Below are 56875 nucleotides of genomic sequence, written 5' to 3'. Positions count from 1 at the left end.
CTGCGCCCGTAGCGCGACCTCGCAGATCGGTGTCGCGCGCGCCGATCCGGACCCGATCACTTGAGCACCCGCTGGATCACGGCGCGCAGGCTCAACCCCTGAACGATCAGGGTGAAGATGACCACGGCATAGGTTGCCGCAAGTATGGCGGATTTCTCCGCCACCTCCGGGATCGACAGCGCCAGCGCCACCGAAATGCCGCCCCGCAAACCGCCCCAGGTCAGAACGGGGATCGTTCCGCGCAGGAAGCTGCGGAACCTGCCCATCAGCAGCACCGGCCCGCTGACGGCCGCGAGGCGGGCGACAAGCGCCAGCGGCACGGCCACGGCCATCAGCCAGCCAAAGGCAGGCTCGAAGCGCAGAACCAGGACTTCCAGCCCGATCAACAGGAACAGGACCGAGTTCAGCATTTCGTCGATCAGCGTCCAGAAGCCAAACAGGTAGCGCTGGGTCTGATCACTGAACGCATCGCGGGGCCCACGGCTTCCGATCAGCAACCCTGCAATCACCACGGCCAACGGGCCGCTCATGTGCAGCCTGGCGGCAACCGCATAGGTGCCGACGACCAGGGCCAGTGAGATCAATACCTCGATGGTATAGTCGTCGATCGCACGCATGGCGCGGTAGGCGACGTACCCGGTGACCCCACCAAGGGCGGCGCCGCCCAAGGCTTCGACAAAGAACATCTGGCCGATATGCAGCGGCTCGATGCTCCCTCCGACCGCCGCTTCCAGCAGAACGGCGAACAGGACCACGCCGACGCCGTCGTTGAACAAGGTCTCGCCCGTCATCACAGTCTGAAGGTCTGACGGAACCTTGACCTCCTTCAGCGTGGCCAGGACGGCAACGGGGTCGGTCGGGCTGATCAGCGCCCCGAAGACAAGGGCCCACGGAAGCGGCATCGCGATGCCCAGACCCTGGGCCGCCGCCCAGAGGCCTGTTCCGATGATCGCGGTGGACAGTACGACACCAAGAGTCGCCATCGAGCCGATCGTCCATGCGCGGCTGCGCAGGCTGGGCGCATCGACATGCAGCGCACCGGCGAACAGAAGGAAGGCGAGCATGCCGTCCAGCACTGTTTCTTGGAAACCGACCTGACGAACGAGGCGGACCAGATCCTCGTAATGCAGCAGCCCCGGCAGAGCCGCCTCCGCCCCGATGATCACCAGAGAGGCCCCGAGCCCCATGACAAGCAGGCCGACGGTGTGCGGCAGGTAGGCAAGTCGATGATTGATCCAGCCGAAAGCGGCCGTCAGCACCAGCAGGATTGCGCCGAGTTCAAAAAGCGACATGGCGTTCTCCGCTGCCGCCCATCGGACAGGTCACGGCGCGATCTACGCGCGTCAAGGCACAGGATCTGGAGCGCGGCCCATGGTTTTGGATATTCGCAGCAGATGAAACTCGCGCATTCGGCATGAAATGCCAACACGTTCCTTGCAAGAATTTGGATAAACTGGATTTCCTCACATTGTTCTGCGGGGTATCGTAATGATCCGATAGCCAGGCCGCGACTGCCGACATATCACGATCCGGCAGGAGCTTCATGATCGGTCGCCGTTCGAGATCGTCTGACCCACCACTGCGACATCGTCGAGACCGACAACGGGAGTTGGTACTTTCAAAAACCGAGCCTGAACCCTGCAAAGTCCGCGCCAACGCCTGCCCGCAGCAGGGGGTATTTCTGTAACCCGATCCGAGGTCCCGTTCCAACGCCGACTGATACCGCTTTCAGCTAGTAGCGCAACCACGCCCTCCAGCGTGGTAGTTGGCAAACGTCTGCTTTCAGGCGCTGGCGCAGCCGGCCTCGACGGCCGAAATGGGCGCAGAGCGGAACGCGCAACTCGGGGAAAGTCGACGCTGTGCCGTGTCGGCGCTTCAGGATCTACGGTATCCGCTCGAGGATTCCGCGTTCCCGATTCATGGCGCCTCTTTCCGCGATGGTTCCACTGCCGTCGGCTCGACCGGAGTCGGTGGATAAATGCGCGATAGCTGACCCAGATGTTCCCGCATTTCCGCTGCTGCCCGGTCTGGGTCGCGCAATTCGAGAGCAGCGAAGATTCTCATATGAGCGGCGTACGCCGTTTCCATTTGGCCGTCGTTGAGCAAACTCGTTCGACGGACCTCGCGAAGCCATTCGTCGACGGCGATGAAGAATCCGTCGACGATGGGGTTCTGGACGATGCGAGCGATCGCCGAGTGAAACTCGACGTCGGTCCGGCCGAATTCGGCCATATCGCCAACAGCCTCGCGATTGCGACCGAGTTCGCTTCTGAGGCCCTCAATCTGATCGTCGGTGATCCTTTCAGCCGCGATCCGGGCGACACCCGTTTCGACGATCCCGCGAATTTCCATGAAGGAGCGCAGCCCACCGGGCTCCCCGAGGTGAAAGGCTGCCGCTTCCGAAAGCATGCCCAGCAGAAAGTCAGGGCGTGGGCCGCAAACGCGGGCGCGCGTTCCAGGGCGGGTTTCAATTAATCCTTTGCTTTCCAACGCCGCCGTCGCCTCGCGGACCGTCAAGCGAGAGACACCGAACTCGTCCATCAGATCGCGTTCGGAGGGAAGTGCGTCGCCTACCGTATAGACGCCTTCGCGAATGTCCGTCGCCAGCATCTCCACCAGGTCTTCGTGCATGCGACGACGCTTCACGATGCGTCCTTCGCGACCATGCCTGATGGGTCTGGCGTTCTCGATCTCAACGGCCACTGCGCTCTCCCTGTCGCGGACATCGACACATTGATGCACGACCCCCGTTGACAAGCCTAGCGCCGATGCGTCAGAAAGTCATCAGCTGACTGGAACGTCTGATGATCGGACCAGTTCGCGGACGGAACTTTCATCCGGGAGGGATGAGGTCCGCTTTGCATCGATTGGGAGGTTCCTCATGCAGAAATCGTTATTCGTGGCACTCGCGCTCGGCGCGGCCACCATGGCATTCCCGGCCGTCGCCGAGGAACTTGCGATCGCGCTCCATGTCGAGCCGGGTCACGAGATGTTCCAGGTCGGCGAGCGGCTGAAGAAGAACATCGAGGAAAAGTCGGACGGCAAGTTTACCGTCGCCCTGCTCGGCACCGAAGTCGGCGGCGAACGCGACCATCTGGAGGGCGCCAGCAGCGGCGAGTACCAGATCGCGCTAGGCGGCTCGATGCCGATGACGCTCTACGCATCTCAATACGCGGCGGCGGACCTGCCCTTCGTCTTCAACTCCAGCGCGGAAGCCAAAAAGGTCTATGAGGGCGAAATCGGCGAGCGCCTTCGCGAAGCGGTGGTCGAGAGCGGCAACCTGCGTCTTGTCGGGATCTCGGTGCGCAATCCCCGCAACCTGACGTCCAAAAACCCGGTCGAGACCCCGGAGGATGTTCAGGGCGTCCGCATGCGAGTTCCGGAGATCGCCCCCTGGGTCGATATCTGGACGGAAATCGGCGCTCTGCCGAGCCCGATCGCCTGGCCGGAAGTCTACACTGCGTTGCAGACCGGCGTCATCGACATGCAGGAGAACCCCGTCGACTACATCTGGTCGGGCAAGCTGTATGAAGTGCAGTCGCACGTCAGCAAGACGCAGCACGTCTATTCGTTCTTCCACTGGCTGATGAATGAGGACTTCTATCAGGGCTTGTCCGAAGCGGACCGGACGATGGTTCAGGACGCCATCGACGAGGCGATCGCGTGGGGCGACGAGCTCGTCACCAGCAAGCAGGCTCAGCTCTTCGAGCAGCTTCAGGAAAAGGGCATGACGGTGGTCGAGCCCGACGTCGCGGCCTTTCGCGCCAAGGCAGCCCCAGCGATCCGCAAGATCGCGGAGGGCTATGCCCCCGAGGTCAAGGACTACGTTCTTTCCAAGCTGAACTAAAAGCCCATCCGACAATTCGACGCGCTTGTCCTGACGGCAAGCGCGTCGACGATCGACCTCAACCGAAAGGATCCCGCGGTGTCGCCGATCGAACATGTCCGCACCGGTGTCCCAGGCAAGGCTGCAGGCTATTTCTGGCTGGCCGTCGAGGTCCTGATGACGACCGCCTTCGTGGCCATGCTGGCCGTCATGTTCGTTCAGGTCGCCTCGCGCTATGTGCTTGGCATTGGCGTCCCTTGGACCGACGAGACCTCCCGTTTCCTGTTCATCGCCGAAATCTTCTTCGGCGCGGCGATCGCCCAGCGATATGGCGCGCAGATCCGGATTACCATCGTCCTCGATCTCTTGTCGGACCGCGCCCGGCGCTGGTTTGACATCGTCGGAGACGTTCTCACCGCCGGAATCGCGATGGCGGTCGTCGTCGGCGCCTATCAGATGATGGGCCGTACTCAGAATGTCAGCGCAAGCACCATTCCCGTGTCCTTCGCCAACCTATACCTCATCCAGGCGATCGGCATCGTCATGCTGATTTCCCTTCTCCTCAAGGACATCGTGGGGGCATTCCTCGGGATGCGGACGGGGAAGCCGTCATGATCATCTTTCTTTCTCTCTTCGGCACGCTGCTTGTCTTGCTCTTCATCGGCGTGCCCGTCGGCTTCGCGATGATCGGCGCCTCGCTTGCTGTTCTCGCCTCCACCCGCGGCGTCGACAGCATTCCCTATGAAATGCTGGCTCAACGGACGCTTTACGGCGTCAACAGCTTCACCCTTCTCGCCATCCCGGCCTTTCTCCTGATCGGTCGGTTGATGAACGCGTCGGGTATTTCAGATCGCGTGTTCAATATCGCGCGCTCCCTGGTCGGGCATCTTCGCGGGGGCCTTGGCCACGTCAACATCCTTTCCAGCATGATCTTCGCCGGCATGTCCGGTTCCGCCGTCGCCGACGCGGGCGGCCTGGGGCCACTCCAGATGCGGGCCATGGAGCGCGACGGCTACGACCGCGGCTTCAGCGCCGCCGTAACGGCCAGTTCGGCGACGATCGGCCCGATCATCCCGCCGAGCATTCCCGCAGTGATCTACGGCGCGCTCGCCAACGTCTCGATCGCCGCCGTCTTTCTGGGCTCTATCCTTCCGGGCATCCTGATGGGCCTCGGGCTGATGGCCCTTGTCGCCTATCTTTCGCACAAGCGCGGTTATCCGGTTGCCCAGCGCGCCACCCTGCGCCAGATCGCCTCCGCCTGCATGTCCGGATTTCTGCCTATCCTGACGCCGGTAATCATTATCGCCGGCATCCTTTCCGGCGTCTTCACGCCGACCGAGGCCTCGGCGATCGCGGTCGTCTATTGCACGCTCATCGCCTTCTTCGTCTACGGCACGATCTCCGTCCGGGAGTTCTGGGTGATTTGCAAGGAGACCGCCGTCGACACGGCGGCGCTGCTCATCATCATCGCCGGCTCGGCGCTCTATGCCTGGGTCCTGGCGCGCTACCAGGTGACTTCGCAGATCATCGAATATCTCGGTGCCAATATCGACAACAAATATGTCCTGCTTGCTCTTCTGAACGTGTTCATCCTTCTGATCGGGTGCTTTATCGACTCGGTTCCGGCGTTGTTTCTCCTGACTCCGATCCTGACGCCCCTGGTCGTCAGCTATGGGATCGATCCGGTCCACTTTGGCGTCATGATGATCTTCAACCTGATGATCGGGCTGATAACGCCGCCGGTGGGAACGGTGCTCTTCACGGTTCAACGGGTTGCCGACATTCCGTTCGGCAGCCTCGTCAAGGAAATCCTGCCCTTCTACATTCCGTTGTTCGCGATGCTGATCGCGATCACCTTCCTGCCTTGGCTCGTCCTGACGATTCCGAATCTTCTCCTGAACTGAGCCTCACCTCGTTCTCACCAGCGGAGTATTGCGATGACAACTCTCGTCTTCGGCGGTCTGGGACATGTCGGGTCCTGGATCTCGCACGATCTCGCTGCACGCGGCGAAGACGTCGTCATTTTCGATCTGGGCGCCGCCGGTCTCGACGGCCGGGGCCTCGATTATCTTGAGCCTCACCGCGACCGGCTGACATTCGAGAATGTCGATGTTCTCGACGTGCATACGCTGTTCGAACGCATGAAGGCCTACGAAGGCCGGATCGACGCCGTGATCTTCGGGGTCGCCGTCATCGCCGGCCCTAACTTCGCCAAGCGTCCGTTCCGCCATATACAGATCAATACCGTCGGGATGTTGAACGTCCTTGAGGCCTGTCGCATCCTCGGCGTTCCGAAGTTCGTGAACCTCAGCTCCGGCGCAATCTACGGGGATCAGCCCGGCGGCCAGACCGAGGAAACACCGGTCAAGGTCACCGACCTCTACGGCGCGACGAAGGCCTCGAACGAGGTGCTGGCGCTGCAATATGGTCAGACCTACGGCATCGACGTGCGCAATGCACGCCTCTACTTCGTCTATGGTCCCGGCAAGCTGCCGTCACGGATGCATGTGCTCTATCAGGCGATGTTCGGACCCCTGGAAGGACTAACCGACATCATCTCGCCGAACGGGGGCGATCAATCGCTGGACTGGACCCATGTCCGGGACACCGCCGCCGGTGTCGTCGCGTTGCTCGACGCTCCGGCCGAGGTTGCGGGCGAGGCTTTCAACATCTCCTGCGGGGTAGCCGTCCCGCACCGAGACATCGTCGGCCACGTTTCCGAAATTGTCGGCCATGACAGCAACATGGCGATCGGACCCGGCCTGTTCTTTGAGCGCGGGGCCCCGCTCGACATCTCCAAGGCGCGTGCTCGCCTCGGCTTTGCGCCCCGTTTCGCCGACATCCGAGAGGGCCTGCGCGATTATCGCGCGTGGCTCGAAGGTGTCGGCGCCATCACCAGCACCTAGTGGACGGGGGACACCATGACGGATCAGCGCATAGTCGCCGAATATGTTCTCAGGACCGCGCAGGATCCCCGGCGCGTGGCGGACATTATCGCCGGCGAGCAGTCCTCGGGAACGTTCGTGGCGATCCCGGGTGAAAGCGCGGAACTCAAGGCACGGTCGGCCGCCCGGGTCGATCGCCTCGAGGAGATCGACGATAGTGGTCTGGCACCGTTGCCCGGCGCCACCGGCGACGTCTCGCGGTCCTTCGCCATGACCTTATCCTGGCCTCTCGCCAATATCGGACCGTCACTGCCCAACCTCGTCGCCACCGTCGCCGGCAACCTCTTCGAATTGCGGGAGGTCGCGGGGCTCAAACTCGTCGACCTCCATCTTCCTTCCGCCTTCGCCGAGCGATATCCCGGCCCCGCATTCGGCATAGAGGGCACGCGCCGGCTTGCGAATGTCGAGGACCGTCCGCTGATCGGCACCATCGTGAAGCCGTCGGTCGGTCTCGGCCCCGCCGAAACCGCGGCTCTCGTCGACCAATTGTGCGAAGGCGGCATCGACTTCATCAAGGACGATGAACTTCAGGCCGATGGGTCCCATTGCCCATTCGAGGAGCGGCTCGCTGCGGTGATGGCGGTCATCGCGCGCCACGCGGATCGCACGGGGCGCAAGGTAATGTACGCCGTCAATCTGACCGGCGAAATCGACGAGATGCTGCGCCGCCACGACCTCGTCGAAAAGCTTGGCGGCACCTGCGTCATGGTGAGCCTCAACAGCATCGGACTCACGGGAATGACCGCGTTGCGCCGTCATTCCCGCCTTCCGATCCACGCACACCGCAACGGCTGGGGATATCTCGGGCGCTCGCCGGACAATGGCTGGTCCTACATCGCCTGGCAGAAGCTCTGGCGCCTCATCGGCGTCGACCACATGCATGTCAACGGATTGTCGAACAAGTTCTGGGAGCCTGACGACAGCGTCATCGCGTCGGCCAAAGCCTGCCTAAGCCCCATTTCGGAAACCCGTCCGGACCTGGTCATGCCGGTGTTTTCGTCGGGGCAAAGCGTGAAGCAGGCAGAGGGAACGTGGAAGCGTCTCGGCTCACGAGACCTCATCTACTGCGCCGGCGGGGGTATCGTCGCGCATCCGTCGGGCATCGCGGCAGGTGTGCGCTCTTTGAGAGAAGCCTGGGACGCGGCGATGCAGGGCGTGCCGCTGCACGAAGCGGCGGCGGCGTCACCGGATCTGGCCGCAGCAGTCAAGAAATTCGCATGACGGCGAGCCTTCCCGCCGGCGTTCTCCTCGCCTTCTACGGAGATGACTTCACAGGCTCGACCGACGCCATGGAGGTGACCGCCTTCGCGGGATTGCGCACCATTCTCTTTACACGAACGCCGGACGCCGACGATCTCGCTCGTTTCGCCGACTATCCGGTCATCGGGATCGCGGGAACGGCTCGCTCGCGATCTCCGGAATGGATGGATGAGCATCTGCGAGGTCCGTTTCGAGCGCTCGCCGCGCTTTCTCCAAGAATTCTTCAGTACAAGGTCTGCTCCACCTTCGATTCGTCGACGAATATCGGCTCGATCGGGCGGGCGATCGATATTGGCGACGCGATCGTTGACGGTGCGTGGTCGCCATCGATCGTGGGAGCGCCGCAGCTCGGCCGTTGGCAAGTCTTCGCCAACCTGTTTGCGGCGGCCGGCGCCGACCGTTACCGCATTGACCGGCATCCGACGATGTCGCGGCATCCGGTAACGCCGATGAAAGAGGCCGATCTCCGCCTCCATCTGGCAGCGCAGACCGACAGAAGCATCTTATCGATCGATGTCGCAGCCCTCGCGAACGGGACGGCCATGAAAGCCGCGGCGCATGCAAGACATCAGCGCGGAACGGTGGTCTTCATCGACGTTGCGGACGATGCCACCCAGGCCGAAGCGGGACGCCTGGTCTGGGAGGGCGGCGACGGGTCCGTGTTCAGCGCCTCTTCGTCCGGGCTCCAATACGCATTGGTGGCGCATTGGCGTCGAACCGGGCTTCTGCCCGCGACCGCGGAGAGCTTTCCACCGATGCCGCCCGTTGACCGGCTTCTGGTGTTGTCCGGCAGCTGCTCGCCGGTCACCGCGGAGCAGATCGATGTCGCCGAGGCGAACGGTTTCGAAACGATCCGCCTGGATGTCGCGAAGGCGATCGACCCGGCCGCCGCGCCGCTCGAGATCGAACGGATCCAACGGGCGATCGACGCAGCGTTGGGTCGAGTCGCAGGAGTTGTCGTGTTCGCGGCCAAGACCATCGACGATCCGGCTTTCGCCGCACTCAGGGCTCTCGCCACCGAACGGTGCATTCCCTTCTCCGAGGCGCAGGACGCGATTGGTCGCACTCTGGGCCTCATAGCGGCCGAAGCCGTACTGCGCCTCGGCCTGCGCCGGCTCGTCGTGGCCGGCGGCGACACGGCCGGACGAGTCCTCGAAGCCTCGCCGGTGACGGCGTTGGAAATCGCCTACCCTCTCGGCAAGGGCGCGCCAGTTTGCCGGTGTCACAGCCGATCGCCGGAATTCGACGGCCTCGAGGTCGTTCTCAAGGGCGGCCAGCTCGGAGAACCGTCGCTTTTTCTCGATGCTCGCGGCGAGAGTTGATGGCCGTGAGCGGGTCATTCACCTGGGCAGTACTAATCGACCGCTCAGGGCCGTAAGGAGACCATTCGGAATCCAATCCGCCCACTGAGAAAGCTGCCGTTCGGCTTCCAGTTGTCATTGGCAAAGCCGCAAACGACTGGCTTGGGCCCTGAGCGGTCATTCTTCGGGCGGAAAGGCCATGGGGTCCAGTGTTTTCGCTTCCAAGGAAAGCTCACTCGGCCGCCGGTCAGCTGTTGGTATTTTTAACAACTCGCTCAATTCATAGGGCGAACCGGAGCCGGTTTGTTTGCAAGGCTCTGCGGCACCTGAAGTCGTCGGATCCGTGTTCGGATCTCGTCAAGGAAGATGTTAGCCAGCATGGACAGCTTTTCGCCTTTTGGCGTGACGAGCCAGGATGTCATCCTGATATGCTGCCGTAGCGGGCGAAAGGCTAGACGGCCATCCCGTGCCCCTGCTGAAGCCAGTGACGGGACAATCGACACGCCGTAGCCCTCGGCGACAATGGCGCAGGCCGCATCCGCCATCTGCACCTCGGCGACTGGCCGCATGCGCGCGCCGGCTCCCTGGAACGCCGCTTCGATGATCGGGAACGAGAGATCTTCCCGCCCGAGCGCGACCAGTTGCTCGCCGTCGAGTTCCTTGATGTCGATCATCGCGGCTCTGGAGAGCCGGTGGTCCGCAGGGACCACGCAGACCAGTTCGATCGCCTCGAATTCGCGCGTATCGAGCGCGGGCGACGTCGCCGGCAACAGGCTGATCCCGAAATCGGCTTTGCCGGTGACCATCGAATCCTCGATGCTGCGCGACGTGCGGGTGAAGAGTTGCAGCCGCAGTTCCGGGCTGCGCTTGAGAAGCGAGGCCGCCGCTTGCGGTGCGATGTGCATGCCGAGCCCCGGAAAGGTCACGGCCGACACCTCGCCGCGCTCGAGATTGCGGATCGATTCCGCCAGGCGGGTGATGCGCATCAGACCAGCCTCGATCGTCTCGGTCTCGGCAAACAGCTGCCTGGCTTCGACTGTCGGCTTCAGCCGGCCCTGCCCGCGATGGAAGAGGGAAAAGCCGCAGGCCTCCTCGAACCCCTTCAGGAGCTTGGTGACCGCAGGCTGGGTCACGAACAGGCGTTCGGCTGCCTCGGTGACCGAGCCCGCCTTCATCACGGCGTTGAAGGCCGATAATTGGCGCATGTTGGGTTGCGGCATTCTGACGACCTTATAACCTTATGGAATGGCTCTATCCTATAATTTCATTTGCATGGAATGGGAAATGCCCAAACGATGGGCCTGCTTACAAACTGGGATCGGTAGGGGGACTTCATGAAGAAACATATCGCCATGCTCGCCGCGGCGGGCTCGCTTCTAGCAGCGACGAGCGCCCATGCGCAGACCAAGACGCTGACCGTCGGCGGTTACGGCGGCTCGTTCGAGACGTTGATGAAGGAACTCATCATACCGGAGTTCGAGAAGTCCCATGATGTGACGATCCAGTTCGTCGCAGGCAATTCAACCGAGAACCTCGCCCGCCTGCAGGCCCAGAAGGGCAATCAGGAACTCGACGTGGTGATCCTCGACGACGGTCCGATGTACCAGGCCGACGCCCTCGGCTTCTGTGCGCCGCTCGCGGCCGACGTCGCCTCGGACGACATTTACGACATCGCAAAGCTCGGGCCCAACTCGATCGGCATCGGCTTCGTCGCCACCGGCTTTGCCTACAATGCCGAATGGTTCGAGAAGGAAGGCTGGGATGCCCCGAAGAGCTGGAAGGACCTAACCGACCCGAAATACGACCAGCTTCTGTCGATCCCGCCGATCTCCAACACCTACGGCCTCCATACGCTGGTGATGATGGCGCGGCTAAACGGCGGCGGCGAGAAGGATATCGACCCCGGTTTCACGGCGATGGCCGACGACGTCGCGCCGAACGTCCTCGTCTTCGAACCGTCTTCGGGCAAGATGTCGGAGATCTTCCAGTCGAAGGAGATTGCCGTCTCGATCTGGGGATCGGGCCGGACCAAGTCCCTCGCCGACACGGGCTTCCCGGCGAAGTTCGCCTATCCGGAAGAAGGCGCCGTCGCCCTGATGCTGGCCGCCTGCCCGGTCGTCGAGACCGACGTTCCGGACGAGGCGCAGGCCTTCGTGAAGTATCTTCTCGACCCGGAAATCCAGGTCAAGCTCGGCGACGCCATGGGTTCCGGACCGGTCAACAAGACGACCGAGCTGCCGAAGGAACTCGCCGACACGCTGCCCTACGGCCCGGAGAAGATCTCCAAGCTGATCGCGGTCGACTGGGACACGATCAACCAGAACCGCCAGGAATGGACCCAGCGCTGGGCGCGCGAAGTCGAGCGCTGACACGAGCGCATCAAGCGATCGGCGGGGCGGGCTTCAATCCCGCCCCGCAGGAAGACGATCTCCCGGCGGGTTGAGCGAACGGCAATGGCAATTCTGGAACTTCGCGATCTGACCAAGCGCTTCGGTGAGACCGTGGCAGTCGATCGCTTCACACTCTCAGTCGAGCGAGGCGAGTTCGTTTCTCTGCTGGGCCCGTCGGGCTGCGGCAAGACGACGACGCTGCAGATGATCGCCGGTTTCGAGACGCCCTCCGGTGGATCGATCTCGCTGAACGGCCGGGATCTGGCCAGGGTGCCGGCCCGCAAGCGCGGTCTCGGCATCGTCTTCCAGACCTATGCGCTGTTTCCCCACATGACGGTGGAGGAGAATGTCGGATTCGGGCTGGAAATGCGGAAAATTCCCGCCGACGAGCGTCGGCGGCGGATCGACCAGACCCTCGATCTCGTCCATCTGTCGAACCTCTCCGGCCGGTATCCGCGGCAGATGTCGGGCGGCCAGCGCCAACGCGTGGCGCTCGCCCGAGCCCTCGTCATCGAGCCCGAACTCTTGCTGCTCGACGAGCCGCTTTCCAATCTCGATGCCAAGCTGCGCGAGGAAATGCAGCTGGAACTGAGGCGAATCCAGCAGGAAGCCGGCGTCACCACGTTGCTCGTCACCCACGACCAGTCGGAAGCGATGGCCCTCAGCGACCGGATCGCCGTCATGCAGGGCGGTCGCCTGGTCCAAGAGGCTTCGCCCTTCGACGCTTATGACCGGCCGAAGGACGCCTTCGTCTCGTCGTTCCTCGGCAAGAGCAACGTTATCAACGCCCATCTCGAAAGCCAGAGCGCCGAGGGCACGATCCTGCGCTGCGGCGACCTCACGCTGGACGGCCCGGCCTCGGCCGATGCGCCCGGACCCGTGCTCATGTCGCTGCGGCCCGAGCGGATCGAGTTCTGCGCCGAGGGCGAGGCGATCGTGCCCGGCCGGGTGATCGAGCGGGTTTTCCTCGGTGACCAATGGCTGCTGAAGGTCGATACGCCGCTCGGCGCGCTGCTCGTCGTGCGCAGCAACAGCGGCCGGCGCGAGCCGGAACTCGGCGAGACCGTCCATCTGAACTGGCATCGCGACCATCTGCGCCTGCTCGCCGCGGAGGCGGCGGCATGACGAATAGCAGTGCCCGTCCGTGGCTCCTGAGCGCCCCGGCGCTCGTGCTCTTCGCCGTCATGCTGGTGACCCCGCTCGTCATGACGGCGGTACTTTCATTCAACAGCTTCGACTTCTATGGCGGCATCAAGCCGACCTTCGGCTTCCATAACTACGCCGATGTCCTCGGCGACAGCTATTTCTACGAGATCTTCCTGCGCACCTTCCTGATCGCCCTGGCGACGACGGTGATCTGCGCGCTGATCGGGACACCCCAAGCTTATTTCCTGCTGCGCATGCATCCGTTCTGGCGATCGGTGATGATCCTCGTCGTGCTCGGGCCGCTGCTGATCTCGGTGGTGGTGCGCACGCTCGGCTGGGCGATCCTTCTGGGCAACCGCGGCGTGATCAACGAAGCGCTTACCCATCTCGGCCTGATCGAGCGGCCGCTGAAGATGATGTACACCTCCGGCGGCATCGTCATCGCCCTCGTCCATGTGATGGTGCCCTTCATGATCCTCGCGATCTGGGCGGCGCTGCAGCGCCAGGACCCGGCCACCGAGAGGGCGGCCGAATCCCTCGGGGCGAAGCCGCTGACGGTGTTCCGGCGGATCGTCCTGCCGCAGGCTATGCCAGGCATCCTTTCCGGCTCGCTGATCGTCTTCTCGCTCTCGGCCAGCGCCTTCGCGACGCCGGCGATCCTCGGCGGACGGCGGGTCAAGGTGGCCTCGACCACCGTCTACGACGAATTCCTGAACACGCTGAACTGGCCGCTTGGCGCGGCGATCGCGGTCATTCTTCTCGTTTCCGTCCTCGCCATCATGGTGGCCTGGAACCGGCTGGTGGAGAAGCGTTTCGCGGGCGTGTTCGAATGAGAACCAACGGCTCCTTCGCCAAGCTCTTCAGCCTCGTCTTCGCCGCCTTCATGCTGGCGCCGCTGATTGTCGTCGTCGGCGTCTCATTCACGCCGGAAGGGTTCCTCGAATTCCCGCCGAGCGGCATCTCGCTGCGCTGGTTCCAGGCGATCCTCGACAATCCCGACTTCATCGACGCCGCGATCGTCAGCCTTCAGCTCGGCGTCGCCTCGGCGACCATCGCGACGGTGATCTGCATCCCGGCCGGACTGGCAATCGGCAGCGGCCGGTTTCGCGGGCGGGATGCGCTGCAGGCGCTGTTCCTGTCGCCGCTGACTGTGCCCACCGTCGTGCTCGGAATCGCTTTCCTGCGCTTCCTGTCGATGGTCGGGATGAACGGCACTTTCTGGGGGCTCGTCCTCTGCCACGTCGTCATCATCGTGCCGTTCGTGCTGCGGCTCGTCCTCGCCTCTGTAACCGGTCTCGATCCGTCGATCGGGCGGGCTGCCACCTCGCTCGGCGCGGGCGGCTTGACGGTGTTCCGGCGGATTACCCTGCCGGCCATCATCCCGGGCATCGTCGGCGGCTGGGTGCTGGCCTTCATCACCAGCTTCGACGAGCTGACGGTCACCGTCTTCATCGTCAATCCGGCGACGACGACGCTGCCGGTCAAGCTGTTCTCGCACATCACCCAGACTACCGACCCGCTGGTCGCGTCGGTCTCGACGGTCACCATCCTGTTCACTGTCGCGCTGATGCTGATCGTCGACCGGATCTATGGGCTCGACCGTCTGCTCATCGGAGAAGGATCCCGCTGATGCCGAGCGACACGATCGTCATCGGCGGCGGCCTCGTCGGCGCAGCCACCGCCTACGGTCTGGCCCGGGAAGGTCTGTCCGTCACCGTTCTCGACGAGGGCGACGTTGCCTTTCGCGCTTCACGGGGCAACTTCGGCCTCGTCTGGGTGCAGTCGAAGGGCGACGGCTATCCTGACTATGCCATCTGGACTCGAAAGAGTGCGGATCTCTGGCCATCCCTCGACGCCATGCTGAAGGACGAGACCGGCGTCTCGACCTTCTATGCAAAGCCTGGCGGGGTGCATTTCTGCCTGTCCGAGACGGAGATGGACAGTCGCCGGGCACTGCTCGCCCGACTCCACAACGTCCACGGCGTCGCCCATTACGGCGCGCGGATCGTCGACCGGCAGGAGCTCGACGCGATGCTGCCGGGCCTTGGCCCGGAGGTCGTCGGCGGGACCTATTGCGAACATGACGGCCACGCCAGCCCGCTCTACCTGTTGCGCGCGCTGCATGACGCTCTGAAGCGGCGCGGCGGCACGATCATCGCCGATGCGCGGGCGACCGGGATCAGCCGCGACGGCGACGGCTACGCCATCACCACCCGCGCCGGCACCTTTCGCGCCGGGCAGGTCGTGCTCGCCGCCGGCCTCGGCAACAAGCCACTCGGGGAGATGGTCGGCCTCGACCTGAAGATCGCGCCGCTGAAGGGCCAGATCCTCGTCACCGAGCGCACCCGGCCGCGCCTTTCGATTCCGACCCACGTCGTGCGGCAGACCGGCGAGGGCTCGATCCTGATCGGTGACAGCCACGAGGATGTCGGCTTCGACGTCTCCTCCTCGAGCGACGTCATGGCGACGCTGGCCTCCCGCGCGATCCGGATGTTCCCATTCCTGAAGGACCTCAGGATCGTGCGCGCTTGGGCGGCGCTCAGGATCATGAGCCCGGACGGTTTTCCGATCTACCAACAGTCCGAGACGCATCCCGGCGTCTTCTCGGTCAACTGCCATTCCGGCGTGACGCTCGCCGGCTCCCACGCGCTCGCTCTCGCACCGATGATCGCCCGCGGCGAACTCGGCGAGGAACTGTCCGCACTCACCGCAAGGAGGTTCAATGCCCCAGCGAATTGACGGGACCGGTGAGACGGTCCGCTTCACCTTCGAGGGAAAGGAGATGTCGGCGCGCGCGGGCGAGACGATCGCCGCAGCGCTGATCGCTAACGGCGAGACAACGACGCGCCAGTCGGTCGTCACCGGCGCGCCGCGCGGCCCCTTCTGCATGATGGGCGTCTGCTTCGAATGCCTGGTCGAGATCGACGGCGTGCCGAACCGGCAGGCCTGTATGATCGAGGTGCGGCCGGGAATGAACGTTTGCCGTCAGAAGGCGGACGAGGTGGTGGCATGAAAAGTTTCGACGTGGTGATCGTCGGCGCCGGCCCGGCCGGCATGGCGGCGGCGGCAGAGACCAGCCAGGCAGGGCTTTCGACCCTCGTTCTCGACGAGCAGACGCGGCCCGGCGGCCAGATCTATCGCGACGTCGAGGCGTCGGACGCCGCGCGTCGGAGGATCCTCGGGCCGGACTATGACACCGGTGCAGAGCTCGCTGCGGCGCTGCGTGCGTCGAATGCTGAATACGTGCCCGGCGCGGTCGTCTGGAACATCGACGGCGGAAAACGCATCGACTACTCAGCTGGCGGCAACTCGCACAGCGTCTCTGCGAACAGTCTCGTGGTCGCGACCGGAGCCATCGAGCGGCCGACGCCGATGCCCGGCTGGACATTGCCCGGCGTCACAAGCGTCGGCGCAGTGCAGATCCTGCTCAAGACGTCGGGAATCGTGATGGAGGACGTCGTCCTCGTCGGCTCCGGCCCGCTGCTCTGGCTGGCCGCGACCCAGCTGATCGCCGCCGGCGCGTCGCCGAAGGCCATCGTCGAGACCGTGCCGCGGAGCCGTTACGGCGAAGCGGCGAGGCATCTCGGCAAGGCCTTGCCGGGCTGGCGCTATCTCGCCAAGGGCTTCGCCATGATGCGGGCGGTGAAGAAGACCGGCGTGCCGGTCCACCGCGACGCAGGGAACATCGTCGTCGAAGGGGAAACCGCCGCAGCGGCTGTGACCTTCACCAGTGGCCGAACGCGGCACCGGATCGAGACCGGCCACGTCGCCCTGCATCAGGGGGTCGTGCCAAACCAGCAGATCACCCGGCTGCTCAATTGCGAACATCGCTTCGACGCCAGCCAGCGCGCCTTCCTGCCGGTCCTCGACGAGAATTTCGAGACGAGTGTGGCGGACGTTTTCGTCGCTGGTGACGGCGCCGGTATCGGCGGCGCGAAGTCGGCGGCAATGCGCGGCCGGCTGGTCGCAATGCGGATCGCCGAGAAAGCCGGCAAGTCTTCCCCGAAAGGGCGCGAAGGACTGCGAGCCGAACTGCGCAGGGACGCCGCCGTGCGGCCGCTTCTTGAAGCGCTCTATGCGCCGTCGCAGGACGTGCTCGCGCCGCATGATTCAACAATGGTCTGCCGCTGCGAGGAAATCACCGCCGGCCAGATCCGCGAGGCGGTGGCGCTCGGCGCTCCGGGGCCGAACCAGATCAAGTCGTTCCTGCGATCCGGCATGGGGCCTTGCCAGGGGCGGATGTGCGGCCTTGCCGTCACCGAGATCATCGCCGCCGCGCGCGGTGAGGAGCCGTCTGCCATCGACTATTATCGCATCCGCCCGCCGCTGAAGCCGCTGCTGCTGTCGGAACTGGCCGGGCTGGATCGCGGGGCGCCGCGCGAAGCGGCCGAATAGCATGCGTTTCGACCGCACGATGCGTATCGTCGGTCGCGCTCCAGCCGTTTGTTCGACCATAGTCCTTGCGGAAAGCCGGTTCGCCGCTTTCCGGTCCGTGCCCTGACCCGAAAGGCGTTGCTCATGACCAACCGGACGGCGGATCTTCTCGTCATCGGTGGTGGCATCCATGGCTGCTCGGCGGCACTCCACGCCGCCCTGCGCGGTCTCGACGTCGTCGTGATCGAGAAGGACACGGTGGCGCGCCACGCCTCGGGCGTAAATGCCGGCGGCGTGCGCCGGCTCGGCCGCCACTACGCGGAAGTGCCGATCTCCCAGCGCTCGATGGAGATCTGGCATCGGATAGGGGACCTCGTCGACGACGATTGCGGGTTCCAGAGAGCTCCGCAGATCAAGGTCGCCGAAACCGAAGCTGAACTCGAGACGCTCGCCGCCCGCGCAGCCGACCTGCGGACCATGGGGTTCGAACACGAGGTCATCCTCGACCGGAAGCGCCTGCGCGAGGAGCTTCCGGCGGTGGCCGAGCACTGCGTCGGCGGACTCGCCAGCCTCGACGATGGCTTTGCCCTGCCCTACCAGACGACCTTCGCCTTCCAGCGCAAGGCGCGATCGCTCGGGGTCCGTTTCGAGGAGAACTGTCGCGTCCACACGGTCGAACGGGTCGGTCCCGATTTCAGGGCGAGGACCGATCGCGGCGACTTCACCGCGCGCAGGCTTCTCAACTGCGCCGGGGCGTGGGCCGGCGAGATCGCCCGCCAGCTCGGCGAACCGGTGCCGGTTGAGGCGATCGCCCCGATGATGATCGTCACTCAGCGCATGCCGCGTTTCTGCGACGCGGTGGTCGGCGGCACCGGTCGGCCGCTTTCCTTCAAGCAGATGGCCAACGGAACCGTCGTCATCGGTGGCGGGAGGCTCGGCCGGGCAAGACCCGAGACCAACGTGTCCGAGATGGTCTTCGGCGAACTGCAGCAGACCGCCGAGACCGCGATCGCGATCTTCCCGATCATGCGCGGCGCGACGATCGTGCGATCCTGGGCCGGCATCGAGGGGCGCATGCCCGACGACATCCCGGTGATCTCGCCATCATCGACGCAGGAGGGCGCTTATCACGCCTTCGGCTTTTCGGCCCATGGCTTCCAGATGGGGCCAGGGGTCGGCGAGATCATGGCCGAACTGGTCTCCGGCGGCCGCACCAACGCGCCGATCGCGCCATTTTCCATCACCCGTTTCGCCCCGGGGGCCAGAGCCTCCGGATCACCACTCACGCCAGACCAAGGACACTCCGCGTGATCACTCGCCATATCCAGACCAAGATCAATCATCGCGTCGTTGAGCATAACGACGTGCTCTATTTCGGCGGCCTCGTCGCCGACGACAAGTCCAAGGACATGAAGGGCCAGACCGCCGAGATCTGCGCCAAGATCGACGATCTTCTGGCCAAGGTCGGCTCTTCGAAGGAGAAGCTTCTGACGGCGATGATCTATATTTCGGATTTTGCCCAGAAGGACGGCATGAACGAAGCCTGGCTGGAGTGGATCCCGGCCGAACACCTGCCGACCCGTGCGACAATCGGTGTTGCCGAACTTGGCAAGGACGTGCTGATCGAAGTCGTCGTATCCGCTGCCAAGTAAACGCCTGCGCCTCGGCTCTCAGGAGTTCGAGGCGCATTCATCATTTCGCGCCATCGGGCTGTCGGCGTCGCGAAGAAACCCGGTTGCCGGAGCCGCCGCATCTAGATGGAAATATGGAACGTCCGACGTGGAGGCGTGACGGCCGTTCGCTCGAATGAACCGCGGTTGATCTCGCGCATGACGGCCGTCCAGTAGCGCTACTGGCGCTGATAGTCGGCCTCCCGGCGCTCGCTTCGCACCGCTGCCCCGCGGCCGCTCGCGCGCTTCGATCCAGATCCCTTGCGCGCCATGCACCGTAACCAGGACGGCTGCCTCGCGCCGAACCTCCGGCGAGCGGCGGAGGAGAAGGCCGGAGAGCGGCCAGCGGATCATGAAAGAGCAAATGGGTTCGGCGCCAACGGAGCAATGTTCGTTGGCTCGAACCCGATACTCGATCTCATTTGAACCACAGCGATAGCATTTCAGCCGGAATTTGCGCCGGACATGGGGGGCGCCGCGGCCGTATATCGCGGCCAGCTTGCGCGCATCGACGTCGGTGCTTGCGGCCGCAGGGTCGTCCGTCCAGTTCTTCTTTTGGGTCGAGCAAAGTTGCGGGTAACTCCACGCTTCCATCGCGCCATTCGTGCCGTCCTTAACGGACGCGCGGCAGCTCTTCCCATTGATGGTAAGGTGGCGGCGACGACAGTTGCCACTCCAGCGATGTCGCGCCTTCGCCCCAGGGATTGGCGCCGGCAAGTCGCTTCCGGGCGAAGGCCTCCCACACGCCGTAGAGAAAGACTAACAGCGCAACGCCGGAGATGTAGGAGCCTATCGAGGAAACGAAATTCCAGCCGGCGAAGGCTTCCGGGTAGTCGATATAGCGGCGCGGCATACCCGCGGCGCCGAGGAAGTGCTGCGGGAAGAACAGGATATTGACGCCGACGAATGTCGTCCAGAAGTGAATCTTGCCGATCGTCTCGTTGTACATGTAGCCCGTCATTTTCGGGAACCAGTAGTACCAGGCGGCGAAGATGGCGAAGACCGCTCCGAGCGACAGGACGTAGTGGAAGTGCGCGACGACGTAATAGGTATCGTGCAGCACGCGGTCCAGGCCGGCATTGGCGACAATCACGCCGGTGACGCCGCCGATAGTGAACACGATGATGAAGCCGACCGCCCACAGCATCGGAACGCGGAAGGTGATCGATCCGCCCCACATCGTCGCGATCCAAGAGAAGATCTTGATGCCTGTCGGCACAGCGATCACCATGGACGCAAACATGAAATAGCGCTGCGCGTTGAGTGAAATGCCCGTTGTGAACATGTGGTGGGCCCACACCACGAAGCCGACGATGCCGATCGCGACCATGGCGTAGGCCATTCCGAGATAGCCGAACACCGGCTTCTTCGAGAAGGTCGAGATGACGTGACTGATCACGCCGAAACCCGGCAGGATCATGATGTAGACTTCCGGATGGCCAAAGAACCAGAACAGATGCTGGTACAGGATCGGATCACCGCCCCCCGATGGATCGAAGAAGGTCGTGCCGAAATTGCGGTCGGTGAGCAGCATGGTGATCGCTCCGGCGAGCACCGGCAGCGACAACAGCAGCAGGAAGGCTGTGACCAGAACCGCCCAGGCGAACAACGGCATCTTGTGCAGGGTCATGCCCGGCGCGCGCATGTTGAGGATGGTGGTGATGAAGTTGATCGAACCCAGAATCGAGGACGCGCCAGCAATATGGATCGAGACGATCGCCAGGTCGACAGCAGGACCTGGATGACCGATCGTGGAAAGCGGCGGATACAGGGTCCAGCCGGTGCCAGCGCCGTTGGAACCGGGAGCTCCCTCGACGAACAGCGACGTCACGAACAGAAGATAGGCCGCAACGAGAAACCAGAACGAGATGTTGTTGAGACGCGGGAACGCCATGTCCGGCGCGCCGATCATGATCGGAATCATCCAATTGGCAAACCCGCCCATCAGCGCCGGCATGATTGCGAAGAAGATCATGATCAAGCCGTGAGCGGTCACGAACACGTTGTAGAGCTGCGGATCGCCGAAGATCTGCATGCCCGGTTCCTGGAGCTCCATGCGCATCGCAATGGAGAGCCCGCCGCCGACGATGCCCGCGCAGATCGCGAAGATCAGATAGAGCGTCCCGATATCTTTATGGTTCGTCGAATAGACCCAGCGTTTCCAGCCGGACGGCTTGCGATCGTTTTGGGTGGTGTGAAAAACCGCATAGGCCATAATCTTCATTGAACCTCTTCTTGGCGCTCAGCACCCTTGGCAGCGCTGCATTGCGCGACGCGCCGCCGTCGACCGTTCACCGATGCTGGATGCACGATGTCCCGCCGCAGGGAAGAAAGGCGTGATGGCGACTACAAAATTCGTCCGCCCATGGCCTGCGGATGCATCCGTCCGGTAGCTGGAATCAGCCCACCATCGCCGACGAGAACTGGATAATCCGCCGGACCGCCCGGCCCCACCGTTTCCGGTCGTCCTTATCAGATGCCTCGGCGTCGCTCGCGACCTCGGATCGGCTCATCACATCCACCCGCTCGGAGCTTCGGCTGTCCGAAGCCATCCTTAATAGGAATTTGCAATACGCATTATCTTTCCGTATATTTCGTATTGTCAACACCATTTTAAGGAGCACCGATGCGACTGGCGTCATTCACCGACTACGGCTTGCGGGTTCTGATGCGGCTGGCAGGAGCGCCGGACGAGTCGATCTCGACCGGACAGATCGCCGAGGAGTTCGCGATCTCTCAGCATCATTTGGCCAAGGTGGTGCAGGATCTCGGTCGCGGCGGCTTTGTCCGGGCGCAGCGCGGCAGGAGTGGCGGATTACGGCTGGCGCGGCCGGCACATGCGATCACGGTCGGCGAGGTTGTGCGCCACCTCGAGCAGCGTTTCGCCATCGTCGAGTGTTTTCGTGCGGATGGCGGCACTTGTGTGCTGCAACCGCGGTGCCGCCTGAAACCCAAACTCGCCGCTGCGCGTGGGGCCTTTATGACGGAGCTTGACCGGACAACGGTGGCGGACTGCGCCTGGCCCGGCGACGAACCAGATGGATCGTTGATCGCGGCTGCGTGAGCCCTATGAAGCGCGAAGAAGTGGAGAAGGCCAATGACTCACATCGCTTTTGCCGATGACGCGATCGAGATCGACGCCGATGTGCTCGCCAAAGCGTTCCGGATCGACGCGGATGATCTGAAACAGGGTATGCGCGACGGCACGATCACCAGCCGGTTCGAGCGCGGCGAGGACGAAGACGCGGGCAAGATCCGGCTGACGTTCTTTGCGGCGAGCCGCCGGGTCCGCATGACCGTCGATGAAAGCGGAACGATCCTCACATGCAGCGCAATCGATTTTGGCAAGCTGCCGCTGCCCGAGACGTCGAGAAGGGTCGGTTGATCCCCCTGCAACCGAATCTGACAACTGGTTTGAGACTACGTTCACGGTTCCGATCCGGGGATAATCTATGCGAGCGTCAAGGCGGTGCACGTCTATCCATGGGATCCTGATGATCCTGCTGCTGATCGCGGCGTTCCGAGGTCGTGATTGAAGATGACGTCCGTTCGCGCGCACGCTGCAAAGGGCCCGGACGGCGGCGGCATCGGTCGGCCTAGAGAAGAAGGAGGCGCCCCATGAAATTTCGAATGACACTGAAACATATCGAGCCGGTCACGCACGATACGCATCATCTGGTTTTCGACCGGCCTGAAGAGTTCGAATACAGCCCGGGCCAAGGAGTGGAACTGCGTCTTCTCAAGGATGGCTGGGAAGACGAGGGCCGCCCCTTTACCCCGGTGACCTTACCGCATGAGCCGACTTTGGAGTTCATCATCAAGTCCTATCCCGACCACCATGGCGTGACCGAGCAGATCAGTGTGATGAAAGCGGGCGACGAGGTAGAAATCAAAGGACCGTTCGGCGCAATCTCGGATCAGGGACCGGGCGTGTTTATCGCCGGTGGGGCGGGGATCACACCAATGATCGCGGTGTTGCGCAAACGGTTGCACGACCACGGAACACTTGAGGGATCGACGCTGGTCTTTGCCAACAAGACCGAAGCCGACATCATCTGGCGCGACAGGTTCGAGGCGATGAAGGGGCTGAGAACCGCCTTCGTTGCGGACGAGCGCGGCACCAGCGTCCCCCAACAGAGACTTGATCGGGATTATTTGCGCCAGTTCGTCGAACCAGAGCGTCGCTGCTATCTCTGCGGCCCGCCACCGATGATGGATGCGGTGCGCGAGGCGCTGCACGACCTTGGCGTCAAGGACGACCGTATCGTCGAGGAGAAGATGTGAATGCCGCAGGATCGACCCGCCGGCGCTGCGGTCGGCATCGTGGCGGTTTCCCGCATCGCACCGGTCCGAATAGGAGGCCATAATGTTAATCCAGAGGCTTATGTCCGCCGCACGCCAGCGCCTTTTCTGCATCGAATTGGACGCGGTGCTCCTACAGGCGGCAAGGCTTTTGGACAACGGCCGTGACATGCTGCTGGTCTGCGACGCCGAAGGCCGGCTGGCCGGGGTGCTCACCAAGACCGATGTCGTGCGTCAGACCGGACGCTGCGCGGGTGCCAGTTGCACCGCGCCGGTGGTCGAGTCGATGACCCGCGATGTAACCACCGCGGGCGCCGATGGCTGGCTGCACGAGGTCTGGGAGCTCATGAAGACCCGCGGCTTCAAGAACGTCCCGATTCTCGATCCGGACGGCAAGCCGCTGGGTGTTCTGAACGCCCGCGATGTCCTTCAAATGCTGCTGCAAGAGGTCCAGCAGGAAGAGAACCTGCTGCGCGACTACGTTATGAATATCGGTTACCGCTAGGAAAATGCAGGAGAAACACTCATGTCCGATTTGCTATACCCGACGAGCACCAATGCGTTGGCACAGCGCCGCAAGGCGCTGACGCCGGACGCTGAAGAGGTGTTCAAGGTGTTCAGTCAGACTGTGTTCGCCGATGGCGCTCTCGATGCAAAGACCAAGCAGTTGATCGCCGTCGCCCGCCCATGTCACCCAGTGCCCCTATTGCATCAAGGGCTACACGAAGGCGGCACTGCGGCATAAGGCGACCGAAGTCGAGATTATGGAAGCGATCTGGGTCGCCGCCGAGATGGGCGCTGGTGGCACCTATGCCCATTCGGTTCTGGCGCTCAACGAGATGGAAACGGCGGCAAGGTGCCCATATTGTACATCTGACCGTGGCAGTGGCCCGCGTTCCCCCTCTGCCCGGTTGATTTCCTCCACAACAATCGACGCCTCGATGAGGCCCAGGCCGGAGCCGCCGAATTCCTCGGGATAGGTCTCGGCGGCGCCGTGCGCGCGGTGATACTCCGCCGGAAAATCCGCGCACAGCGCGCGCAGCGCGTCCCGAAGTTGCCGGCCAAGATGCATGACGTCGCGCGCATAACGCAGCACGAGCAGACCGGCTATGGTCGACTCGACGCCATGCGGCTTACGAATTAGCAGCGGCAGCCCGGCCTCGTCCTCCAGAAGGGCGACTCGCCGCAGAGGTGGCGACGTTCATTTGCTCCGCGGCGCGAGTGATGCTGCGCGCCTCGCTTATCTGGATGAACAGGGAGAGCGAGAAAAGATCGTGACGCCATGTTTCCATCAGCGATGAAGGCTCGCGCGGCGCCATCCTGTCAACGGATCATGGGCTCGGCCGACCGCGAGCGCGGATTGCCCACCTGGTACGGGCCGTGCCGAGGCCCACGTGATCGCACGACCATTTTTCCGACGGCATCGCAGGTCAACGTCTCGCCGCTTTTCACCCCAGAACCGGGCTCCGGCCATCGAGAAGGGCCGAACGGCTTCGCGAGCGATAGCGGCCATCGCCCCTCTTTCCGACCAGTTTTCCGTCACGCACCATCACTTTGCCGCCCAGCACGACGGTGATCGGCCAGCCGGTCAGTTCCAGTCCTTCATAGGGCGAATAGTCGGCGCCGTCGTGCAGTTCGGCATGACGCACGCAGCGGGTTATCCCCGGATTCCAGATCGCGATGTCGGCGTCGGCGCCGACCGCGATCGTGCCCTTTCGCGGATACAGGCCATAGATCTTCGCCTGGTTGGTTGCCGTCAGCGCCACGAAGCGCGACAGATCGATCCGACCGGTCAGCACGCCTTCGGAGAACAGGATCGGCAGCCGTGTCTCGACGCCTGGAATGCCGTTCGGGATATGCCGAAAGTTCTTGGCGCCCTTGGGATTCAGCTTTCCGGCCGTATCGTCGTAGCGAAACGGGCAATGGTCGGAGGAAAACAGATCGAAGACGCCGCGCTCAAGGCCGTCCCAGCAGGCCTCCTGGCTGGTGACATCGCGCGGCGGTGGCGAGCAGACAAACTTGGCTCCCTCCCAATCCATGCCGTCTAGATCGGCGGACGTCAGCATCAGATATTGCGGACACGTCTCGCCGATCACCTTGCGGCCGCGTTTGCGTGCCCGCTCGATCTCCTCCATGGATTCCCGGTTCGAGACATGAACGATGACCAGCGGCACGTCAGCGACCTCGGCCAGCGAGACGGCGCGGTGCGTCGCCTCTCGCTCGACGGCGATGGGCCGGGTCGATGCGTGGGCCGTCGGCGCGACGTTACCCTCGGCTTCGTGTCGGCCGATCAGATAGCGGATCGCATCCTCATTCTCGCAATGAACCATCACCAGCGCGCCGGTCCGCCGGGCAACGTCCATGGTGGCGAGGATCTGACCGTCGCTGAGCCGCAGGTCCTCGTAGGTCATGAACACCTTGAAAGAGGTGTAGCCGTCCTCGACCAGCGCTGGCAGTTCCTGACCGAGCACGGCGTCGGACGGGTCGGAAACGATCAGGTGGAAGCTGACGTCGGTGTAGCACTGGCCCTCGGCGAGGGCGTGATAGGCTTTCAGCGCCTCGCGCAGCGGCCGCCCCTTTTCCTGCAGGCAGAAGGGCATGATCGTGGTATTGCCACCCATCAGCGCCGAGCGCGTGCCGCTCTCGAAATCGTCGGCCATGACGATGCCTTCGCCAGACGGCTGGGCGATATGGACATGGCTGTCGATGCCGCCCGGCAGGACATATTTGCCGGAGGCGTCGATGGTTTCGGCCGCGTCGGCAAGATCGCCGCCGATCTGCGCGATGACACCGTCTTTGATTCCGATGTCTGCCGAGAAAACGTCGGACGCGGTGGCGACGGTGCCGTTCAGGATGACGAGATCAAAGCGCATCAGAAAAACTCGAAGACAGGGGGCGTACGACGGCTTGTGGCCGGCCGGCTAGAGTGCCGGCTCGAGCGCGGCAATCAGCCGATCGACCTCGGCGAGCGTGTTGTAGTGGACCATGGAAACGCGAACCACGCCGCCCTGCCCCATCAGGCCGAGATCCTCGATCAGGCGCCGGGCGTAAAAGTCCCCGTGGCGAATACCGATCCGGTGCGGGTCGATCTGGTCGACAATCGCCTTGGCGTGACGATTGCCGACGGTGAAGCTTACCGTCGCGACACGCTCTTCGATGGCGCTCGTTCGCCGGCCGACGATGCGGATCGAATTGCGACCGTCGAGGAAATCCAGCAGCCGCGCGGTAATCGCCCGCTCCTGCTCGGCGATGTCGGCAAAGCCGGCCTCGATCGCCGGCCGTCCGGGACCTGCCCCGGCCATACGGCCAAGCTCCTCGACATAGTCGATCGCGCCGACCGAGCCGTGCGCCAGTTCGTAGTTGATGTTTCCCGGCTCCAACTTGTGCGGCACGGAGTCCTTGCCGAAGAAGAAGTGGTAGACGTTGTCGAGTTCGAGGAGCTTGTCCTTGCTGCCCCACATCACCCCGAAATGCGGTCCGAATACCTTGTAGGCGCTGAAGACGTAATAGTCGGCACCCAGCGCTTGGACGTCGATGGCCCGGTGTGGCGCATAAGCGACCGCGTCGACGCAAAGTTCGGCGCCCGCTTCATGTACGATCTCCGCGATGTCGGCGATCGGGTTGATCGTGCCGAGGATGTTGGAAGCGTGGGTGACGCAGACCAGCTTGGTCCGGTCGCTCATCAAAGCTCGCAGATCTCCCAGGTCGAGGTCGAGCGTCTCGCGATTGCAGCGCCAGACCTTGATCGTGACGCCGCGGGCCTCGTGCTTGAGCCAGGGGCCGATATTGGCCTCGTGGTCGGTGTTGGTGACGATGATCTCGTCGCCGGACTTCAGCTTTCCGGTCATCGCCTCGGACAGAATACGGATCAGCATGGTCGTCGAGGCGCCCATGACGATCTCGGCCGGATCGGCGGCATTGACGAAGCGGGCGAAAGCCCCGCGCGCCTCGCGCACCCGCTCGGTCGAATGCTGGCTTGGCGCGTAGGTGGCTCCTGTCTGGACGTTCGAGGTCAGGAGGTAGTCGGACACCCGCTCGGCGACGCGCAAAAGGACCTGGCTGCCGCCGGCATTATCCATGAACACCCACTCGCCGGCGAGGGCCGGGAACTGGGATCGGGCGAAATCGATATCGAGAGCCATATCAAGCCTTTTCAAACGTGTCATACTTGGCGTGTGCCGGACGAAGGGTCGGGAACAACCGGATCGCTCCATCTGTGGGCCGTCGTCAGGATAAGCCGGTCAATGATTGAGCACCGCGTCGAGGAAGGCGCGGGCTCGTTCGTTGCGGGTTTGGGTGAAGAACACGTCGGGCTTCGCGATCTCCTTGATTTCGCCAGCCTCCATGAAGACGATGCGATCCGCCACCTGGCGGGCGAAGCCCATCTCATGGGTCACCAGCAACATGGTGACCCCGTCCCCGGCCAGCCGCTTGATGACGTCGAGCACCTCGCCGACCATTTCCGGATCGAGCGCCGAAGTCGGTTCGTCGAACAACAGGATGCGCGGCTCCATCGCCAGCGCCCGGGCAATGCCGACCCGTTGCTGCTGTCCGCCGGAAAGCTGGCTGGGATATTTGTCAGCCTGCTCGGCGATACCGACCCGATCGAGCAGCCGGGCTGCCCTCGCCCTTGCATCCTCCCAGGACAGCTTGCGGACCCGGACGGGGCCAAGCGCGACATTATCGAGCACGGTGTGGTTCGGAAACAGATTGAAGGCCTGGAAGACCATTGCAACTTCCTGGCGCACGCTCTGCAAATGCGGGCCCTTTTCCACCCGAATGCCATCGACGAAAACCTCACCGGAATCATATTCTTCCAGAAGGTTGATACAGCGGATCAGCGTCGACTTCCCCGAGCCCGAGGGTCCGAGCAGCACCACGACCTCCCCGACGGCAACCTCCAGATCGACGCCTTTAAGCGCCTCGAACTTTCCGAACCGCTTGCCGACACCGCGCATCAAAATGATCGGGCCCGAAGTGGCGTCGCGGTCTGCCATCAGCGCCCTCCCCGCTTGGCGTAGCGTGCCTCGAATACGGCGACGAGCCGCACCAGCGGCAGAAGTAAAAGCAGATACAGAAGCGCCGCGCCGATCAGCGGAGTGGGATTGGCCGCCAGCGCTTGGGCCTGCGTCGCCTGCTTCAATAGGTCCGGCAACGCCACGACGGAGGCGAGCGCGGTATCCTTCATGACATTGATGGAGTTGTTCGTGAGCGGCGGAATGACAATCCGGATCGCCTGCGGCAGCACCACGTCGCGCATCAGGTGCCATTGCCCCAGACCGATTGACTGTGCCGCCTCGAACTGGCCGCGCGGGATCGCCTCGATCCCAGCGCGGTAGATTTCCGCCGTATAGGCACTGGAAATCATGGTCAGCGCCGTCGTCGCCGAGGCGAAAGCCGAAAGACGAATCCCGACGAAGGGGAGCGCGTAGTAGACGATCACCAGCCACACCAGAACCGGCAGCGCACGGAAGACGTCGACATAGGCAATCACGACGAACCGAAGCAATGCCCCGCCGTAAAGTCGCAGCATCGCCAGGACCAGGCCGCCGACAAGTCCGAGGACGATCGACAGTGCGCCGAGGGTGACCGTTCGCCAGAGCCCCTCCAGCAGAAGCGGAAAGTAGCGGATCAGGACGTCGATGTTGAAGAACGTCGCAACGATGTCCATCGGATCTGAAACTCTTGGCCGGACGAAAGGGCCCGCCGGCTGAGAGACCGCCGGCGAGGCTCGGGCTGGAGCCGGCTACGACTTCGGCTTCGGCATGTCGCGCACTTCGACGGTGCTGGTCGTATCTTCGGGTTTGGTGCCGAACCATTTCTCGTGCAGGCCGGCGATGAAGCCTTCCTGTTTCAGCGTCCCGATCACCTCATTGACCTTGGCAGCCAGTTCGCTGTCCTTGGCGAACATCATGGAATACTGCTCGCCCGTCTTCAGACGTTCGATGACGGTCATTTCGGGCTTGTCCTTGAGATAATAGGCGACGGCCGGGATGTCCGAGACGTAGCCGTCGATCCGGCCAGCAGCCAGATCGAGCATGGCCGGAGCGAGGCCCTCGTAGCGGCTGATACCGGACAGCCCCCAGGCGTCGGAGCGTTCGGTCGCGTAAATGTCGCCGGTCGATCCGGTGTCCACGCCGACCGACTTGCCCTTCAGGTCGGCGCTGCTCTTGACGTCGGAATCGGTGCGGGCGGCCAAGGACTGGTCGCTGTCGTAGTAGGGCTGCGCGAAGGAGACCGAATTCAGCCGCTCGTCGGTGATCGTGATCGACGAGACCGCCACGTCGATCCGGCCGGACTGGACTGCAGAGAACAGACCATTGAAGGGGATGTTCTCGAACTTGACCGCTTCGTAGCCGAGTCTTTTGCCGACTTCGTTGGCCAGGTCGACCTCGAAGCCGACGATGTCGGATTTTTCGTCCTGGAATTCCCACGGGACGTTGCCGACATTGGCGCCGACGGTGAGCGTCTCGGCTAGCGAGGGGCCCGAAACGAGCAGCAATGCCGCGGCTGCTGCGAGGATCTTGGTCCGGATCATACACGTTCTCCTGTCTCGTTTACTGGGGTGAGCCGGCATTTTTTGCCGCGTGGAATGGGAAAGAGGGATCTCGTCTCGCAGTGCCTGCCCGAAATATCCGCATGCAGATGCCTATCTGTTTCGTAGGCACTTCTATCCTTTAACTGTACGCGAAAGACTCATCGATGCAACGGCGCCGCGGAGAAATTTGCGCCGTCACCGGTTTCCAATCGCGCGCGTGGGCGTCGACTGGGGTGGATCAGCCGTCAACGTAAGGTGCCAGGATCTCGATCAGGGTCTTCGCCTTCGCGTCCCCGTCAGGAAGGAATGCACGCGCGGCGACGGCTTCCAGATGGCCGGTCATGAGGCGCATCGCTTCCTCGCGGTCTCCCCCCACGAGGGATTTCACCAGATTGCGATGCTCGTCGACGGCGCATTTGGGCGAATGGGGCCGACCATAGAGCGTGAGCGACAAGCCACTGCGATAGGCTACCTCGCTAACATAGCGGATGAGGATGGGCTTTCCGGTCATGCGCGCCAACAGGACGTGGAAGTCTGTGGCTAGACGGATCGAAGCGGCCTCGGGGCCAGCGGCGGCCTTGTCCTGCTTCGCGATATGCGCATTCAGCTCGTCCGCCTGATCGCGGGTCAGCCGACCGGCCAGATGCTTGACGACCAGTCGCTCGAGCTCGACGCGGATATCGAAGGTGTCGCGCGCTTCCTCGAAGGTCGGCGTGGCGACCACCGCAATCCGGTTGCGCCGCAGATCCACCAATCCCTCGGCCGCGAGTTGCCCCAGCGCCTGGCGGGCAATCGTGCGGCTGACACCAAAACGTTCGCCGAGCGCGTCTTCAGGCAGCTTGTCACCCGGCGCCAAGGCACGCTCGATGATCGCCCGGCGGATCGCTGTGCAGATGCCGTCGACGCGACTAGCAGAAATTTTCGCAGGCGCCATCGTGGGAAGCCGCTCCGTTGGCTAAATAAAACATAGTCATCTGCATACCCCATGGCATGCTCAATGCATACACATAGGGAGACGAAAGAAGCAGCGGCAATTCGGTCGACCGCAGCGGTGCAAATCCTGCCCATGACGAGAGTTTGCTTCTTTCAGGAGGGCGGCCGAGAAAGTTTGCCGTGAAAGGGGATGCCGCCATCCGTCATTCATCTGGACGGCAACAGTCCGCGACATGCAGCATCGCTCTTTGGCCTCGGCCGCGGCAGACAATCGCAAAGAAATGTCGGTTTGCAAGAGAAGGCCTCCGTCACCGCAATCGTGGGAAGCAGGACCAGCGGCGCCATAAGGTTGACCTTGCAAACTTCACCGCCAGTTCGCGTCCGACGACCGGCGGAGTGCCTCGACGGTACGGCGGATACCCGTGGCGAAATCTGTCTGGGGACGATAGCCGAGCGCGCTGGCCGCGCGAGCGGTGTCGAAGCCCGCCGGACCGCCCTTCGCCGCGTCGGTCCCTCCGAACGCCACCTTCAAATCGGGCAATACCGCACGGATCGCGTCGATGGTGTCTGCGAGCGTGCTGCCCTTGCCGGCCGTGACATTGTAGACGGCCCAATGCGGCGATCGGGCCGTGGCGGCGCAGACGAGGCCGCGCACGGCATCGTCCAGAAAGAGGTAGTGCGTCACGTCCTCAGGCCGGCCGTCCAGAACCGTCGGCCGGCCGCAGAGGCCATTCTTCAGGACGCGTTCGAGCTTGGTCGGCGTCCGGCGGCCTGGCCCGTAAATCCACGAGAGGCGGATCGCGGCTGCGTCGAGGCCGTGCTCCCGGCGGTAGCCGATCACCGCCTGCTCGGCCGCCATCTTGCTGGCACCATAGACATTGTCGGGCTCGGGCCGGGTTTGCTCATCGACGACCCCTTCGTTGCGGCTGCCATAAACCTCGCTCGTCGAGCAGACGATTGCACGGCCGACTCCTTGTCGCCGGGCTGCTTCCAGCACATGCGCCGTGCCCAGGGCATTGATGCGCCAGATATCCAAGGGCCGGTCGTCCATGACCATCGGGCCGGAGACCGCTCCACAATGGATGATCGTGTTGGGCGCGCTGCCCGCCACCAGGGCGGCGACGGCGTTGCCATCGGTGATGTCGCACGGCACGAGGCCGGCCCCGCTAGGCGCCCCGACATCGGAGGCTGTCACCACGATACCATCGGCGCGCAGGGTCTCGACCAGGGCCGCACCGACGAAGCCGGCGGCGCCGGTGACCAGCACCCGCCCGAGGTCGCGCAGTTCCATCAGGCTTCCGCCCTCAGTTCGGCTAGAAGCTCGTCCGTCGTGCGCTGGCGGCAATAGCCGGCGATCGCCTTCACCGAGGCCTGCTGGCGTTCCTCGGTGAAGGTGGCGCAGGCGTCCGGCACAAGGGTCACGAGATAGCCCAGGTCGCAGGCGTCGCGGACCGCTGATTCGACACACTGGTCGGACACGACCCCGCACAGGATCAGCTGCTTCACACCAAGATTGCGCAGCACGTAATCGATATTTGTGGAGATGAAGACGCTGGAGGAGGTCTTCGGAAGGACGATCTCGTCCGACCCCGGCGCGATGGCTTCGGCGACCAGTGCATCCCAGGAGCCCTTCGGCACGTCGATGCCGGAGATCTTGTAGTCGAGGCTGCGGTCGCGGCCGTCGGCGGTGAGATTTTCGATCAGCGTGTAGAGCACCTCGACGCCGGCCGCCCGACATTCCGCCTGAAGCCGCTGCATGTTCGGCAGAGCGAGGTTTTCCATCCGTTCGAAATAATAGTCCCGCTCGGAGGCACCCGGCCCGCCGGATCCACTGAATTCCCCGCCATCCCGGTGCGCCGTGTAGTTCTGAACGTCGATGAACAGAAGCGCCGTCTGCTCCCGAACCACCGGAATTTCCCGACTGTAGATCGTCATCCCCACTCCTCTGGTCGCATTTCGCCGAGGCTTTTGCCTTCGCGGCGGGCAAGCCTTTTTTTAGCGCAGAAGCCGACTTGTAACAAATGAAATATGCGTGCTAGCTTTCTAACAAATGGAAGATATTCGGGCCGCGTCGGCCTGCATATGAGCTTGGCGGGGCACATTTCCTCAATGCCATCGGTATCCGAAGCCCTCCTGACGGTCGACGACCTCCGCAAGAATTTCGGAGGCGTGAAAGCGCTCGACGGCGTGACGTTCTCGCTGTCCGAGGGCGAACTGGCTGGGCTGATCGGCCCGAACGGATCGGGCAAGACGACCGCCTTCAACCTTCTCACCGGCGTCCTCAAGCCGAGCTCAGGCGCAATCCGCTTTCGCGGCGAGGCGGTCGGCGGCAATCCGCCGGAACGCAACGCACGGCTCGGCATGGCGCGCACCTTCCAGAACATTCGCCTGTTCCGCGATCTGCCAGTCATCGACAATGTGATGGTTGGCGTTCACATGCGCCACGGACCGGGTTTCGTGCCCACCGTCCTTCGCCTGCCCTCGGCGCAGAAGGCCGAGCGCGAGATCCGCGAGCGCGCCATGGCGGCCCTCGAGGTGCTTGGTCTCGCCCGCCGGGCGGAGGAAATCGTCGGCAGTCTGCCCTATGGCGACCAGCGCAAGGTCGAATTCGCCCGCGCGCTCGCCACCGAGCCGAGCCTCCTGCTTCTCGACGAGCCGACCGCCGGCATGAATCCGCAAGAGACCGCCGACCTCGGCGAGACCATTCGCCGTCTCCACGGCGAACTCGGCATCACCACCCTTCTCGTCGAGCACGACATGAAGATGGTGATGGGCCTGTGCCGGCACATCGTCGTGGTCAACCAGGGCATGGTGCTGGCTTCGGGACCGCCCGAGGTTATCCAGAGCAACCCGAAGGTGATCGAGGCCTATCTCGGCCGTCGCAGGAAGGGCACCGATGCTGCGGCTTGAGGATCTCCACGTTCGGCGCGGCGGCACCCATGCGCTGCGCGGCATCGACCTCACCGTCGAAAGGGGTGAGATCGTCGCGCTGATCGGTGCCAACGGCGCCGGCAAGACCACCACGCTGGCGGCCATCTCCGGCCTGCTGCGCCCCGAGAGCGGCCGGATCCTGTTTTCGCCCGAACAAGGCGCCGAACCTCTGGATCTCGGCCGGATGAAGGCCGACGGGATCGTCGCCGCCGGCATCTCCCATTGTCCGGAGGGGCGGCAGGTCTTCGCCAACCTCACGGTAACGGAGAATCTGCGGATCGGCGCCTATCTGCGCAAGGACAAGGCCGCGGTCGAGAAAGAAATCCGGGACATCCAGGCGATGTTTCCGATCCTGAAGACGCGCGGGTCCGTTCCCGGCGACCGGCTCTCCGGCGGCGAGCAGATGATGCTGGTGATCGGCCGTGCGCTGATGAGCCGGCCGAAGCTGCTGCTCCTCGACGAGCCCTCCCTCGGCCTGGCCCCCCAGCTCGTCGAGCAAATCTTCGAGATCCTCGAGCGAATCCGCAGCGAGGGCGTTACCGTTCTCCTCGTCGAGCAGAACGCCGCCATGGCCCTCGACATCGCAGACCGCGCTTATGTCCTGGAGGCTGGTTCCCTCGTCCTGTCGGGCACCGGCAGGGAACTCGCGCAGGACGCCGACGTCCGACGCGCCTATCTCGGGGCGGCCTGATGACCGGTTCCTACATTCTTGCCCAGCTCATCAACGGCCTGATCCTTGGCTCGATGTACGCGCTGATCGCGATCGGTTTCTCGATGATCTACGGCATCGTCCGGCTGATCAATTTCGCCCATGGCGACATCTTCACCATCGGCGCCTTCGCCACTCTGGCGAGCCTCGCCGTGGCGCATGCCCCCTTCCCTGTCGCGGTGGCGATCGTCCTTGCAGTCGGGGCACTCGCCGGCGTCATCATCGAGCGGGCGGCGTTCCGGCCGATGCGCGGCGCCCCGCAGGTAACCGGCTTCATCGCCTCGCTCGCCGTTGCGATCATCCTCGAGAACCTCGCGGTCATTACGATCAGCGCCCAGCCGCGCACCTTCGTGGTGCCGGCCTATCTCGGCCAGCTCCTGACTCTCGGATCGCTTAGCTTCCGCGTTATCGACGTCGTCATCGTCGTTCTGGCCATCGTGCTGATGATCGCCCTGGTCTGCTTCGTTCGCTTCACCAAGGTCGGAGTCGCCATGCGCGCCACGGCCGAGAACTATGACGTCGCGCGGCTTATGGGCATCAATATCGACCGCATGATCACCATGGCCTTCGCCATCGGCAGCGCCCTCGCCGCCACGGCCGGGCTGATGTGGGGCAGCAAATACGGTCAGATCAGCCCGCTGATGGGGCTGCTGCCCGGCCTGAAGGCCTTCGTCGCGGCAGTGATCGGCGGCGTCGGCTCGATCCCGGGCGCGATGCTCGGTGGCTACGTGCTGGGCCTGTCGGAGGTGCTGTTCGTCGGACTGCTGCCGCCCGAATTCTCCGGCTACCGCAACGCCTTCGTGTTCGGAGCGCTGATCCTCGTGCTCCTGGTGATGCCGAACGGCTTCCTCGGCCGCAACACGGAGGGCCGGGCATGAGTGGGCGCGACACCTTCCTGCCTCGCTTTGCCGCGATGGCGGCCATCGGCGCGGTCCTGGTCTGGGCGGCCAGGTCCAATTTCGACCCGTACATCCTATCGATCATCCAGTTCGCCGGGCTCAACGTCATCCTGGCGGTGAGCCTCAATATCACCAACGGCTTCGTTGGCCTGTTTTCCCTTGGCCATCCCGCCTTCATGACCATCGGCGGCTACGTCACTGCCATCCTGGTCATGCCGTCGGCGCGCAAGGGACTGATGCTGCCGGATCTGCCAGGGTTGCTCGTCGCACAGGAATGGGCGTTTCTGCCGGCGCTGCTCGCCGGCGGGGTGATCGCAGCCTCAGCAGCCGTGATCGTTGGCTTTCCGGTGCTGCGTCTGCGCGGCCATTATCTCGCCGTCGCCACACTCGGGCTGATCTTCATCGTCCAGAGCTTCGCGGTGAATCTGCGCGGCATCACTCGCGGCGCCTTGGGCCTCAGCGGACTGCCTGCCGAGACAACGCTCTGGTGGGTGTTCCTGTTCGTGCTGGCGACGATCTACGTCTGCTGGCAGGTCAAGCATTCGTCCCTCGGCCGCACCATGCTGGCGATCCGTGAGAACGAGCTCGCCGCTGCCTGCCTCGGCGTGAAGGTGGCGCGCACCCGCGTCCTCGCCTTCGCCCTCGGCGCCTTTTTTGCCGGTATAGCCGGCGGCCTCTGGGTGCATCTGGTTACCCTGATCAGCCCGTCTTCCTTCTCCTTCCTGCTCGCCTTCCAACTCGTCGTCATGGTGGTCCTGGGCGGCACTGGCTCAATCACCGGCGCGGCCATCGTCGCGGCTGCACTGACACTGTTCACCGAAATCCTGCGCCCCGTCGAGGAAGCCGCCGGGATCTTCGGCGCCAGCCAGATCATCGTCGCCCTCGCCGTGCTGCTGGTGCTGATCTATCGCCCCGCCGGGCTGTTCGGCACCGCCGAGCCCAACCTGTTCGCGTGGATTGGGCGCCTTGTCTCCCGATCCAAAACCCCCGCCGGATCAGCCGGCTAGCCAGGAGCAGTCCCATGCCGAACTGGAAATCAAAACTATCGGCGGTTGCCGTCGCCGCGATTGCGGTGGCCGCTTCCGTGCCGGCCCATGCGCAGGAGCCAATCTCCATCGCCGCCCTCTACAACGTCTCCAGCGGCGGTCTCGCATCGCTGGACGGCCCATCGCTGAACGGGGTTAAGCTCAAGGCGAAGATGATCAACGAAGCCGGCGGCCTGCTCGGCGGCCGGATGATCGACGTCAACGCCATGGATACCAAGAACGACACCGGCGAAACCGCCACTGCCGCCAAGCGCGCGTTGTCCATCGAAAATCTCGCGGCCGGCATCGGCCAGAGCGACACCACCTTCGCGCTGGCAGCCGCGCCGCTGTTCCAGTCGGCCGGCGTGCCGTTCGTGACCTCCGGCGCAACCTCGCCGGACCTGCCGGCCATGGTCGGCGACCAGATGTTCCTGGTGCCCTTCGGCGACGATGTGCAAGCGCACGCCATGGCCGAATATGCCTATGACAAACTCGGCCTGCGCAACATCGCAACGTGGACCGACAACGGCATGGACTACACCACCGGCCTGTCGAAATACTTCAAGGAGCGGTTCACCGAACTCGGCGGCGAGGTCTCGCTGGAAGATTCCTACATGACCAGCGACCAGGACTTCTCCGCTCTCGTGGCGCGGCTGAAATCGGCCGGCGACGTCGACGGCGTCTTCGCCTCCTCCGGTCCCGACACCGCCGGGATCATCGTCAAGCAGATCCGCGAGGCCGGCATCGCGGCGCCGATCCTGGCCGGTGACGGCTTCGACACCGACCTGCTGACCAGCGTTCCGGGGCCGAAGCTCTCCACCGACGTCTACTTCACCACCCATGCCTATACCGGCATCGACAGCGGACCGGCCGACGAATTCCGAAAGGCCTACACCGCAGAATACGGCAATGCGCCGGAGAACGCCTTCGCCGCGCTCGGCTATGACGCGATGGGCCTCGTCGCCGACGCGATCGAGCGGGCCGGCTCGGCCGAGCCGGCCGAGGTGACCAAGGCGCTCGCCAGCACCGATGGCTACGAGGCCGTGACCGGCACCATCGCCTACAAGGAGGGCAGCCGCGTGCCTTCCAAGCCGGTGGCCATCATGAAGGTCGTCGACGGCGAAGTGACCTTCGACACGACAGTCACGCCGCAGAACTGACGCAAGCGCAAGTGGCGGATCCGGAGTCTTTCGAGAGGCTTCGGGTCCGCCAACCGCGGGATGAGGAGGCCGGAACGTGAGCATCATCGATACACTGCTGCAAAGCGGCGACCCAGCCCCGGTCGGGGTGGAGAACCCGGGCGGCGCCTCGCCGATCCTGTTCGTCTCCGACCATGCCGGCGTGGCCATTCCCGCAGCCCTCGGTACGCTCGGCCTCGACGCGACGCAACTTGCCCGCCACATCGCCTACGACATCGGCATCTATGGCGTGACCACACGACTGGCTCGCGCCCTCGATGCCGCCTACGTCTTCCAGCCCTATTCGCGCCTCGTCATCGACTGCAACCGGCGCCCCGGCATGGCCCAGTCGATCATGACCGAGAGCGACGGCACCGTGGTTCCCGGCAATCGCGGCCTGTCCGAGGCCGCGGTCGTGGCCCGCCAGTCAGAGATCCTGGCGCCCTATCACAACGAGATCCTGGCGACGCTCGCCGCCCGCAAGGCGCGCGGGCTGCCGACGGTGCTCTTCGCCATGCACAGCTGCACGCCGATCTTCGGCGGCGAACCGGGACCGCGCCCCTGGGATATCGGCATTCTCGCCGACAAGGACTGGCGCATCGGCGACCCTCTGATCGCGCTGCTGGAGGACGAGACCGATCTGTGCGTCGGCCGCAACCAGCCTTACAGTGTCAACGCCGAGTCCGACTATACCATTCCCCTCCACGCGGAAGGCCCCGGCCTGCCCTATGTCGAGATCGAGATCCGCCAAGATCTCATCGGCGACGAGGCCGGCCAGCGCCAATGGGCGACGCTTCTCGCCGACGTATTTCCCCGCGCCGTCGCGGCCTCCCGGGTGCTCGCCGCATGACGACAGATCGCCCCGGATCCTCCGCGGAGGCCGCACCCGATATCTCGATCCAGGAGCGGGTGCGCCGCGCCTTGCCGAGCTTTACCGATGCGGAGGGGCGGGTCGCCCACGCCCTGCTGGGGGAATATCCCGTGGCCGGACTGGAGACAGTCGCCAGACTCGCCAAGCGCGCCGGCACCAGCGGCCCCACCATCCTGCGCTTCGTCGGCCGGCTCGGCTTCACCAGCTACGCCACCTTCCAGGAGGCACTGCGCAACGAGATCCATGTCCGCCTGCAGGGACCGCTGACGCGTTATTCGGCGCTGCCGCGCGGCGACGAGGCCGACCTGACACAGCAGGTCTCCGATGCCCTGCGCAGCAATATCGAGGGCGCTGCCCGCAACCTCTCGCGCGAGGACCTGGCGACGATCGTCGCCCGGCTCAGCGACCTCGAGCGCAACGTCTTCTTTCTCGGCGGCCGGTTCAGCTGGATGCTCGCCTCCTATTTCCACCACTACATGCGGGAGCTGCGGCCCGGCGCCCGCATCATCCGGGACTCCAATGCCGCGTGGGCTGACTATCTGCTCGACGTGCGGCCTGGCGACGTGCTCGTCGTCTTCGACTTCCGGCGCTACCAGGAGGACGTGGCTGAATTCGCCAAGGGCGCGTCGGCGCTGGGGGCCTCCGTCGTCCTGATCACCGACGTCTGGTATTCGCCGATCGCCGCCTATGCCAATTTCTGCATCGCTTGCCCAGTCAGCATTCCCAGCGCCTTCGACAGCGGCGCCAGCGGGCTGGCGATGGTCGAGATCCTGGTCGCCGGCGTGGTCGAGACGCTCGGCGAAACGGCCAAGGATCGGATCGCCGAGCTCGAAAAGCTACGCAAATCCAATAATTTCGGAGGCTGACCCGTGCACGATCGCAGCGCTCCCCCGCCAGACAGAAGGAACCCGGCCATGCTGCGCGAGCCGCTGACAATGTTCTGTTACACGGATCTGTCTGGCGCGGTTCGCGGCAAGGGCTTTCCCTCGCGGCTTCTCGACCAGCGGCTGAGGGGCGGTATCGGCTGGACCCCGACAAATCTGATGTTCACAGCCCTCGGCACGATCGCAGAATCCGTCTGGGGCTCCTTCGGCGACCTGACGCTGATGCCCGACCCCGACACCAGGGTCGAGGTCGATTTCGGCGACGGCACGCCGGCCGAGCGCTTCTTCCTTTGCGACGTCCACGACACCGACGGCACTCCTTGGGACTGCTGTCCGCGCACGCTGCTGAAGGAGGCGGTCGCCGCTCTCAAGGCCCGGACCGGTTTGACCCTGCGCGCCACCTTCGAGCACGAATTTGTCTATGCCGGCGCGAATGCCCGGACCGCCGACAATTATGCTCTCGACGCCGTCCGGCGGCACGGCGCGTTCGGCGAGACCTTCCTCGCCGCGCTCACCGCCGCCGGTGTCCCGGTTGACAGCTATCTGCCGGAATTCGCCGCCGGCCAGTTCGAGGTGACCGTGCCGCCGCTGGAGCCACTCGCCGCCTGCGACGCGGCCGTCACGCTGAAGGAGATGGCGCGGGCCACCGCCTGGCGCCTCGATTCCAGCGTCAGTTTCTCGCCGCGCCTGTCGCCGGACGGCCTCGGCAGCGGCGTGCATATCCATTTCAGCCTGTGGGACGAGGCAGGCAATCCGGTCAGCCACGACCCCTCCGGGCCGCACGACGTCAGTGCCCGGGCCGGCAGCTTCCTAGCCGGCATCGTCCGGCACATGCCGGCTTTGCTCGCCTTTACCGCCCCGTCCCCGGTCTCGTATCTGCGGCTCGTGCCGCATGCCTGGACCGGCATCTGGTCGAACATCGGCGTGCGAGACCGCGAGGCCGGCATCCGGATCTGCCCGATCTTCGGCCAGTCGGAGGAAGCCACCGCGCGGCAGTTCAACTTCGAGTTCCGGGCCGCCGACGCGACGGCCAACCCCTATCTCGCCCTCGCCATGATCATTCGCGCCGGTCTCGCGGGCCTCGACGAGAACCTCGCCATGCCCGAGCCGACCGTCGGCGAGGACCCTGAGGCGATGACGCTTGCCGTGCGCGAGGCCCGCAGCATCGCCCGCCTACCTTCGTCCGTAGACGCGGCAATGGCCGCCCTCGCTGCAGACGCTACAGTACAGGGTTTCCTGCCCAAGCCGCTGCTGGGCGCCTATCTCGCCAACAAGACGGCTGAATTTGCGATCGCGCGGGACTGGACGCCCGAGGAGATCTGCCGGCGCTACGCCGAGGTCTACTGACCGGGCGGCGGAGCATTTAAGAGGAGGCACAGGCTTGGGTAAACTGGATGGCAGGATCGCCGTCGTCACCGGCGCAGCGACGGGTCTTGGACGCGGCATCGCCGAACTCTATGCGCGCGAAGGCGCCGATGTCGCGATCGTCGACCGCAATGGCGAGGGGGCCCGCGCCGTTGCCGCAGGAATTCGCGAGACGGGGCGGCGCAGCCTCGCGGTAGAGGCCGATGTTGGCGACGAGCCGTCGGTCGAGCAGGCCTTCCGCACCATCGCCGAGGAGCTCGGCGACCCCGACATTTTGGTCAACAATGCCGGCATCGTCACCGTGTCGCGGCTGGTCGACATGACGTCGGCGACCTTCGACGAAATGCTCCGGATCGACCTGAAGAGCGTCTTCCTATGCACCCGCGCGGCCCTGCCGGCGATGCGCGCCAAGGGCTACGGGCGGATCGTCAACATCTCGTCACAGATTGCCTACAAGGGCGCCGAGGGCATGACCCATTATGCTGCGGCGAAGGCCGGCATTCTCGGCTTCAGCCGCTCCCTCGCCTACGAGGTGACGCGCGACGGCATTGCCGTCAACACGATCTGCCCCGGTCCCCTCGATACCGACATGAAGCTGCCGCCGGAATGGGCAGCGAAGAAGCAGTCTGAACTGGTGATCAGCCGCCAGGGGCTGGTGGCGGAGGTGACGCCCACCGCCCTGCTCCTCGCCTGCGAAGACGCAGCCTTCTATGTCGGTGCGACGTTCCACCCGAACGGGGGCGACATCATGGTCTAACCGCCGCCGGCGCCTCCCAGAACCCGCAGCAAGCCATTCGTCGCCCGAGGACAGTGCATGACCGACCACAGAGCCATCGCCGAAAAACTGCAGCGCATTCCGACGACGCTCGCCGCCGATCTCCTGAAGGATTGCGATGTGTTCGAACGCAGCGCCACCGGCTTCCGCCCGATCACGTCCGGCACAACGGCCTTCGCTGGCCCGGCCCGCACCATCGCCTTCCTGCCGGGCCGTCCGGAATTGCGGCTGCGCAAGGCGCCGCCGCTGCATTTCACCGAGATCGACGCGCTGGAACCGGGCGAGGTGCTGGTCCTTGCCGCCGGTGGAGCGGAACAGGGCGCGCTGCTCGGCGACATGCTGGCAACGCGCGCCAAGGCGCGAGGTGCTGCCGGTGCGGTGGTCGACGGCGCAGCGCGTGATCTCGCCGGCCTGGACGAGTCCGGGCTTCCGGTGTTCGCTCGCGGCCTCGCCCCTATGGCCGCCCATGCGACGCTCATCCCGGTGGCCAGCCAATGCCCGGTCCGCCTTGGCGACGTAACCGTCCTGCCGGACGACTGGATCCTCGCCGATGGCGACGGTATCCTGGTCCTGCCGCGGGCGCTGGTCGACCTCGTCATCGAGCGCCACGACGCGGCCTCGGTAAAGGAGCGGTTTTCGCGACATCTTCTTGTCACCGGCTTCGCGCTGGCCGAGGTTTTCCCCTTGCCGACCGCCCTGGAGCCGTTTCTCCAACGCATCGCCGCCACCGACGAGATGCCCGATCAGGCAGCGGTGCGGCGGGCGCTCGGCGCACCCGCCCTGCCGGGCGGCCAGACGCGAGACGCGAAGAGGCCGGGCGCATGAGCGGGACGGTCGACGGACAGAGCCTTCGCGAGATCAGCCGGCAGCTGGCGGACGGGTCGCTGCGGGCAGTTGCGCTCTGCGAGGCGACTCAGGTCAGACACGAACCCTCGCTCAATGCTTATAAAAGCTGGGCGCCGGCTTATGCCCGGCGGCAGGCCGAGGCGGCCGACGCGGCCTTTTCCGCCGGCATCCACCTCGGCGCCCTGCAGGGCATCCCGACCTCGGTCAAGGATCTCTACGGCGTTGCCGGTCTGCCGATTTTCGCCGGCTCGCCGCGCGAACTCCCGGCCGCATGGCGCCGCGAGGGCCCTGTGGTGCGGAGCCTGCACGGGCAGTTAGCCGTCGTCACCGGCAAGACCCATACCGTCGAATTCGCCTATGGCGGCCTCGGTACCAGCATGCACTGGCCGGTGCCATGGAACCCGGGCGACCGGACGGTGCACCGGGCGCCCGGCGGGTCGAGCAGCGGCGCCGGTGTCTCGCTGGTCGAGGGAACGGCGCTACTCGCCTTCGGTAGCGACACCGGCGGTTCGGTCCGCATCCCGGCGAGCTTCACCGGCACGGTCGGGCTCAAGACCACATGGGGCCGCTGGTCCCAGGACGGCATCGTACCGCTCAGCCCGAGCCTCGACACGCCAGGCATCCTGACCCGCAACGTCGACGACGCGGCCTTCGCTTTCGAGGCGCTGGAGGGCGAGACCGTGCCAGACGTCGAGAGTCTGGCCAATCTCCGTGTCGGGATTGCCGAATCCTTCTTCTTCGACCAAACGTCTCCGGGCGTCGCAGAACGGGTCGACGAGGCGATCGGAGCCCTCGAAGCCGCCGGCGCGTCGCTCGGCCCGTTAGCCCTGCCCGGCTGCGCCGAACTCTTCGATCTCTATCACCGGGGCGGCATCGTCGCGCCGGAACTGTTCCGCTTCCTGACATGCGACCTGCCGGAATGGCTGCCGACCCTCGATCCACGCGTGCGCGCCCGCCTGGAAGCCGGCAGCGCCCTGCCGGCCTCGGAGTATCTGCAGCGCAAGGCCCGCTATGCCGCGCTCGGCGCCGCAGCGGTCGAAGCGCTCGCCAAGGTCGACGTGCTGGTCGCGCCGACGGTGCCGATCACGCCGCCGCCGATCGCCGACCTGGCCGACGACGCGACCTATGCGCGGCTCAACATGCTCGCCCTGCGCAACACATGTGTCGTTAGCTTTCTCGGCCTCTGCGCCCTGACCCTGCCGATCGGGTCCGATGCCGCTGGCATGCCGGTCGGATTGCAGCTGATCGGGCCGCCGCGCAGCGAGGCCCGGCTGCTCGCGCTCGGACGCGTATTCGAGCGCCTTTTCGCGGCGAGAGCCATCTGGGAGCCGCCGACACACTTCTCCTGATTCCCCAGCCCATGCCCCAGAGGTCCGTCCATGCAACGCCCCGAAGATGCTTCCCTCATCCGCAACCGCCCATTCAATCCGAAGCGAACCTGCCTGCTCCTGATCGACACGCAGAACTACGTCTGGAACGACAATGTCGCGGAGTCGCTGCCGGGCTTCGACGCAACCGTGCGCCAGACCGTCATGCCCAATCTCCAGCGCCTCGTCGCGTCGTTCCGGGAGGTCGGCGCCGAGGTCATGTATACGGTGATGGAGAACATGACCCGGGACGGCCGCGACCGCAGCCTCGACTACAAGCTGTCGCAATTCTTCATCGGCAAGGATTCGTGGGAAGCCAAGGTGCTCGGCGCTCTTGCGCCCGGCGACGACGATATCGTCCTGCCGAAGACCTCCTCCGGCGTCTTCAACTCGACCAATATCGAGTATCTCCTGCGCAATATCGGCATCGACACGCTGGTGATCACCGGCTTCCTCACCGATCAATGCGTCGACCACACAGTGCGGGATGCCGCCGACCGCGGCTTCTATCCGATCTGCATCTCGGATGCCTGCGCCACCCATTCCAAGGAGCGGCACGTCAACGCGCTTGCCGCCTTTGCGGGCTATTGCCAGACGTTGACCACCCAAGAGATGATCGGTCTCGCCACCCGCTCTTCATCCGCCCGGGAGTGAGACAGGCGCGAATGTATTCAGCATTCCCAGACCCGCGCGGCAGAGTTGTATGCCAATTTTATCGCGCTTGAGGTCCGCTTGCACGGCGTCACAGACTGACTTGATTGTCGAAAACTCAAGGTAGGCGATGCAGTATAGTGCCCGGCGCGTTCTCGATCCCTGAGTTCGCTCCGGCCCCACGCCATCATCGACCGTTACACCATGCTGTCACTGCAGTGCTGGATACTCGGGTTTTTTTCGGCGATCCGTCAGCGACTTAGGGGAATCGGGGAGGAATGCCGTCCTCTCCGCCAGACCCAGCTATTGATTCCCCGTATCTGAAGCAGCCGATTTAGTTCTGGTTGCCTGCCGTATGGGCCTCTGGATCTTCCGAAAGACCAGCCTCCGGGTTGGTCGGCTTGCCGCTCGCTGCGCCTTTAACCGCCTCGACCGCCTCGTCTTGCCGCCGGACGGCGGTCGCAGGCGTCTCCACCGCCGGTTTGCGCCAGTATTCCGGCCAGGGCGCCAGCCGATGGCGATTCCATTCGGCCGGCGGGTCCGCAATGGCGTGATCGACAGTCGCGCGACCGGACAGGGCGTCGCGCCGGACCGCCAGCGAACCGGTTCGCCTCAGGGTTCGCAAAGTCACCAGGACGGCGCCCGAGCGACAGGCAGACAGGCGGATCGCACGGGCAACGATCGCGACGTCGCCGTCATCGCACGCGACGCCGTCGATCGGGAAACCGCCGAAATCTCAACGACCTGATCCCCAAACCCGATCGCCGACGCACGAAGGGGTCCGATCGGACCCCTTCGTGCGTCGTGTCTGCCATCGCCGTTGGCGTGGTTTTACTCGGCCTCTCTGGCCTGGATTTGCTCCGTCGTTGACACAAAAAAGCAAAGGCTGAAAAGCAACTCGATCAGACATTCGAGGTTGGAAAAATACTTATCAGCGCCGCTCTCGATCCAATCTGCTCGTGCAACGGGCTTCGCTCGACCGCCGTCGGAAAAAACGGGACTTTCTGTGGATGCACTCCGCCAGCCTTTGCCATCGCCCACTCCTATTTGAACAGTGCTTCAATATCGGCCATAGGCCGAAACAGCGTCATGGGCTGATCCCGAAGTGGCAAAAAACTCTCCCGCTCGTAAAACCTTCGGGCGTTCTCGTCTTTGGCATCAACGATGACCGCGAAAGAGGCGATTTCGCTCCGCGCTGCGCGATAGAGGGCATCGGCAAGGAGAAAGCGGCCATAGCCTTTTCCCTGCTGGCGTCGGTCAACCGCGAGACGACCGATAAGCGTCGCCGGAACCAGCGGGTATCGCGGCAACTTGCGCACAAGCTCCGCTGGCAGTTCCGTGAGGTTCACCGCAGTGGATGATAGCGTGTAGTATCCGCCGATCGCCTTGTCGGGCAGCACCAACACAAAACACGCCGCTATATGCTTTCTGACATCCTGACCGGCCTGCGTCCGAAAATATCGATCGAGCGTCTCTACCCCGCTGTCGAACCGAGATCGGTCATGCTGAGGTCCGAGCACCTCGACTCGCCATATTTCCTCGGAATCGCCATCCACGCGTCAGACACCGGTTCTCTGGCGATAGCGGCGCACGGTATCTCGCAGACGGTCGTTCACCGGCTGCGGGTTCATCAGCGCCTGCACGAAAGCCTGGCTGTCACGAAGCGACAGATCTAGGCGCTGATGCTCCTTGATCGCGCGGCGGGCGGCCTCCTCAACGCTCGTCAACACAAAGTCCGTCACCGTGCGGCCATGCAGCGCGGCAGCATGCTCTATCAGGCTCTTCTGGTCGGCCGTCACACGCGTCTCAAGACGCTCCCCACGGACCCGACCCCGAGTTGGTTTCATTACGGACTCAACCATCTTGATATCTCCTATACACCCAACGTACGGCCAATGGCCGGACTTTTCAAGGTTGAACGTCTATTCGACCCACGCACCCAGCACTCCTGACCACAGCTCACTCAATTCTCCCCCCTCCCCGCTCCGCCCGACACGGAATCCGTACCGCCATTTGCCCGCAAACCCAGCTTTCTGGTTTTGCGGATGCGGCCCGAATGAGAGTGAGAGTGCGGACGGGTTTGCCGTGACGGGTTGAAAGCCGGAGGAGAGGCCCTCGGCGCCCGTCGCGGAGAACCGCGATGCCCAGAAACAAGCGCAACGCCGGCGCTAAGCGCGATCGGACCAACCTCTATGACGAAATCACCACGAAAATCATCGGCGAGCTGGAGGCGGGCCGCGTGCCCTGGGTCCAGCCCTGGGCGACGGCGGCCGCCAAGGCACCGCTCGCCATGCCGAACAATGCCGCGACCGGCCGGAGCTATTCCGGCATCAACGTATTGATCCTCTGGGGCGCCGTCATCGAGCATGGCTTCCCCGGTCAGAGCTGGCTGACCTTTCGCCAGGCGCTGTCGCTCGACGGCAATGTCCGCAAAGGCGAACGCGGCACCACCGTCGTCTATGCCGACCGCTTCGTGCCGGAGGACGAGAAGCGCCGTGTGCGCGAGACCGGCGAGAACGCCCAGGCGATCCCGTTCCTCAAGCGCTTCACCGTCTTCAACACCGACCAGTGCGAGAACCTGCCCGAAGACGTCGCGACCGCCGCGCCGCCGGCGCCGGTCGGTCTGATGGAACCGCGCGTCGATGCGCTGATCGCGGCGACGGGGATCGACTTCCGCATCGGCGGCAACCGGGCCTTCTACGCGCACGCGCACGACTATGTGCAGGTGCCGCCGCCGCAGGCCTATTTCGAGCCCATAAACTGGCACCGAACGGCACTCCATGAGCTCGGGCATGCTTCAGGTCATTCTTCCCGGCTCGACCGCGACATGTCCGGCTCGTTCGGCTCCAAGAAGTACGCCTTCGAGGAGCTGATCGCCGAAATGAACGCGGCTTTCTGCTGCGCTTCGCTCGGCATCGTGCCGACGGTGCGGCACGCCGACTACATCGGCTCATGGCTGGAAGTCCTGAAGGAGGACAACCGCGCCATCGTCCGCGCCGCCTCCAAAGCGAGCAAGGCGGCGGACTGGCTGCTCGGATTTCTGCCGGAACGCGAGACGGTGGCGGCCGCGCGGGATCGGGATGTGGCCGACCCGGCTTACGCGGAAGCGTAAAGCCGGAATCACGCCTTTCCGGTTCCGCGGCGGCTCCGGAAGAGAGGGAGAGGAGTGAAGGGGTTTTCGTGACGGGTTGGAGGCAAGAGAGAGGCTCCCATTCCTCCGTGAAGAAGCCCCACCGGGGCTTCTTCTGCCCATCCTGGGCATCCGTCGTCGCCCCATCACGGAGAACCGATCATGTCTTTCAAGAAACTCACCCTGTCGTCCTCGCGCGACATCCCCTTCAACAAGCTGGTGCTGAGCCAGTCCAACGTCCGCCGCATCAAGAGCGGCGTCTCGATCGAGGAGTTCGCCGAGGATATCGCCCGACGCGGTCTCCTGCAGAGCCTCCACGTCCGTCCCGTCGTTGACGAGGACGGCAACGAGACCGGCATGTTCGAGATTCCGGCCGGCGGCCGCCGCTACCGGGCGCTCGAACATCTGGTCAAGGCGAAGCGTCTGAACAAGACGGCACCCGTGCCCTGCGTCGTGCGTGAGGCGGGCAACGGCATCCTCGCCGAAGACGACTCGCTCGCCGAGAACACGCAGCGCGAGGCGCTGCATCCGCTCGACCAGTTCCGCGCCTTCCGGACCCTGCGCGAGAAGGGTCAGTCCGAGGAGGAGATCGCTGCCGCCTTCTTCGTCCCGGTCAACGTCGTCAAGCAGCGGCTGCGGCTCGCCGCCGTCTCGCCGAAGCTGCTCGACCTCTATGAAACCGACGAGATGTCCCTCGATCAGGTGATGACGTTCACCATCAATCCCGATCACGACCGGCAGGAACAGGTCTGGGAGGCACTCGATTCCTCCTGGTCCAAGGATCCCTACCAGATCCGGCGCTTGCTCACCGAAACCACTGTACGGGCATCCGACAAGCGCGCCGTTTTCGTCGGGCTCGCGGCCTATGAGGAGGCTGGCGGTACGATCTTGCGAGACCTGTTCCAGTCAGACGATGGCGGCTGGCTGCAGGATGCGGCTTTGCTCGACCGGCTCGCCACCGAGAAACTCAAGGCCATGGCCGCAGAGATCGCCGAAGAGGGTTGGAAGTGGATCGAGGTCGCCGTCAACATGCCCTATGACGCCGCCTACGGCCTGCGCCGGATCGACGGCACGCCGGTCGATCTGACCGACGAGGAACAGGCGATGATCGTGAGCTTGGAGGCCGAATATGCCGAGCTCGAAGCCGATCATGCGAAAGCCGAGGAACTGCCCGAGGAGATCGACGAACGGCTCGGCGAGATCGAAACGGCGCTGGCCACCTTCGAGTCGCGACCGTTCATCTACGATCCCGACGAGATCGCCCGTGCCGGGGTATTTGTCAGCATCGGCGGCAACGGCTCGCTGTCCATCGACCGCGGCTACGTCCGCCCCGAGGACGAGGCACCGGAGGATGGTGAAGGCGCGACTGCTGGCATGGACGGGTCCGACGCATCGACGGGTGCCACCATCTCCGTTGCCGGTCAACAAGCGGCCCCGGAGGACGAAGAGGATGACGGCATCAAGCCGCTGCCGGACCGGTTGGTCATGGAGTTGACCGCGCACCGGACGCTCGCTTTGCGCGATGCGGTGGCGGGCAATCCGCACATCGCCATGACCGCGCTGCTGCATAAGCTGGTGACCGATACATTCGGGCGATACGCCGCTTCGTCCGGATGCCTCGAAGCCTCGGTCCACCATGTCTTCTTCCCCGCCCAGTCCGCCGACCTGAAGGACAGCCTGTCCGCGAAGTCGGTGAACGAGCGGCAGGAGGCGTGGAAGACCGACATCCCGCAGGACGACCAGGCGCTGTGGGACTGGCTCGACGCGCTCGATGACGCCAGCCGCATGGCGCTGCTCGCCCATTGCGTCAGCTATGGCGTCAACGCCCTCTACGAGAAGGTCGATCGCTACGGCGCAGGACTGTCGAAGGCCGGTCTCGAACGCCGTCTCGGTCAGGCAAACCGTCTCGCCAAGGCCGTCAAGCTCGACATGATCGAGGCGGGCTGGAAACCGACGGCCGCCAATTATCTCGGCCGCGTCACCAAGGCACGCATAGTCGAGGCGGTGCGGGAGGGTGTCGGCGAACAGGCCGCCCAGCTCATCGATCATCTGAAGAAGGGCGACATGGCCAAGGAGGCGGAACGGCTCCTGGCCGACAATGACTGGCTGCCCGAGCCGCTGCGACTGACCGACATCGACGACCCGTCCGACGAGGCGGGTGACGATGAGGGCGAAGCGCTGCCGGAATTCCTCGCCGATGACGAGGACGCGGCAGACGACGCTGATGAGGCCGAAAGCGATCATCTGGTCGCGGCCGAATAACCCGACACCGGGGCGGCATTGGCTGCCCCGGACCTCCCATTTCCCATCCACCGAGCCCGGCAGACAGCCGGGCTCTTTTCGTTTCAGGAGCCTCACATGGCAGACTATTACACGCACTTCTCCTGCCTGCTCGACGTGGGCACACCCGCGAACGCCGTGCGTGCCCTCGATCTCTACACCCAGCTCTCCGTGGACGGCGTATCGGAAGACCCGCCCTCGGACGGTTTCGCGCTGTCGATCGAACCCGAACATGGTGGCACCCGACCCTGGATGCGCGATGACGTCACCGGCGATCAGGAATCTCTGATCACCTTCGTGCGGATTTGCGCGAAGGAATTCGGGCTTACGGGCCGCTGGTGCTTCCAATACGCCAACAGCTGTTCCCGCCCGCGTATCGACGTCTTCGGGGGCGGCGCGCATGTGATGGACCTTGCCACCGGTGAGACCGTCGGCTGGATCGACACCCATGGTTGGCTCGCGGACACCATAGCGGATGACGATGGAGGCGCGCCATGAGCATCCCCGACCATGCTCGCAGCAATTTCGAGACACTTCTGCGAGCGGCGGGAGACGGCAATCTCGCCCTGAATGCGCGGACGCGGCGAGCGGAGCACCCCGCTACGTCCTCTGCGCGGTCGGCCGCGACGGTGACGACTATGTGTTCACGCCGTTCGGCCATCTGGCCGACGGCAACCCCTTTGACGCGTATCTGCCGCCGGACCCGTCCGGTGAGGATTCGGACGGGACGTGAGAGGGAGAGGAAGGCTGGGACGGGTTCGAGCCGATGCGGGGAAGAGAGAGTGCCCGCCGGTTCGTCCCGTTCCCGCTCTCCTGAAAGCCTGTCCCATGACATCACCATCTGTGCTCGCGGCACCCGCTGCATCCTCATCCGACGTCCCAAATCCGGCCGACGCAATCGCGCAAGCCGCTGGCCTCCTTCTTCCCCATCTCGAACGCGGCGCGCGGATCGACGCCGCCATGCTGCGATCGGCCATGGAATCCGCTTTCGGCGCGTCCGATACGTCCGGCGCCTGGGATTGGAAGGCCGGTTATGACGCCTGCGAGGCGGCGACCATTCTGTTTCTGCGCAAATACGCAAAGGCACTGAAGCGCAAAACCGCGTCTTCGGTCCAACTGCTCGCTTTGCTCGACAGGATTGCGGGCCTCCTTCCCACCCACACGCGCCGCTCCGAAGAGAGCCAGGCCCTGCAGCAATTCTCGACGCCGATCGGTCTCGGCTTTGCCGCCAGCACCGCCGCAGCGATCGCGCCGGACGATCTGGTTCTGGAACCCTCGGCGGGCACCGGTCTTCTCGCCATCCTTGCCGTGCTTTCCGGCGGGTCGCTCGTCCTGAACGAACTGGCCGACACCCGCGCCACGCTGCTGTCCCAGCTTTTTCCAGATCATTCCGTCACCCGCTTCGACGCAGCGCAGATCGACGATCACCTCGATCCCGCGATCCGCCCTTCCGTTATCCTGATGAACCCACCCTTTTCGGCGACGGCGCATGTGTCCGGCCGTATGGCCGACACGACCTACCGCCACATCGCCTCGGCGCTGGCGCGCCTTGTCGATGGCGGGCGTCTGGTGGCGATCACTGGCGCGGGTTTTGCGCCCGATGCACCGAAATGGCGCGATGCTTTCGTGACGCTGCAGGAGCGCGGACGCGTCGTGTTCAGCGCCGCGATTGATGGCGCGGCCTACGCGCGGCATGGGACCACCATCGACACACGTCTGACCGTGATCGACAAGTGCCCGGCCGACGATCCCGGCTGTTTTCCGGCGTCTCCCGGTATCGCACCCGACGTGGTCACGCTGTTACGGTGGGCGACCGAGCATGTGCCGCCGCGCTTGCCGGTCGCATCGTCCGCCCCCGCAATATGGATGCCGAGCGCGGCACTTCGAGCCACCCGTCCTTCGGGAGCGGCTCCGACGCTCACTGCGCCCGAGGGCGAGGAACTCGCCTATGACACGGCCGACTGGACGCCCGCCAACGACGGGCAGATCACCGAGGCGCTGTATGAGGATTACGGATTGCAGTCGATCCGTATTTCCGGGTCTCAGGCGCATCCAACCAAGCTCGTCCAATCCTCGGCCATGGCCTCGGTCGCGCCGCCCACCCCGAGCTACCGCCCGCATCTGCCCCGCCGCATCGTTACCGAAGGCGACCTGTCCGATGCGCAGCTCGAATCCGTCATCTATGCCGGCGAAGCCCATGGCGACCATCTCGCGGGTTCGTGGACGGTCGATGAGACCTGCGATCTTGTCGCGGCTGCTCCGGACGATGTGGTGGACGCCGTTCGTTTCCGGCGCGGCTGGTTTCTCGGCGACGGCACCGGCGCGGGCAAAGGCCGTCAGGTCGCGGGCATCCTGCTCGACAACTGGCTGAAGGGCCGCCGCCGCGCGGTCTGGGTCTCCAAATCCGACAAGCTGATCGAGGATGCACAGCGCGACTGGTCGGCGCTTGGCATGGAGCGGTTGCTGGTCACCCCGCTCTCACGGTTCCGCCAGGGCACCGACATCCGTCTGGGTGAAGGCATCCTGTTCACCACCTATGCCACGCTACGCTCCGACACACGTGAGGAAAAGGTTTCGCGCGTCCAGCAGATCGTCGACTGGTTGGGCTCCGACTTCGAGGGAGTAATCATATTCGACGAGAGCCACGCCATGCAGAATGCCGCAGGGGGCAAATCCGAACGCGGTGACCAGGCGGCCTCGCAGCAGGGCCGTGCCGGACTGCGCTTGCAGCACGCGCTCCCGGATGCGCGCGTGGTCTATGTCTCGGCGACCGGCGCCACCACGGTCCACAATCTCGCCTATGCCCAGCGGCTCGGCCTCTGGGGCGGCGAGGACTTCCCCTTCGCCAGCCGCGCGGAATTCGTCGAGGCGATCGAAGCCGGTGGCGTCGCGGCGATGGAAGTGCTTGCCCGCGATCTGAAGGCCCTCGGCCTCTATGCGGCACGCTCGCTCTCCTATGACGGTGTCGAATACGAGCTGCTCGAACATGCGCTGACGCCGGAGCAAATCCGCATCTACGACGCCTATGCCGGGGCGTTCGCGATCATTCACAACAATCTCGACGCGGCGATGCGGGCGGCCAACATCACCGGCTCGACCGGAACGCTCAACGCCCAGGCCAAGGCCGCCGCGCGTTCAGCCTTCGAAGGGGCCAAACAGCGCTTCTTCTCGCATCTGATCACCAGCATGAAGACGCCGTCGCTGATCCGTTCGATCGAGCGCGATCTTGAGGGCGGCCACGCCGCTGTGATTCAGATCGTCTCCACCGGTGAAGCGCTGATGGAAAGGCGTCTCGCGGAAATTCCCACCGAGGACTGGGGCGACGTGCAGGTCGACATCACGCCGCGTGAATATGTGCTCGACTATCTCGCCCACTCCTTCCCTGTGCAGCTCTACGAGCCGTTCACCGACAGCGAGGGCAATCTCTCGTCGCGTCCGGTCACCCGCGACGGTCAACCCGTGGAAAGCCGCGAGGCCGTCGCGCGCCGTGACCGGCTGATCGAGCGGCTTGCCTCGCTGCCGCCCGTGCATGGTGCGCTCGACCAGATCGTCCAGCATTTTGGCACCGACACAGTGGCCGAGGTGACGGGCCGCTCGCGGCGGATCGTACGCAAGTCGGGCGGCAACGGCATCGACCGACTCGCGGTCGAGACCCGCGCCGCATCGGCCAATCTGGCCGAGGCGCAGGCTTTCATGGACGACCACAAGCGCGTCCTCGTGTTCTCAGATGCGGGCGGTACGGGCCGGTCCTATCACGCCGATCTCGGCGCGAGGAACCGGCGGCTGCGGGTCCATTATCTGCTCGAAGCCGGGTGGAAGGCCGACACCGCCATCCAGGGGTTGGGACGGACCAACCGGACCAACCAACAGCAACCGCCGCTGTTCCGGCCAATTGCCACCGACGTGAAGGCGGAAAAACGTTTCCTCTCCACCATCGCACGGCGGCTCGACACGCTTGGGGCGATCACCAAGGGCCAGCGCCAGACCGGCGGTCAGGGCCTGTTCCGCGCCGAGGACAATCTCGAAGGTCATTATGCCCGCGACGCGTTGCGCCAGCTTTATCTGCTTCTGGTCGGCGGCAAGATCGAGGGCTGCTCGCTGCAGACCTTCGAGGATTCGACGGGGCTGGCGTTGATGGATGCCAACGGCATCAAGGACGATCTGCCGCCGATCACCACCTTCCTCAATCGGCTGCTGGCGCTCACCATCGCCGTGCAGAACGTCCTGTTCTCCGCCTTCGAAGAGTTGCTCGCCGCCCGAATCGAAGGCGCTATCGCGGCCGGTATCTATGACATCGGCCTCGAAACGCTGACCGCCGAAAGCTTCACCGTCACCGACCGTCAGGTCATCCACGCCCATGCGGGCACGTCGGCCGAGACCGCCCTGCTGACGCTCGCGCGGCGCGAGCGCAACCGGCCCGTGACGCTCGATGAAGCGCTCGATCATCTCGCCGATCCGCGTGCGGTCCTGCTCGTCAACACCCGTTCGCACCGCGCCGCCGTGCAGGTGCCGACGACCAGCCTCATGCGTGACGATGGCAGCATCGAGCCCCGGGTGCGGTTGATCCGTCCGATGGAGCGTATGGCCGTGGCACGGGCGGAGATGGCGCAAACCCATTGGGAAGAGACCGACCGGAAAGGTTTCGCGCGGTCATGGCGGACCGAACTGACGGATGTTCCGAAATTCACCTATACGACGATCCATATCGTTTCCGGGCTATTGCTCCCGATCTGGAAGCGTCTGCCGACGGACTCGACGCGGGTCTACCGGCTCCAGACCGATGACGGCGAGCGGATCATCGGTCGCCGCGTGCCGGCGGCCTGGGCGGCAACGGCCTCGGCGACGGGTGCGATGTCCCTGACAACCGATGACGCTTTCGCGGCATTGACCGAGGGCCGGACGATCCTCGAACTGGCCGAACGCCTGCAACTGCGGCAGGTCCGCATCATGGGGGCCTATCGCATCGAGCTGTCGGGCTTCACCGACGCGATGCGCGAGCGCCTGAAAGCCGATGGGCTGTTCGCCGAGATCATCTCCTGGAAGCTGCGCCTGTTCGTGCCGACCGACGATCATGGTCCCGCAATCCTGGCAAAGCTGCTTGAACGCTATCCCGTCGAGCGCATCGCCGAGCGGGAGGCAGTGTGATGGCCCGCGACGCAGCAGAGCTGGCCCGCCGCCTTGCCCGCAATGCCGAGGCGGTCTGCCGGCAATATCTCCCGAACGGTCACCGTGAAGGCCGCTACTGGATGATCGGCGACGTCAGAAACACACCCGGCCGGTCGATGTTCGTCCGCCTCAAAGGATCGGACAGCGGCAAGGGCGCGGCGGGCAAATGGACCGATGCGGCCACCGCCGAACATGGCGACTTGCTGGACATCATCCGCGAGCGTTGCGGGCTGGTCGATTTTGCGGACGTTGCCAAAGAAGCTCGGCGGTTCCTCAACCTGCCCCAACCTGAACCGCAGACCGACCCTAAACCGCGACCCGCATCGGCCCCCACCGGGTCGCCCGAAGCAGTCCGACGGCTGTTTTCCATGGCACAGCCGATTTCCGGTACACTCGCAGAAACGTATCTGCGCAATCGCGGCATTACGGATTTGCACGAAACCGCAAACCTGCGGTTCCATCCACGCTGTTACTACCTGCCCGACCGCTATTCTGAGACCGAGACATGGCCTGCACTTGTCGCTGCCGTCACCGACTTCGATAGCACAATCACCGGCGCGCATCGGACGTGGCTCAATCCGGACGGCTTCTCCGAGGCTAATCTCGGCAAGGCCCCCATCGACACCCCGCGCCGCGCGATGGGCAATCTGCTCGGCCATGCCGTCCGGTTTGGGGTGGCACAGGATGTCATGGCGACGGGCGAAGGCATCGAAACCATGTTGTCGCTAAGGATGGTCTTGCCCGAAATGCCGACGGTGGCTGCACTCTCTGCTGCCCATCTCGCGGCCATCCTGTTCCCGGCAACCTTGCGCCGTCTCTACATCGCCCGTGACAACGACCCGGCTGGAAATGGCGCAATGGAGACATTGGTCGACCGGGCGCACGAGGCTGGGATCGAGGCCATCACTCTGTCGCCACGGCTCGGGGACTTCAACGAGGATCTGCGCCTGCTTGGCATCGATGCGCTTCGAAGCGCGATGCGGGTCCAGATCGCATCGGACGATGTCGACCGCTTCATGGCTGGAGCAGAATCGGCAGGGAGGGAGGCGGTGCGCAATTGATCGTCCCGTGCCGCGACCGGTCCGGGATATCCCTCTGCATCGGAGAGACGCGCGACCTCGGCCTTCTCAGAGGGCGACAGAACGGCAAACGGCGCGGACCGGCAATGGCTGCGCGCGGTTCTTTTCCGGCGGCGGCTAAGCCGCCTTTCCATCGCGAAACAAAAGAACCGGTCGCAGCCATCCTTCGCTGCGCTTTGGCCCTTCGCTTCGCTCCGGGTGCAGGTCCGCCCCGCCCGCCGTCTTGCGTCGCCATGAAGGCCGCGGCGGTCGCGGTCGATTCGACGAAGGAGCATCCCATGTTCACCGATCCCGACGACACCGCTGACGAGCCGCACCACAGCGCATCGCCCACCGACACGATCTGCACCGAACTGCAACTGCACGGCTACCGACATTCCGAAAACGACCCCGATCCGCGAGAGGTGCCGGAAGATCACCGTATCGAAGGCGCCGTCGCCGACATCTTCGACGCCCTCGTCGCGACGATGGCGGATACCAGCCTCAATAACGACCTCGACGAGCTGCTCTGGTCGGCGGTCAACATGTTCCACCGCGCCACCGACCGGATTGAGCGCAAGCTCGACGATAACGAGCAGGCGCAAAAACGCGGCCAGCGTGAACAGGATGGCACCGAGGTCAAGGCCGTCCAGCTCGAACATTTGATCGCCGTCGGCCAGTCCTTTCTCGAACGCCGCAACTGCATGGAAGTCTTTCGCGACAACGCTGCCGATCACTATCTCCGTCTGACTGGGTCGCCTTGGTCACCGCGATCCGGATCACGGGTCAACCATCGCAATCTCACATCTGCGATGATCGACAGCCGCGACTTCCTCGCCGCAAAGAAGCGCGCCGATACCGAAGTGCATCTGCCCACAGGTCCAAAGATCGCTCTGACTGGCGGGCTCGAATTCAACGACCACCATCTGATCTGGGCCAAGCTTGAGAGCGCCGGTGCAAAAATCCACCACTGAAGCGGCCGGATATCTGGCTGTTGGCCGGAGCAAAACTCCGCCAGTGATAGCCTTCGTGCCTTTGGCCGAGGGCGGGGATGA

General features: G+C 64.3%; 54 protein-coding genes and 2 pseudogenes. 39 read left to right on the top strand and 17 right to left on the bottom strand.

Annotation, left to right across the window (positions count from 1 at the left end):
- Window positions 1-56: 56 nt before the first annotated feature.
- Together VQ045_RS13740 and VQ045_RS13735 are read right to left on the bottom strand one after the other, a co-directional pair.
- Window positions 57-1292: a cation:proton antiporter gene (locus VQ045_RS13740; protein ID WP_331830508.1), complete on the bottom strand. Its 1236-nt coding sequence runs from the start codon at window positions 1290-1292 to the stop codon at window positions 57-59.
- A gap of 625 nt (window positions 1293-1917) precedes the next feature.
- Window positions 1918-2610, bottom strand: coding sequence for an FCD domain-containing protein (locus tag VQ045_RS13735; RefSeq protein ID WP_331830512.1), 693 nt, complete (start codon window positions 2608-2610; stop codon window positions 1918-1920).
- A 271-nt stretch (window positions 2611-2881) separates the two neighbouring features.
- On the opposite strand from VQ045_RS13735, the gene VQ045_RS13730 reads away from it, so the two are divergent.
- The 6 genes from VQ045_RS13730 to VQ045_RS13705 all read left to right on the top strand — a co-directional run bounded on the left by VQ045_RS13730 (window position 2882) and on the right by VQ045_RS13705 (window position 9353).
- Window positions 2882-3847 (top strand): TRAP transporter substrate-binding protein, encoded by a 966-nt coding sequence (locus VQ045_RS13730; protein WP_331830507.1) that lies wholly within the window; start codon window positions 2882-2884, stop codon window positions 3845-3847.
- A gap of 78 nt (window positions 3848-3925) precedes the next feature.
- Window positions 3926-4441: a TRAP transporter small permease gene (locus tag VQ045_RS13725; protein WP_331830506.1), complete on the top strand. Its 516-nt coding sequence runs from the start codon at window positions 3926-3928 to the stop codon at window positions 4439-4441.
- Entirely contained in the window at window positions 4438-5730 is a 1293-nt protein-coding gene (locus tag VQ045_RS13720; RefSeq protein ID WP_331830505.1) for a TRAP transporter large permease, read from the top strand. Before VQ045_RS13725 ends, VQ045_RS13720 begins: the two co-directional genes overlap by 4 nt.
- A 33-nt stretch (window positions 5731-5763) precedes the next feature.
- Window positions 5764-6732, top strand: a complete 969-nt coding sequence (locus VQ045_RS13715) for an NAD-dependent epimerase/dehydratase family protein (protein ID WP_327648680.1) — start codon at window positions 5764-5766, stop codon at window positions 6730-6732.
- A gap of 15 nt (window positions 6733-6747) precedes the next feature.
- Entirely contained in the window at window positions 6748-7992 is a 1245-nt protein-coding gene (locus VQ045_RS13710; RefSeq protein WP_331830504.1) for a ribulose-bisphosphate carboxylase large subunit family protein, read from the top strand.
- Complete coding sequence (locus VQ045_RS13705; RefSeq protein WP_331830503.1) at window positions 7989-9353, top strand: four-carbon acid sugar kinase family protein; 1365 nt, start codon at window positions 7989-7991, stop codon at window positions 9351-9353. Before VQ045_RS13710 ends, VQ045_RS13705 begins: the two co-directional genes overlap by 4 nt.
- 254 nt (window positions 9354-9607) lie before the next feature.
- Here the strand turns inward: VQ045_RS13705 and VQ045_RS13700 are convergent, their stop codons facing one another.
- Complete coding sequence (locus VQ045_RS13700; RefSeq protein WP_331830502.1) at window positions 9608-10552, bottom strand: LysR substrate-binding domain-containing protein; 945 nt, start codon at window positions 10550-10552, stop codon at window positions 9608-9610.
- 114 nt (window positions 10553-10666) lie between these two features.
- Here VQ045_RS13700 and VQ045_RS13695 point away from each other — a divergent pair, with 114 nt between their 5' ends.
- The 9 genes from VQ045_RS13695 (at window position 10667) to VQ045_RS13655 (ending at window position 18894) form a co-directional block, all read left to right on the top strand.
- Window positions 10667-11701, top strand: a complete 1035-nt coding sequence (locus VQ045_RS13695; protein ID WP_327648676.1) for an ABC transporter substrate-binding protein — start codon at window positions 10667-10669, stop codon at window positions 11699-11701.
- 84 nt (window positions 11702-11785) lie between these two features.
- Entirely contained in the window at window positions 11786-12847 is a 1062-nt protein-coding gene (locus tag VQ045_RS13690) for an ABC transporter ATP-binding protein (protein ID WP_331830501.1), read from the top strand.
- Window positions 12844-13701: an ABC transporter permease gene (locus VQ045_RS13685; protein ID WP_327648674.1), complete on the top strand. Its 858-nt coding sequence runs from the start codon at window positions 12844-12846 to the stop codon at window positions 13699-13701. The genes VQ045_RS13690 and VQ045_RS13685 overlap by 4 nt, the downstream gene beginning before the upstream one ends.
- Window positions 13698-14498 carry an ABC transporter permease gene (locus VQ045_RS13680; protein WP_331830500.1) on the top strand — a complete coding sequence of 267 codons (801 nt, stop codon included), beginning with the start codon at window positions 13698-13700 and terminating at the stop codon, window positions 14496-14498. Before VQ045_RS13685 ends, VQ045_RS13680 begins: the two co-directional genes overlap by 4 nt.
- The gene (locus VQ045_RS13675) at window positions 14498-15607 is read left to right on the top strand and encodes an NAD(P)/FAD-dependent oxidoreductase (protein WP_331830499.1); all 1110 of its coding nucleotides are present in this window, start codon (window positions 14498-14500) and stop codon (window positions 15605-15607) included. The genes VQ045_RS13680 and VQ045_RS13675 overlap by 1 nt, the downstream gene beginning before the upstream one ends.
- A complete protein-coding gene (locus VQ045_RS13670; protein WP_327648669.1) occupies window positions 15591-15881 on the top strand; it encodes a (2Fe-2S)-binding protein in 291 nt (96 codons plus the stop codon). The genes VQ045_RS13675 and VQ045_RS13670 overlap by 17 nt, the downstream gene beginning before the upstream one ends.
- On the top strand, window positions 15878-17263 hold the full coding sequence (locus VQ045_RS13665; protein ID WP_327651119.1) for an FAD/NAD(P)-dependent oxidoreductase: 1386 nt from the start codon (window positions 15878-15880) through the stop codon (window positions 17261-17263). The genes VQ045_RS13670 and VQ045_RS13665 overlap by 4 nt, the downstream gene beginning before the upstream one ends.
- A gap of 123 nt (window positions 17264-17386) precedes the next feature.
- Window positions 17387-18553, top strand: a complete 1167-nt coding sequence (locus VQ045_RS13660) for an NAD(P)/FAD-dependent oxidoreductase (RefSeq protein WP_327648665.1) — start codon at window positions 17387-17389, stop codon at window positions 18551-18553.
- Window positions 18550-18894 carry a RidA family protein gene (locus VQ045_RS13655; protein ID WP_327648664.1) on the top strand — a complete coding sequence of 115 codons (345 nt, stop codon included), beginning with the start codon at window positions 18550-18552 and terminating at the stop codon, window positions 18892-18894. The genes VQ045_RS13660 and VQ045_RS13655 overlap by 4 nt, the downstream gene beginning before the upstream one ends.
- A 631-nt stretch (window positions 18895-19525) precedes the next feature.
- Here VQ045_RS13655 and ctaD read toward each other — a convergent pair.
- Window positions 19526-21127, bottom strand: coding sequence for a cytochrome c oxidase subunit I (gene ctaD / locus VQ045_RS13650; protein WP_331830511.1), 1602 nt, complete (start codon window positions 21125-21127; stop codon window positions 19526-19528).
- A gap of 411 nt (window positions 21128-21538) precedes the next feature.
- Between ctaD and VQ045_RS13645 the strand changes: the two genes are divergently transcribed.
- The 5 genes from VQ045_RS13645 to VQ045_RS13625 all read left to right on the top strand — a co-directional run bounded on the left by VQ045_RS13645 (window position 21539) and on the right by VQ045_RS13625 (window position 23959).
- On the top strand, window positions 21539-21976 hold the full coding sequence (locus VQ045_RS13645) for an RrF2 family transcriptional regulator (protein WP_331830498.1): 438 nt from the start codon (window positions 21539-21541) through the stop codon (window positions 21974-21976).
- 33 nt (window positions 21977-22009) lie between these two features.
- Window positions 22010-22297, top strand: coding sequence for a DUF6522 family protein (locus VQ045_RS13640; protein ID WP_331830497.1), 288 nt, complete (start codon window positions 22010-22012; stop codon window positions 22295-22297).
- A gap of 233 nt (window positions 22298-22530) precedes the next feature.
- Window positions 22531-23196 (top strand): FAD-binding oxidoreductase, encoded by a 666-nt coding sequence (locus VQ045_RS13635; protein WP_331830496.1) that lies wholly within the window; start codon window positions 22531-22533, stop codon window positions 23194-23196.
- A 100-nt stretch (window positions 23197-23296) separates the two neighbouring features.
- Window positions 23297-23719, top strand: coding sequence for a CBS domain-containing protein (locus VQ045_RS13630; RefSeq protein ID WP_331830495.1), 423 nt, complete (start codon window positions 23297-23299; stop codon window positions 23717-23719).
- Window positions 23720-23740: 21 nt separating this feature from the next.
- Window positions 23741-23959: a hypothetical protein gene (locus VQ045_RS13625; RefSeq protein ID WP_331830494.1), complete on the top strand. Its 219-nt coding sequence runs from the start codon at window positions 23741-23743 to the stop codon at window positions 23957-23959.
- A 107-nt stretch (window positions 23960-24066) separates the two neighbouring features.
- Here the strand turns inward: VQ045_RS13625 and VQ045_RS13620 are convergent.
- The 10 genes and pseudogenes from VQ045_RS13620 to VQ045_RS13580 all read right to left on the bottom strand — a co-directional run.
- Window positions 24067-24286, bottom strand: a pseudogene (locus tag VQ045_RS13620) (acyl-CoA dehydrogenase family protein); the annotation flags it as partial.
- A gap of 61 nt (window positions 24287-24347) precedes the next feature.
- A complete protein-coding gene (locus VQ045_RS22015; RefSeq protein ID WP_442879869.1) occupies window positions 24348-24506 on the bottom strand; it encodes a LysR family transcriptional regulator in 159 nt (52 codons plus the stop codon).
- A gap of 156 nt (window positions 24507-24662) precedes the next feature.
- Complete coding sequence (gene hydA / locus VQ045_RS13615; RefSeq protein ID WP_442879868.1) at window positions 24663-26087, bottom strand: dihydropyrimidinase; 1425 nt, start codon at window positions 26085-26087, stop codon at window positions 24663-24665.
- A 48-nt stretch (window positions 26088-26135) separates the two neighbouring features.
- Window positions 26136-27356 (bottom strand): cysteine desulfurase-like protein, encoded by a 1221-nt coding sequence (locus VQ045_RS13610; protein ID WP_331830492.1) that lies wholly within the window; start codon window positions 27354-27356, stop codon window positions 26136-26138.
- A gap of 99 nt (window positions 27357-27455) precedes the next feature.
- Complete coding sequence (locus tag VQ045_RS13605; RefSeq protein WP_331830491.1) at window positions 27456-28211, bottom strand: amino acid ABC transporter ATP-binding protein; 756 nt, start codon at window positions 28209-28211, stop codon at window positions 27456-27458.
- Window positions 28211-28885, bottom strand: coding sequence for an amino acid ABC transporter permease (locus tag VQ045_RS13600; protein ID WP_331830490.1), 675 nt, complete (start codon window positions 28883-28885; stop codon window positions 28211-28213). The genes VQ045_RS13605 and VQ045_RS13600 overlap by 1 nt, the downstream gene beginning before the upstream one ends.
- A 75-nt stretch (window positions 28886-28960) precedes the next feature.
- Window positions 28961-29752 (bottom strand): transporter substrate-binding domain-containing protein, encoded by a 792-nt coding sequence (locus VQ045_RS13595; protein ID WP_331830488.1) that lies wholly within the window; start codon window positions 29750-29752, stop codon window positions 28961-28963.
- 238 nt (window positions 29753-29990) lie between these two features.
- Window positions 29991-30686: a GntR family transcriptional regulator gene (locus VQ045_RS13590; protein WP_331830486.1), complete on the bottom strand. Its 696-nt coding sequence runs from the start codon at window positions 30684-30686 to the stop codon at window positions 29991-29993.
- Window positions 30687-31049: 363 nt separating this feature from the next.
- On the bottom strand, window positions 31050-31976 hold the full coding sequence (locus tag VQ045_RS13585; protein ID WP_331830485.1) for an NAD-dependent epimerase/dehydratase family protein: 927 nt from the start codon (window positions 31974-31976) through the stop codon (window positions 31050-31052).
- On the bottom strand, window positions 31976-32620 hold the full coding sequence (locus tag VQ045_RS13580; protein ID WP_331830484.1) for an isochorismatase family cysteine hydrolase: 645 nt from the start codon (window positions 32618-32620) through the stop codon (window positions 31976-31978). The genes VQ045_RS13585 and VQ045_RS13580 overlap by 1 nt, the downstream gene beginning before the upstream one ends.
- 174 nt (window positions 32621-32794) lie before the next feature.
- On the opposite strand from VQ045_RS13580, the gene VQ045_RS13575 reads away from it, so the two are divergent.
- The 12 genes from VQ045_RS13575 (at window position 32795) to VQ045_RS13520 (ending at window position 44189) form a co-directional block, all read left to right on the top strand.
- Window positions 32795-33595: an ABC transporter ATP-binding protein gene (locus tag VQ045_RS13575; RefSeq protein WP_331830483.1), complete on the top strand. Its 801-nt coding sequence runs from the start codon at window positions 32795-32797 to the stop codon at window positions 33593-33595.
- Window positions 33582-34307, top strand: coding sequence for an ABC transporter ATP-binding protein (locus VQ045_RS13570; RefSeq protein ID WP_331830482.1), 726 nt, complete (start codon window positions 33582-33584; stop codon window positions 34305-34307). Before VQ045_RS13575 ends, VQ045_RS13570 begins: the two co-directional genes overlap by 14 nt.
- Complete coding sequence (locus tag VQ045_RS13565; protein ID WP_327625788.1) at window positions 34307-35203, top strand: branched-chain amino acid ABC transporter permease; 897 nt, start codon at window positions 34307-34309, stop codon at window positions 35201-35203. Before VQ045_RS13570 ends, VQ045_RS13565 begins: the two co-directional genes overlap by 1 nt.
- A complete protein-coding gene (locus VQ045_RS13560) occupies window positions 35200-36231 on the top strand; it encodes a branched-chain amino acid ABC transporter permease (RefSeq protein ID WP_331830481.1) in 1032 nt (343 codons plus the stop codon). The genes VQ045_RS13565 and VQ045_RS13560 overlap by 4 nt, the downstream gene beginning before the upstream one ends.
- Before the next feature lie 14 nt (window positions 36232-36245).
- Entirely contained in the window at window positions 36246-37409 is a 1164-nt protein-coding gene (locus tag VQ045_RS13555; RefSeq protein ID WP_331830480.1) for an ABC transporter substrate-binding protein, read from the top strand.
- Between the two features lie 76 nt (window positions 37410-37485).
- On the top strand, window positions 37486-38277 hold the full coding sequence (locus VQ045_RS13550; RefSeq protein ID WP_331830479.1) for an N-formylglutamate amidohydrolase: 792 nt from the start codon (window positions 37486-37488) through the stop codon (window positions 38275-38277).
- Window positions 38274-39164, top strand: a complete 891-nt coding sequence (locus tag VQ045_RS13545) for a MurR/RpiR family transcriptional regulator (protein WP_331830478.1) — start codon at window positions 38274-38276, stop codon at window positions 39162-39164. The genes VQ045_RS13550 and VQ045_RS13545 overlap by 4 nt, the downstream gene beginning before the upstream one ends.
- Before the next feature lie 48 nt (window positions 39165-39212).
- Window positions 39213-40529: a glutamine synthetase family protein gene (locus VQ045_RS13540; protein ID WP_331830477.1), complete on the top strand. Its 1317-nt coding sequence runs from the start codon at window positions 39213-39215 to the stop codon at window positions 40527-40529.
- A gap of 34 nt (window positions 40530-40563) precedes the next feature.
- Window positions 40564-41304, top strand: a complete 741-nt coding sequence (locus tag VQ045_RS13535; protein WP_331830476.1) for an SDR family NAD(P)-dependent oxidoreductase — start codon at window positions 40564-40566, stop codon at window positions 41302-41304.
- A gap of 57 nt (window positions 41305-41361) precedes the next feature.
- On the top strand, window positions 41362-42147 hold the full coding sequence (locus tag VQ045_RS13530; RefSeq protein WP_331830475.1) for an RraA family protein: 786 nt from the start codon (window positions 41362-41364) through the stop codon (window positions 42145-42147).
- The gene (locus VQ045_RS13525) at window positions 42144-43517 is read left to right on the top strand and encodes an amidase (RefSeq protein WP_331830474.1); all 1374 of its coding nucleotides are present in this window, start codon (window positions 42144-42146) and stop codon (window positions 43515-43517) included. Before VQ045_RS13530 ends, VQ045_RS13525 begins: the two co-directional genes overlap by 4 nt.
- 30 nt (window positions 43518-43547) lie before the next feature.
- Complete coding sequence (locus VQ045_RS13520) at window positions 43548-44189, top strand: cysteine hydrolase family protein (protein WP_331830473.1); 642 nt, start codon at window positions 43548-43550, stop codon at window positions 44187-44189.
- 331 nt (window positions 44190-44520) lie between these two features.
- On the opposite strand, the gene VQ045_RS13515 is transcribed toward VQ045_RS13520, so the two are convergent.
- The 3 genes from VQ045_RS13515 to VQ045_RS13505 all read right to left on the bottom strand — a co-directional run bounded on the left by VQ045_RS13515 (window position 44521) and on the right by VQ045_RS13505 (window position 46048).
- Window positions 44521-44817 (bottom strand): hypothetical protein, encoded by a 297-nt coding sequence (locus VQ045_RS13515; RefSeq protein ID WP_331830472.1) that lies wholly within the window; start codon window positions 44815-44817, stop codon window positions 44521-44523.
- A gap of 412 nt (window positions 44818-45229) precedes the next feature.
- Window positions 45230-45742 (bottom strand): GNAT family N-acetyltransferase, encoded by a 513-nt coding sequence (locus tag VQ045_RS13510; protein ID WP_331830471.1) that lies wholly within the window; start codon window positions 45740-45742, stop codon window positions 45230-45232.
- 3 nt (window positions 45743-45745) lie between these two features.
- Window positions 45746-46048 (bottom strand): type II toxin-antitoxin system TacA family antitoxin, encoded by a 303-nt coding sequence (locus VQ045_RS13505; protein ID WP_327625810.1) that lies wholly within the window; start codon window positions 46046-46048, stop codon window positions 45746-45748.
- A gap of 278 nt (window positions 46049-46326) precedes the next feature.
- On the opposite strand from VQ045_RS13505, the gene VQ045_RS13500 reads away from it, so the two are divergent.
- From VQ045_RS13500 to VQ045_RS13470, 7 genes and pseudogenes are all read left to right on the top strand, one after another.
- On the top strand, window positions 46327-47298 hold the full coding sequence (locus VQ045_RS13500; RefSeq protein ID WP_331830470.1) for an ArdC family protein: 972 nt from the start codon (window positions 46327-46329) through the stop codon (window positions 47296-47298).
- 180 nt (window positions 47299-47478) lie between these two features.
- Window positions 47479-49578 carry a ParB/RepB/Spo0J family partition protein gene (locus tag VQ045_RS13495; protein WP_331830469.1) on the top strand — a complete coding sequence of 700 codons (2100 nt, stop codon included), beginning with the start codon at window positions 47479-47481 and terminating at the stop codon, window positions 49576-49578.
- 96 nt (window positions 49579-49674) lie between these two features.
- Window positions 49675-50094, top strand: coding sequence for a hypothetical protein (locus VQ045_RS13490; RefSeq protein WP_331830468.1), 420 nt, complete (start codon window positions 49675-49677; stop codon window positions 50092-50094).
- Window positions 50091-50329 (top strand): annotated as a pseudogene (locus VQ045_RS13485) (DUF6117 family protein). Before VQ045_RS13490 ends, VQ045_RS13485 begins: the two are co-directional and overlap by 4 nt.
- A 95-nt stretch (window positions 50330-50424) precedes the next feature.
- Window positions 50425-54741 carry a strawberry notch family protein gene (locus VQ045_RS13480; RefSeq protein ID WP_331830467.1) on the top strand — a complete coding sequence of 1439 codons (4317 nt, stop codon included), beginning with the start codon at window positions 50425-50427 and terminating at the stop codon, window positions 54739-54741.
- Window positions 54741-55823 carry a DUF7146 domain-containing protein gene (locus VQ045_RS13475; RefSeq protein ID WP_331830466.1) on the top strand — a complete coding sequence of 361 codons (1083 nt, stop codon included), beginning with the start codon at window positions 54741-54743 and terminating at the stop codon, window positions 55821-55823. The genes VQ045_RS13480 and VQ045_RS13475 overlap by 1 nt, the downstream gene beginning before the upstream one ends.
- 296 nt (window positions 55824-56119) lie before the next feature.
- Window positions 56120-56794: a hypothetical protein gene (locus tag VQ045_RS13470; protein WP_331830465.1), complete on the top strand. Its 675-nt coding sequence runs from the start codon at window positions 56120-56122 to the stop codon at window positions 56792-56794.
- Window positions 56795-56875: the final 81 nt, after the last annotated feature.

The sequence above is a fragment of the Aurantimonas sp. E1-2-R+4 genome, assembly GCF_036549515.1.
Lineage (GTDB): Bacteria > Pseudomonadota > Alphaproteobacteria > Rhizobiales > Rhizobiaceae > Aurantimonas > Aurantimonas coralicida_A.
The sequence above is the reverse complement of the archived record's forward strand: the minus strand, read 5'-3'. Positions and strand labels throughout refer to the sequence as shown.

Bases quoted from the DNA above. Each gene is read 5' to 3' on its own strand.
- VQ045_RS13540 (WP_331830477.1), top strand. From the start codon at position 39,213: ATGCTGCGCGAGCCGCTGACAATGTTCTGTTACACGGATCTGTCTGGC.
- VQ045_RS13710 (WP_331830504.1), top strand. From the start codon at position 6,748: ATGACGGATCAGCGCATAGTCGCCGAATATGTTCTCAGGACCGCGCAG.
- VQ045_RS13580 (WP_331830484.1), bottom strand. From the start codon at position 32,620: ATGACGATCTACAGTCGGGAAATTCCGGTGGTTCGGGAGCAGACGGCG.
- VQ045_RS13525 (WP_331830474.1), top strand. From the start codon at position 42,144: ATGAGCGGGACGGTCGACGGACAGAGCCTTCGCGAGATCAGCCGGCAG.
- VQ045_RS13530 (WP_331830475.1), top strand. From the start codon at position 41,362: ATGACCGACCACAGAGCCATCGCCGAAAAACTGCAGCGCATTCCGACG.
- VQ045_RS13705 (WP_331830503.1), top strand. From the start codon at position 7,989: ATGACGGCGAGCCTTCCCGCCGGCGTTCTCCTCGCCTTCTACGGAGAT.
- VQ045_RS13690 (WP_331830501.1), top strand. From the start codon at position 11,786: ATGGCAATTCTGGAACTTCGCGATCTGACCAAGCGCTTCGGTGAGACC.
- VQ045_RS13475 (WP_331830466.1), top strand. From the start codon at position 54,741: ATGGCCCGCGACGCAGCAGAGCTGGCCCGCCGCCTTGCCCGCAATGCC.
- VQ045_RS13720 (WP_331830505.1), top strand. From the start codon at position 4,438: ATGATCATCTTTCTTTCTCTCTTCGGCACGCTGCTTGTCTTGCTCTTC.
- VQ045_RS13715 (WP_327648680.1), top strand. From the start codon at position 5,764: ATGACAACTCTCGTCTTCGGCGGTCTGGGACATGTCGGGTCCTGGATC.
- VQ045_RS13670 (WP_327648669.1), top strand. From the start codon at position 15,591: ATGCCCCAGCGAATTGACGGGACCGGTGAGACGGTCCGCTTCACCTTC.
- VQ045_RS22015 (WP_442879869.1), bottom strand. From the start codon at position 24,506: ATGGAAACATGGCGTCACGATCTTTTCTCGCTCTCCCTGTTCATCCAG.
- VQ045_RS13560 (WP_331830481.1), top strand. From the start codon at position 35,200: ATGAGTGGGCGCGACACCTTCCTGCCTCGCTTTGCCGCGATGGCGGCC.
- VQ045_RS13555 (WP_331830480.1), top strand. From the start codon at position 36,246: ATGCCGAACTGGAAATCAAAACTATCGGCGGTTGCCGTCGCCGCGATT.
- VQ045_RS13600 (WP_331830490.1), bottom strand. From the start codon at position 28,885: ATGGACATCGTTGCGACGTTCTTCAACATCGACGTCCTGATCCGCTAC.
- VQ045_RS13740 (WP_331830508.1), bottom strand. From the start codon at position 1,292: ATGTCGCTTTTTGAACTCGGCGCAATCCTGCTGGTGCTGACGGCCGCT.
- VQ045_RS13700 (WP_331830502.1), bottom strand. From the start codon at position 10,552: ATGCCGCAACCCAACATGCGCCAATTATCGGCCTTCAACGCCGTGATG.
- VQ045_RS13685 (WP_327648674.1), top strand. From the start codon at position 12,844: ATGACGAATAGCAGTGCCCGTCCGTGGCTCCTGAGCGCCCCGGCGCTC.
- VQ045_RS13575 (WP_331830483.1), top strand. From the start codon at position 32,795: ATGCCATCGGTATCCGAAGCCCTCCTGACGGTCGACGACCTCCGCAAG.
- VQ045_RS13630 (WP_331830495.1), top strand. From the start codon at position 23,297: ATGTCCGCCGCACGCCAGCGCCTTTTCTGCATCGAATTGGACGCGGTG.
- VQ045_RS13735 (WP_331830512.1), bottom strand. From the start codon at position 2,610: ATGCTGGCGACGGACATTCGCGAAGGCGTCTATACGGTAGGCGACGCA.
- VQ045_RS13695 (WP_327648676.1), top strand. From the start codon at position 10,667: ATGAAGAAACATATCGCCATGCTCGCCGCGGCGGGCTCGCTTCTAGCA.
- VQ045_RS13730 (WP_331830507.1), top strand. From the start codon at position 2,882: ATGCAGAAATCGTTATTCGTGGCACTCGCGCTCGGCGCGGCCACCATG.
- VQ045_RS13610 (WP_331830492.1), bottom strand. From the start codon at position 27,356: ATGGCTCTCGATATCGATTTCGCCCGATCCCAGTTCCCGGCCCTCGCC.
- VQ045_RS13590 (WP_331830486.1), bottom strand. From the start codon at position 30,686: ATGGCGCCTGCGAAAATTTCTGCTAGTCGCGTCGACGGCATCTGCACA.
- VQ045_RS13595 (WP_331830488.1), bottom strand. From the start codon at position 29,752: ATGATCCGGACCAAGATCCTCGCAGCAGCCGCGGCATTGCTGCTCGTT.
- VQ045_RS13665 (WP_327651119.1), top strand. From the start codon at position 15,878: ATGAAAAGTTTCGACGTGGTGATCGTCGGCGCCGGCCCGGCCGGCATG.
- VQ045_RS13520 (WP_331830473.1), top strand. From the start codon at position 43,548: ATGCAACGCCCCGAAGATGCTTCCCTCATCCGCAACCGCCCATTCAAT.
- ctaD (WP_331830511.1), bottom strand. From the start codon at position 21,127: ATGGCCTATGCGGTTTTTCACACCACCCAAAACGATCGCAAGCCGTCC.
- VQ045_RS13625 (WP_331830494.1), top strand. From the start codon at position 23,741: ATGTCCGATTTGCTATACCCGACGAGCACCAATGCGTTGGCACAGCGC.
- VQ045_RS13495 (WP_331830469.1), top strand. From the start codon at position 47,479: ATGTCTTTCAAGAAACTCACCCTGTCGTCCTCGCGCGACATCCCCTTC.
- VQ045_RS13675 (WP_331830499.1), top strand. From the start codon at position 14,498: ATGCCGAGCGACACGATCGTCATCGGCGGCGGCCTCGTCGGCGCAGCC.
- VQ045_RS13640 (WP_331830497.1), top strand. From the start codon at position 22,010: ATGACTCACATCGCTTTTGCCGATGACGCGATCGAGATCGACGCCGAT.
- VQ045_RS13585 (WP_331830485.1), bottom strand. From the start codon at position 31,976: ATGGAACTGCGCGACCTCGGGCGGGTGCTGGTCACCGGCGCCGCCGGC.
- VQ045_RS13480 (WP_331830467.1), top strand. From the start codon at position 50,425: ATGACATCACCATCTGTGCTCGCGGCACCCGCTGCATCCTCATCCGAC.
- VQ045_RS13570 (WP_331830482.1), top strand. From the start codon at position 33,582: ATGCTGCGGCTTGAGGATCTCCACGTTCGGCGCGGCGGCACCCATGCG.
- VQ045_RS13635 (WP_331830496.1), top strand. From the start codon at position 22,531: ATGAAATTTCGAATGACACTGAAACATATCGAGCCGGTCACGCACGAT.
- VQ045_RS13645 (WP_331830498.1), top strand. From the start codon at position 21,539: ATGCGACTGGCGTCATTCACCGACTACGGCTTGCGGGTTCTGATGCGG.
- VQ045_RS13605 (WP_331830491.1), bottom strand. From the start codon at position 28,211: ATGGCAGACCGCGACGCCACTTCGGGCCCGATCATTTTGATGCGCGGT.
- VQ045_RS13565 (WP_327625788.1), top strand. From the start codon at position 34,307: ATGACCGGTTCCTACATTCTTGCCCAGCTCATCAACGGCCTGATCCTT.
- VQ045_RS13545 (WP_331830478.1), top strand. From the start codon at position 38,274: ATGACGACAGATCGCCCCGGATCCTCCGCGGAGGCCGCACCCGATATC.
- VQ045_RS13505 (WP_327625810.1), bottom strand. From the start codon at position 46,048: ATGGTTGAGTCCGTAATGAAACCAACTCGGGGTCGGGTCCGTGGGGAG.
- VQ045_RS13490 (WP_331830468.1), top strand. From the start codon at position 49,675: ATGGCAGACTATTACACGCACTTCTCCTGCCTGCTCGACGTGGGCACA.
- VQ045_RS13680 (WP_331830500.1), top strand. From the start codon at position 13,698: ATGAGAACCAACGGCTCCTTCGCCAAGCTCTTCAGCCTCGTCTTCGCC.
- VQ045_RS13470 (WP_331830465.1), top strand. From the start codon at position 56,120: ATGTTCACCGATCCCGACGACACCGCTGACGAGCCGCACCACAGCGCA.
- hydA (WP_442879868.1), bottom strand. From the start codon at position 26,087: ATGCGCTTTGATCTCGTCATCCTGAACGGCACCGTCGCCACCGCGTCC.
- VQ045_RS13660 (WP_327648665.1), top strand. From the start codon at position 17,387: ATGACCAACCGGACGGCGGATCTTCTCGTCATCGGTGGTGGCATCCAT.
- VQ045_RS13500 (WP_331830470.1), top strand. From the start codon at position 46,327: ATGCCCAGAAACAAGCGCAACGCCGGCGCTAAGCGCGATCGGACCAAC.